Here is a 57,671-nt window from a genome sequence, read left to right on the forward strand (position 1 = left end):
CCGATTCCCGAAAATGTCTACACGCTCACCGATGACTTTCCGGTAACGACAATGGGCTTTTCAAATCAGACGATTTGGTGGGATAACGAAAAAGGGCAGATTGACCATTACACCGAAGATTTCAGAATCGTCATGGAAACTTATCTTGGAAATCAGTTCGATTTTACAGGAAAGGCTCACGCTGAAGTCACTGATTTTGAGCGCACTGCAACAGAAGAGAATCTTGCGGTGGTTTTGGAAAAAGTAAAAGACTTGGATTTGGAAGATGTCAGCGTCACCAAGAGCGAAAAAGGACTCACAATCTCTGTCGAAAACATTCAGTTTAAGCCAAATTCCGCGGAGCTTTTGGACTCAGAAAAAGTCAAACTTAACAAAATCGCGAAAATCATCGAGGACTTCCCCAACGACCTGCTGATTTCCGGTCACACAGCCCTTTCAGGAAGTGCGGAAAGCTGCCAGATTTTGAGCGAGGAGCGGGCTGATTCAGTTGCACAATACCTGATTAAGACCGGCGTCCGCGACAAATATCATGTTTACACACAGGGCTTCGGCGCCCGCGTTCCCATCGCGTCAAACGCAACTCCCGAAGGAATGGCAAAAAACCGCCGCGTAGAAATCACGATTCTCGATAAATAAAAAGAATTTTCTCGAATTGTTGCCGAAAATCAACTTTTTTCGCCTATATATAGCAGGAGAAAAAAATGGCAGATACCGAGAAATTTTCTTTTGACGGGATTGGGGTGGCGGAAGGCAGCGCGGACGAGCTCTTTGATGCGGACGGAGCTGTCCGGGCAGCCCGCGAAGGCTTTCATGTTCCTTTTTTGTTTCCATGGCAGCGAATCGTAATCGCCAATATTCTGGACGGAGAGGCTGCCTTGCGAGAAGACGAGGATTTTTCCAATCACACTGACGATGATGATTTGTACCGCGGTCGGCAGATTGTGCTTTTGCCCACTGGGGCGGGAAAATCCATGTGCTTTTTAGTGCCCGCCCTGCTTTTACAAGGAGCCACCCTCGTCATTTATCCCCTGCTTGCCCTCATGAGCGACCAAAAACGCCGCATGGAAGAGGCGGGCATCCGCTGCGTGGTCTTTAAGGGCGGTCAAAGCGCAGAAGAGCGGGAAGAGAATTTCGCTGCCCTTTCTGACAGCGAAAATCCCGCCAGAGTAATCATCGCAAATCCCGAAGTTTTGAGCGGGGAAAAACTCTTGGAGCGGCTCTCTCAGGTCAAAATCTCCCACATCGCCATTGACGAGGCTCACTGCGTCTCGGAATGGGGCGACTCTTTCCGTCCTTCTTATCTGGAGCTTGGCAGAATCCTCAAAAGGCTTGATGTCAAATTGATTACGGCCTTCACCGCCACTGCAAGCAAACCTGTTCTCGACCGCATTGCAGAAATCCTTTTTGACGGAAATTATCATCTCGTGCGGGGAGATAGCGACCGAGCCAACATTCACTATGAAGTGCGCTATGCCTACGCAAAAAAGAAAGCCGCTCTTGAAGCCGCCCTCACCATGAAAAAGCCCCTGATTATCTTTTGCGGAAGCCGCCGCCGTACCGAAGAAATGGCTCACCTATGCGCCTCATATTTCGGCTCAGAAAAAATCCGCTTTTATCACGCCGGGCTTACCCGCGAAGAAAAAAATGCCGTGGAAGAGTGGTTTTTCAGCTCAAAAGACGGAATTCTCACGGCGACTTGCGCTTACGGCATGGGCGTTGACAAATCAGATATTGCCAGCGTCGTGCATTTGGACGCGCCAGAGCATCTGGAAAATTTCATTCAAGAGGCCGGGCGAGCGGGGCGTAACGGAGACAATGTAAATTCCCTCTTGATTTGGAATCACGCTGACAGCGTTCGCTGGCGGCAGGCAAAAGAAGGAAGCAGGGAACGGGCTTTGGGTAACTTCGCCATGAGCAAAACTTGCAGGCGGCAGAATATTTTGGATTATCTTGGGGGCGAAGAAACTGTCTGCTCAGGCTGTGACATCTGCGACGCGGCAGCCAGCGGCAAAAAAATCTCTTACACGGCCTGGGACGCAAAATTGGCCTTCGACTTTATCAAAAAAAATCGCCGCCTCTACACACGGCAGGAAGCGACGGGCGAACTGACAGAGCAATTTAATAGAAAGAAGTTAAAAATCTTCGGAATCAATGTCTGGGACGCCAAAGACACCGCCGAAATCATCGCCCAGCTCTTCTCAGAGCGAAAAATCCGGGTTTGCGGCACTTTCTGGCGTGACCGGCTTGACATCGTAAAAAACAGGAAAAATCTTTTCGGTATTATTCCTCGTCGCCAGCGGCATCGTCTCCACCTTCTTCGGCGGCTTTTTCGGCTGGAGCTGGAGCGGGCGCGGCGATTGTTTTCTTAGCTTTTGGAGTCTTGGGCTTTTTTCGGTAACGCACCACATAGGCACACAAATCCATAAACAGGAAAACGATGACCGCCGTAATAATCACGCGCTTGTCAGAGAGAACGGCCTTAATCACCGGGAGAAAGTCATGTGTATTCATCATATAAATGATTATCGGCAAAAACGAGAGCAAACGCAACCTTAAAAAGGTTTCTTTTTCTCTCGCGCTCTTTTTATTTTCCAAATTTTGTGTTACATTTTTCGCATGGTAGGAATCGTTGATTACAACGCTGGCAACATCAAAAGCGTTGAGCGTGCGCTGGGATTTTTGAAGGCAGAATATGTCCTTTCAAAAAATCCCGCCGATTTAGAAAAGTGCGACCGCCTTATTTTTCCGGGCGTGGGCGAAGCAAAATATGCCATGGAGCAGCTAAAGCTCACAGGTTTTGACTCATTTTTGCGTGACTGGGCAAAGGCTTCTAAGCCGCTTATGGGTATCTGCCTGGGAAGCCAGATTATCTTTGAGCATTCAGAAGAAGGCGACGTGGATTGCTTAGGGCTTTTAAAAGGCAATATCCGTCATTTTGAAAGCGTCTGGAAAGAGATTCCCGTGTCAGAGCACGGGAATGACAAAAGTTTAGAGCACGGGAATGACAATACCCTGTCATTGTCGGGCTTGACCCGACAATCCCTCAAAGTGCCTCACATAGGCTGGAACAATCTGGAATATGCCAACGGCTCCTCTCCCCTTTTCAACGGCGTGGACGCAAAATCAGACTTTTACTTCGTGCATTCATATTTGATTCAACCAAGCGACCAGTCAATCGTAAAAGCCTGGGCAAATTACGGCTGTAAAGTTCCAGCCTGCGTAAGTCAGGGAAGCATCACCGCCTTCCAGTTCCACCCCGAAAAGAGCGGACGAGCTGGGCTTAAAATCTTGGAGAATTTTATAAAATGTTAAAAAAGCGAATTATTGTCTGTCTGGATGTTAAGGACGGACGGACTACAAAAGGCGTTAAGTTTCAGAATAATATCGATATCGGTGACCCGGTGGAGATGGCAAAAAAATATTACGAGCAGGGAGTTGACGAGCTTGTTTTTTATGACATCATGGCTTCGGCTCGCGGGCGGGGACCAATCCTCGACTTGATTTCACGCGTTGCAGAGCAGGTTTTCATTCCTTTCTGCGTGGGCGGCGGAATCGGCTCCATCGAAGACATCCGTTCAACGATTCTGGCCGGTGCCGAAAAAATCTCCCTCAACTCTCAGGCTGTCAAAAATCCTGACCTTATCCGCGAGGGTGCGCGAATCTTCGGAAACCAGTGCATCGTTCTTGGCATGGATGCCGCAAAAGATTCCGAAATGCCATCAGGCTACAGGGTTTATATCAACGGAGGCCGAGTCAAAACTGACTTAGACGCCCTTGACTGGGCAAAAAAAGCCGTTTCTTTGGGAGCGGGCGAAATCGTACTTAACTCAATCGACGCTGACGGCGTTCGTCAGGGCTATGAGCTGAATGTCACCCGCATGATTGCCGAAAATGTGAGCGTTCCCGTAATCGCCTCTGGTGGCGGCGGAAAGCCTGAGCACTTGGCAGATGTCTTAACAAGCGGAAAAGCTGACGCGGCCTTAATCGCCAGCATGGTTCACTCAATGGGCTACACCGTTGACGGAATCAAGGCCGATTTGAACAAATTAGGCGTTCCCGTTCGATTGTAAAAAAAGCCACCGTTTGAAGTGATTTTTATCACGATTCAGCCGGTGGCATTTTTTTTAGAATTCGTCCTTAAAGCTCTTCTTGTAAGAAGAAGCGCCGCTTCGCTCTGTCTGAGCATGGGTTCTGCGCCCGAAGCCACGGTCACGATCTCGTCCGCCGAATCCGCGATCTCGGTCACGGCCAAATCCACGGTCTCTGTCCCGTCCGAATCCGCCTCGTCCACGACCGCCAAAACCACGGTCTCTGCCGCCGAAGTCGTCAAAGTCTCGGTCTCTGCCACCGCGACCGCCGCCGCTCTTTGAATCTACATGAACATGAGGGATTTTTCCGCTCTGTGACAAATCAAGAACTTTGTTTGCGCTTTCGATTGGCAAGCTGACAAGAGAGAAGTTCGTTGAAACATCGATGCGGTCAACCAGTTTGCCGGGAATATTGAGCAAATCGCTGAAATAATCTGCGATTCCTCTTGCATTGTATCCGTCCCGTCGGCCAAGCTGGATGAAAAGCCGCTTCTGGTCGCTTCGCTCTTCGCCGCCTTCAAATCGCTCTCGGCGTCCTCCCATGCCGCGCTCGCCTCGTCTTCCGCCCCGATCACGGTCACCGAATCGGTCTCCGCGGGGGCGAATCGGCGTGATGTCGCCATAGTGTGATTCGTCCAAAGATTTTCCGTAATCAACGCTCAAGATTCCAGCCAAAACGGCCTGTGCATTCTGACCTTCGCAAAGCTCAGCCGCCATTTTTGTATAGATTTCGTCAACGGATTTGAGCTCAGGAACGAAATCGTCCTGCTTGTCCAAATCTTCGCCCTCAACCTGAGCCTTTCCGCCGCCGATGTAGACAACGCCGTCTTTGACATCAGCAGGATCGCGCATGAGGCCGAGCTGAACTTTGAGGGTTTCCAACATTCGCTCCCGTTTGACTTCGAGAACTTTCTTGACGCTTGGGATTTCTTCTTCGTTAAGCTCTCCCTTAGCTGCCTTGCGGACAGTGTTTTTGAGGAACTCAAGTTTCCGTCGCTCTTCCGGACGCACAAATGTGATAGCCGTTCCGCTTGTTCCCGCTCGGCCAGTTCGTCCGATTCGGTGAATATATGTGGCCCCGTCATAAGGAAGAGAATAGTTTACGACATGGCTAAGTCCGTTGATGTCGATACCACGAGCCGCAACATCTGTCGCCACGAGAACGCGGGTTTTTCGGCTTCGGAAGCGGGCAAGAATCTTCTCGCGCTGGCCCTGAGGAATGTCTCCGTGCAAGGCCGCAACATCATAGCCTTTTTCGTCCAACATTCGGGTAACATTGTCGGCATCGTTTTTAGTCTGAGTGAAAACAAGACCGTAGAAATTCGGGCTCATATCGATGATTCGTACCAGAGCTTCGATTTTGTCGCCTTCGCGGACGAACCAGTATTTCTGCTCAATAAGAAGCGGCTCTTCAACAAAGCCCTCTTCCTCACAAATTTCATAGTCACCCATGAACTGCTCGGCGATTCGCAAGATTGGCTTCGGCATGGTGGCGCTGAAAAGCAAAATCCGTGCGTCCGGCTTGGCCTGCTCAAAAATATGCTCGATGTCGTCGATGAAGCCCATATCAAGCATTTCATCGCCTTCATCAAGGATAAAGTAATCAATCTGGTCGAGTTTGAGAGTTCCCCGCTCCAAGTGATCCTGAATTCGTCCCGGTGTTCCAACGACGATTTCACAACCACGCTTCAAGTCACGGATTTGGTCGCGGTAGCTCGCTCCTCCGTACAAAACTGTGGTTCTAGGGAATTTTCCGCTGGTAAAAGTCTGGAGTTCGTTACAAGTCTGAATTGCAAGCTCGCGGGTCGGTTCCAAAATAAGGGCGCGAACATGGTCGCTCTCTTCGTGAACCCGCTGGACGATTGGCAAGCCGAATGCGGCTGTTTTACCGGTGCCTGTCCTGGCCTTAGCGATAATGTTGGCATCTCCGTTCAAAAGACGCGGAATTGCCAAAACCTGAATGGGCGACGGATGCTTAAAGCCCTTCTTTTCGATGGCGGCAAGAATCGTCTCATCAAGGCCTAAATCTGCGAAGGAAATCTCTCCGTCGTCTTCTGAGTCCTCATCGGAATTCTCTGAATCTGATTCGTCAAAATCGACTTCATCATCGGAATAATCTTTTTCCAAATCGTCGGCGAATTGCTCCAGCTGCGATTTAGATTCTTCATTTGAAACTGCCTGATTCTCTGCAGAGACAGTTTCCCCATTGGTGACGACTGAATCGTCAAATTCTAAATTTTCCATTTGTGTCCCCTATGGCGTGTCTTTGCCCTTGGGAATCGCAAAATCTGTAAAAGTGGATTTTTATTACCGGAGACAGCCGATAATCTATGCGAAATCAAAAGCGTAAACACGCAAGAAAATATGAAACTAAAAAGTTTCCAAGAAGCCCTCTGCTTCTTTAAGAATGTTGCTCTACTATATCGGAAATATTTAACAAATGCAAGCAAATTATTGAAAATATCGCATTTAAAACTTAGTGTTTTCTTTTCTTGTATTTTATGGTATAATCTTTATCTATGAGTGAAGAAAACATTGAATTCGCTGTTGATCAGCGTGTCGTGTACCCAAGTCAGGGTGTCGGCCAGGTAAAAGAAATTTTTGAAAAAAAGGTCGGCGAAAATACGGTCAAATACTACAAAATTTATCTCGAAGTATCTGACATGGTCGTTATGGTTCCTGTCGCAAATGCAAGCATGATTGGAATTCGACCGATTGTTTGTGCAGAAGATGCTCAAAAGGCACTTGAATTGCTGGGACAAGAAATTGAGCCAGTCACTTCAGACTGGAAGCTCCGCTATCAGATGAACCTCGACCTGCTCAAAAAAGGCAGCATTTTCGACATCGTTAGCATTGTTCGCACCCTTTATCATCGTTCGAAGGTAAAGGAATTGCCGATTTTGGAGCGCAAACTCTACGACAATGCAAAAAAACTCCTTGAAGACGAAATCGCATTCGCTCTCGGCAAGCCATCAAAAGAAATCGAAGCTATGCTCCACGCAAAACTTGAACCGTTGGGTGCAATGATTAGCAAAAAATCTCCAATTATTGATGATGACGATGATGATGATGATGAATTTGCAGACGATGTAAACGATTCGGACGAATCAGAAAACGAAGATTCAGATGACGAAGATTCTGACGAGGCTGATTCTGGCGACGAAATGGACGATGACGGAGACGACGACGAGTAATGGCACAAAACGATGAACTTGCTCTGATTCTGGTTGCGGCAGGCTCTTCTGCCCGAATCGGTTTTGACAAAACAGGCACAAAAATAAAAAAGGAATATCTCGCTATGAACGGCGGCACTGTGCTTTCATGCGCGGCCAAAGCCTTTCTTTCCACGCTGGATTTTTCAACCGTTGTTGTCACTTATCCAAATTCAGACAATGCCGAAGATTTAAAGGCAAATGAGCAAAAATCAAAAGACGCTCTTTTTGCCGATGATTTTGTCAAAAACTACAAGGCCAAGTTCATTTTTGTTCCTGGTGGCAAAACTCGTCAGGAATCAGTGCATGACGCCCTTGAGGCAATCAGCGAGAATTCTCCTGACTGCTCCCTTGTTTTCATTCATGACGGCGCGCGTCCTTTCCTTAAGGCAGAAACTGTCCAGCTCACTTACCGGGCGGCAACTGAATTCGGAGCGGCGGTTCCAGGCTTACAGCCCACTGAAACTCAAAAAAAGATAGACGAAAACGGCTTTATCGTAAAACATTTGCTTCGAGCCAGCCTCACCGCCGTGCAAACGCCCCAGGTTTTCAAATTTGAGCCCATTCTTGAAGCCCACAGGATTGCCGCTGAAAGCACAAAAACTTTCACCGATGACACCGAAATTTGGGACGAATACGCATCAAAGCGCAAGGACGAAAATGGTGAGCCTTATTCCCGCGTAAAAGTCGTGCTTGGCGATCCTGAAAACAAAAAAATCACTTATCCCGAAGACATTAAATTCCTATGATTCGCGTTGGATTAGGCTACGACAAACATGTTCTCACCGAGGGGCGAAAGCTCATGCTCGGTGGAGTCGAAATCCCCTTTGAAAAGGGAGAAGCCGGCCACTCTGACGGCGATGTGCTTCTTCACGCAATCACAGATGCTTTACTGGGAGCGTCAGGCTTGGGCGACATAGGCTCATACTTTCCGCCCAGCGAAGCCCAATGGAAAGACGCTGACTCAAAACTTCTTTTAAAAACCTGCTGGGAAGATGTAAAAAAAGCCGGCTGGCATTTAGGAAACATGGATTGCGTCATCGCTCTTGAAAGACCTAAGTTTCTTCCTTACCGCCAGCAAGTAATCGAATCAATTGCAGGCGTTCTGGGCGTTGAGCCATCTCAAATTTTCGTAAAAGCCAAAACCGGCGAAAAACTGGGCGACATCGGGCAAGGCAGGGCCGTGGAAGTTTGGGCTACTTGCCTCTTGGAAAAATAGGGGGAAGTAATTTTTGTTACAGTCCCATATCAATAACCATTTCAACTTCACCCACGGTTCTCTTGTAGCGGCGGGCAATTTCCTCAACTGTCCAACCCATTCGCTTGAGAGAAATAATTGTTTCTCGGTCTTTTGGAGACAAGCGAGAATTCGTATTATCTGTACTTGAATCAGCGGCAGAAGCCTCAACTTCATTTTTTGTAATTCGCTCAAGCATGTCGAATTTGTCATTTATTTCCTGAGACAAATTCGCGAGTCGCATTTCTGTATTGACAATTCCTTCTTTTGCACGCTGAACTTGTTCAGTACGCTTTTCAGTTTCTTCCAAAAGATTCTGCAAAGAAGTCATCTGCTCGACAGCTTCATTTATCTTTCCAGAATTGTGCATAATTTCATCGATTCGAGCCTGAATCTGTGTAATGGTATTTGGAAGAGCCATTGACTGATTGCTCACAGTGTCGAGACGACTTTCTATTGCTTTGAGATTGTCGAATGTTTTATCAACTTGACCGGAAAGCTGCTCAATGATTGTCTCTTTTCGTTCAAGACTGTCATAACGAGTCGAAATTTTATCCAAGGATTCTTGGAATGTACGGACTGTAAGTCTCATTGAGTTCAATTCGTCACTTGTGGATTGCAACTCATTAATTTTCTGGTCCATTGTATCGCTCAAAGTGACAAGTCTGTTAAAGTCGCGCTCGATAGAATCAATCTGAGATTTTTCTGAAGTAAATCGATTGAGTTTCTGCTCAATATCTTCATTAATTTTCTGAATAGCCATAAAGTGAGTTTCCAAATCTGAAACAACTGACTGATAAGTATCTACGCGGGCAAGCTCTTTCTTGATGTTCTCAATTTGCCCCTCAAGTTCAGCCTGAAGTTCATCGGCTTTCTTGAATGCCTGCATCTTTGTTTCAAAATTCTTGACCTGAGCATCAATTTCGCTGAAGCGACTCTGCAACGCATCGACATTGTTGTTCATCTGCATGATTGTTTCACCCTGCCGCTCGGCAAGCTGATCACGCATATCTTGTATCTGCCGCTGAATTTCATGGACAGCGCGGTCAGAATCGGAATTCTGTGCAACAACGCGGGCCTGAGTTTCGTTAAGCATTCGCTCGTATGACTCCTGTTGCTCGGCAATAATCTTTTCTGACTCAGTTTTATAATTCATGACAGATGACTGTACCATATCTTTGAGCGCATTGATGTTCTCGGAAAGCTCTTCCTGTTCAGCGATGGCCGAACGACGGAATTCCTCGAAATTACTATTGAACTTTGTTTTGAGTTCTTCGAGTGTTTGCTCCGCCGTTTTATTTATGTTTTCAAATTTTGAGCTATACAAGGCCTTAGACTGCTCAAACTGATTGTTTAACTGTGCGCTCCATGCGCGGAAGTCACCAACCATTGCATCGATATTAGCCTTATTGGTTTCGCTTCGTGCAAGCAAATCCTGCTCAAGTTCAGAAATTTTTGCGGCACTTGAATCAATTGACTTATTAAGAAGCTCGTTCAGACGCTCTCCGTAAGTTTTAAGAGTTCCCTTGATGTAAGAATCAGAATTTGTGGTTGCAGCATCCAAATCTGCGCGATTTTTCTCACGGAAGTCACGCATTTTTTGCTCAACATCAATAATCTGCGCCTGTAAATCATCGTTTGTTTTTTTGATGAGGTTCTCAAAACGCTCCGATGTTTCACGGTTTTTTTCCTGCAAAGAAACAAGGTGATTTCGCAAATCTTCGGCATATTTGATTTCAATTTGACGGCGATTTTCTTCTTCATCTGATTGAAGCAGAGACAATTTTGAATCAAAATTCTGCTTCCAAGAATTGATATTTGCGTCAATTTCTTCGCTTCGTCGCTGCAAATCATCACCATATTTTTGTTCGAATGCAGAAAGCGTTGCGCTGACATTTGTACTTGCCGTTTCTTCGAGAACTTTAAGAGAACTTTCAAGTTCAGCAAGACGACCTTCCACGATTTCAGAATCTTTTTTAATAGCATCTTGGAACTGACCGTGACGAACGGCCTGCTCTTCAGTGAATTTTGTAAATTCATCAAGGACACGCTGCTGTGTATGAGAAAGGGAATCTCGCAACTCATGTTCAAGGGCATCAACATCTGCTCCAGTTTTTTCAAGTTGCTGGAATCGATAATCCATATCTTTTTTATAGGCATCAAGCTGTTTATCCACCATTGCAAGAAGCTCAGACTGCTTGGTATCGTATGTCGCCGCAAGATTTTTGAGGACATCCCTGAGCGCCCCGTTAATCTGCGCAATTTGCTGGTCAGAATTTGCCTTAAATGACTGCAGCTGCTCATTAGCCGCCGTAACGGTTTTCGTAATGCTTTCAGCAGCTTCAGTCGCGCCTTCGGTCGATGCCTCAAGATTTCGTTTTACTTCATCCAAAGCCGCATCGACTTTTTCATTGGCAGAATTAACACGAGAATCAACACTAGATTCCAAACTTGAAATTCTGCCTTCAACCTCATTTTCAAGGGAACCGACTTTTTCGATAACCTCATGCTGCAAGTTTGAGACTTTATCAACGACTCCTTCCTGTAAAGAAGAAACCTTTTCTGCCACGGCATCTTGAAGAGCATTGACTTTTGAGTCAACCTGATTTTCCAAATCAGAAACAATCTGCTGAACAGAATTTTGCATATTTCCGACTTTTGAATCAACCTCGTTCTGCAAGCCAGTAACCTGTTCAACGACATTCTGCTGAATCTCAGAAACCTTTCCGTTTACGGCAGAAAGAAGTTGCTCCATTTTTTGATTTACGCCATCATCAAGTTTTGAAACATTTGAATTGACCGTTTCATCCAAATCTGAGACCTTTTTGGCAACGCCGTCAACGATAACAGTAACCTTTGACTCGACAATATCCTGTAAACCGCCGACTTTTTGCTCAACGAGAGACTGCAATTCTCCAACGCGGGAACGAACTTGATTTTCAAGGCCGGTGACTTTTGAATCAACACTTTCATCAAGGCCGCCGACTCGACTATCAACCATATTCTGCAAGCCAGAAACTTTTTCTTCAACTGTGTTCTGCAAGCCAGAGACTTTCTCGTCAACCATGCTCTGTAATCCGCTGACTTTACTTTCAACAAGATTCTGCAAATTGGCGACATTTCCCTCAACCATTCCCTGCAAGCCGGAAACTTTTTCCTCAACGATATTCTGTAAGCCAGAGACTTTGCCTTCAACAAGATTTTGCAAGTCGGCGACATTCCCCTCAACCATTCCCTGCAAGCCGGAAACTTTTTCTTCAACGGTATTCTGTAAGCCAGAGACTTTCTCGTCTACCATGTCCTGCAATCCGCCGACTTTTTGAGAAACGCCTTCATCAAGATTTCCGACCTTCATATCAACAATGTCATTCAAATCCGCTACTTTATCTTCGACAGCCTGCTCCAATTCAGAAATTTTTGAATTAACAGAACTTTCAAGAGAATAGACTTTTTCATTTACACCACTCTCCATTCCATTGACTTTTGAATCGACAATTCCTTGGAGAGAATCAATTTTTTCGTTGATGCCGCTGACAATTTCATTAACTTTTCCGTCAACATCATAATCAAGGCCAGAAACTTTTCCTTCAACAATCTGAACGATACCGTTGACTTTACCCTCAACCGTGTCATTCATTTCAGTGATTTTATTGTTAACGGTCTGTTCCATTGACTCAATCTTCTGACTGACTTCACCTTGCAAACCGCTGACCCTTCCATTAACATCATGCTGCATTTCATCGATGCTTGCCTCAACAGAAGCATGCAAATCGGAGACTTTTGAATCAACCTCATTCTGAAGGCTCGTAATTTTCGTGACAACATCTTTTTGCAAATCGTTGACTTTCGTTTCGACTCCCTGACTGAGACCGTTAAATTTAGAGACAACGCCATTTTGAAGTTCGCCGAATTTGCTCTCGATTCCACTAGTGAGATTTGCAAGCCGAGACTCAACACTTTCTGCCAGACCAGAAACCTTTGACTCCACATCATTCTGTTTTTCTGTAATTTCAGATGTGAATGAGCTGACACGGGTATTGACCTCTGCCTGCATTCCATTGATTTTGCCCTCAACCGCAGATTTGAAGGTATCAAGATGCTTGTCGGAAATTTCCTGATATTTTGCGTATGCCGCGTTTTCCCGTGCATCCGCACTCTGGATGGCTTTTTCGTAAAGTTTTCCGTACCGTTCCTGCAAGGCCTGAATCTGCTGGCCGAGTTTTTCCCGGAGAGTTTCGAGAGTTTTGCCGTTTCCGTGAGTTTCTGCAGAAAGTTCTTTTGCAGTTGCCTTTGATGCTGCAAGTGCCTCTGAAAGCATCTGCCGGATTTCGGCATTTCCCGCCGTAAACTGCTGATTGAGTTGTTTTGCACGCTCTTTAACGGAAACATCCAGGTTAGCTATGTCATTGTCAACATTTGTGGTAATCGCGCTGACTTTATCCTGAATTGCCTGTTCAAATTCGGCAATTTTCGCCTCATTTGATTTTTGCGCCTGCATGACAGAAGAATCAATATGACTTGCAAGCTGACGAGTTTGCTCATCCATGGCTTTGAGAACGCTTGCCTTTCGCTGCTCGGAGTTTTCGGAAAGCTGAGCAAAGGCTGCGTCTTCGAGGGATTGAGCGCGGGCTGCAGCATTTCTATAGGCGTCTTGAATTCCACTTTCGAGATTTGCGAGAAGTTCCCGGCTTTTTTCCTCAGAGGTTGAAGTTGAATCTTCAAGGGCTTGAGCCCGTTCCTTATATTGATTTAAGAGTTCTGTACCGATGAGTTTAAGGCTTTCGTTATTTCGCTTTGCAAATTCGTTGCTGATTTCGGGGATTCGCTCATCAAGCCGCTCGACGGCCTTTTCTTGTGAAGCAATGCGGTCGTTGAGTTTGTCGATAATAACTGATTCTTTTTTGATTCTGACAAGATTTTCCTCGACCTTCTCGGTCATTTCCATGAGCTCACCCAAGACTTTTCCGTAAGCGTCGATTTTTTGCCCGATGTTATCAACTGCATCGAACTGTTTGTCAAATTCTTTGCTTGCCTCACTGAACTGTTCTATTTGATTTTCAAGGCGTTTTACTGCTGCGACTGCCTGAGCTTGCTGAGTCTCAAGGTTAGCGGAAATAGAGTTTAATTTTTGAGCCTGCTGATTAAAAAAAGAATCAAATTCTTCGATTCGCTTTTCGGCATAGCGCCTGACTTTATCCATTGAGTTGTTGTCACGGTCGATATGGCGCGAAACGACAACAACGGCAGAAGCCGCCGCAACGGACAGCAATATTGCGATAGTAATTAACACTTTTTATCCCCACCCGAACTTTTAAAATAAGTACAGTTATAACATTATAGCACAACATCGAGAAATTGACGATAGTTTGAGAATGAAATATCGGCTTCTTTGATTTTTTTGCTGAAAATTCTTTTGAGCGGTGAAGCGATAATCGCCGCCTTCATGCCCGCATTTTTTGCACCACGGACATCAAATTTAATGCTGTTACCGACATAAAGAATTTGACTCGGCTCCAATTCAAGACCAATCGCAAGGATTCCGAAAGGATATTTCGACGGTTTGAGCGCGCCTATTTCTTCGGTTCCAAGAATCAAATCACAATATGGGATGATTCCCCAGATATCCCCTTTTTGACTGGGAGGAAAATCCGAAAGCAAAGCAAGTTTAAAGCCTTTTTCGTGAAGCTTTTTAAAAACCTCAAGGGCATTTTTGAAAGGCTTGATTTTTTCAAAATATGGCCGCAATCCGTCATAGGCAATTTTTTTGATTTGCTCACGAGCTTCTGCCGCTGAACACCCCATATCCTCTGCCATGAGACGAGCCTGATATTCATAGAAGTCTGGAAGCGGTGCCGTACGATGCATGATTCGACGGACTTTATTGTAATGCAGATAAAATTTTAAATGCCGGATAATATACGGAACAAGCCGAATGTAGAGAGAAAAAGAAGGATACAGAGTGCCATCAATATCGAATGCGACGGCTTTTATTTCCCCGAACATAACACCTTATTATATCATGGAATAGATAATAAAGAAAGTGTCTTACAAGCAACAGTGAATTTAGTTTTTCTGGATTGTGTAGTCGAAGCGGGCCGTTCCGTCATAAGAAGCGGCTTGGAATCGCCAGCGGGAAATTTGCTCACGGATTTCCATTGAGACCAGTGAAGGAAGAATATCAGGAGAGATTTTTATGCTGGTAACTTGAACATTTCCGCTTGCCATAACGGTGAAAGTAACCGTAAGGCGCTTCGTGCTGTCAATAAGAGCCGACGCCTCTGGGGAAAGCAGGATTTTTGGCTCAGTCGGTTCAAGAAGTGCACGGGAAGTGCCGTCTGACATTTGCAAGGAAACTTTTCCGTCAGAAGAAGAGCCTGTATTTGCAGAGACAGTCGAAGAAACGCCGCCTGAATTTGAAGAATAGCGTTTTGCAGAAACAGCCCCGGCCAAAGCAGAAGATGTGGCGGAACTTGCGCTCTGATTTGCCGACGAGCGGGCATTAGAAGATGTCGCGCTGGCTGCGGTAGACTGGGAATTTGAAGAAGATGCGGCGCTTCCCGAAAAAGCGTTTTGGCTGCTTGCATTTGAAGCCGTGTTTTTTGCAAGGGCGGCAGAGCTGGAATTTGAAGAAGAATTTCCTTCAATGTCGTCAAACTGAGACCAGTCGAATTCTTTTTTTGTCGTTTTTTTAGCCTGCTGCTCGGCCATAAGCTCTTCCATGCTTTTTTGCAAAGTCTGCTCTGCCATTTTAGGCTGCTCGACAGTTTTTGTTGGAGCGGGCTTAGCTGTAGCGGCTTTTGAAGGAGAAGGCTTGCTCGCGGCCGGCTTATTTTGCTGTGCCGAAGCTTTTGGGGGCGTTGCGGGGGCAGGTTTTGCAACAGATTCCCCCGCAGAGGTTGAAGGAGCATCCAGGCGGATTTTTATGGTTTTATAGGGCTTGGGCGCAAAAAAAAGGGCCGAAAAATAAAAGAAGAGAAAAATCAGAATCCAAATTAGAATCGTTCCCACCAATCCTGCGAGGGCGGGCTTCTGCTGAACTTCTGTCATTTATCGCTTGTCCTTAAATTGATGCTGACAAAACCTTGCTCACGGAGAATATCGAAAATCTTGACGATTGAGCCGTTGGTGACATTCTCGTCGGCTTCCAATGTGACTGGGTACTCGTCCTTTTTTTTGCCTTCGGTGTCAAATGAAGCGAGTTTTTGCCCCAAAGTTTTTAACGAAACCTGCTCGTCGTTGAACCACATTTTTCCGTTTGATTGCACTGTAATCGTGATTCCGGCGATTTCCGCTCCCTGTGCCGTTGAGCTTTCGGGCAGATTCACATTGATTGCCGGCAGAAGCGCAAAGGTGGTGGAAACCAGAAAGAAGAGAATCAGCTGAAAAACAACATCAATCATAGGGGTGAGGTCAACTGCCACGCCCCGCTTTTTTCGGTTTGAGACTTTCATGGCTCTTCCTTACATTACCCGCCCGGTGAGACGCAAAATCAACTTGGTGACAGTGCCTTCCATTTCGGTGACGCATTTATCTGCCCGGCGAGAGAGATAATTGCTGAAAATGAGGGAAGGAATGGCAACGAAAAGACCGGCCGCCGTGGTCATGAGAGCCTCGGAGATTGAGCTTGCCAAAAGGGCAGGATTTCCCATGGTGCCGCCAGAACCTAAGACGCCGAATGCCTTAATGTTACCGGTAACGGTTCCGAAAAGCCCCAGCAAGGTTGAGATATTGGCGATTGTGCTTAAAAGGGTGAGCCAGTGGTCGAATTGGGGAGCCACGGCATCGATTTCGCACTGGACGATTTCCCGCATGTCGTCTTCGGTAAGCTTACGACAATCAAGGGCTTTTTTTGCCGCATGAGCGAGAGGGGTGCCAGTCTGAGTGCAGAATGCCTCTGCTGCGGCAAATTCATTGGAAGAAAGGGCTTCCTCAAGATTCTTTCGCAACTCAGTGTCTCTTTTTTTGACCGAAGCGAAATAGACAAGTCGCTCGATGATAATATAAGTCGCAAAAAGACCGCAAATCAAAATCGGAATCATCAAGACTCCGCCACTTTTTAACAAGTTAAGCATATTTCCCACCTTAGAATTGGAATTTAGCCAAAAGAACGGCATTTCCCGAAGTCGTTATGTACTCTGAATGTGCATAATCCCGGCTTGTTCCGTGAAACAATTTTATTACATCATTGACTTCAAGCGCAAGGCTTAAATTGCTCGCAAGCCGAAGGCCCGCCCAAGCAGAAATATCCGGGCACAAATCGGCATCTTCTCCCAATGAGACAGCCGTCGAAGTCCCGGCATTCCATTTTGCGTCCGCACTCTGATATTCGAGAGAAAATTTAATTTTCTGCTCGTCCTCAAGGCTGGGGATGTCTTTCCAATAAGATTTCCATTCCACGCTCGCTTTTACTGGAGCAAAATCAGCATAAAATCCTAGTGCGGAGTTGATTTCGGTTCGTTCCTTTGGACTAATTATGTACAAGCCCTTGTATCGTTCGCTTTTTTTGAATTCTGATTGCCACACTCCATTTTCAAAGACACTTTTCCTGAATTCAAATCCGCCTTTCAACTCAAATGCAGATAAAATCGGGAGACTTGCATCCACTTTTGAAAACCAATCCGTTGTTTCAACAGGGATGGCAGGAACGACTGAGAATCGGTATTTATTTTCAAGATTTCGGATTTTCTCCTGATATGAGTCGATGCCACCTCGCACTGAAAGAGTAAAATATCTGCCCTCAGAAAATGCCTTCGTCTTTAAGTCAAAAATTCCTGTAAAGGCCGGAATCACTTCTTTTTTTCCGATTGCCGTTCCCACAATCAAAGAGCCGTCCGCGCCCACAGTAACACTTTCGTTTTCCCATGAAAAAGCAAGCTTGAACTGACCTCTGTGCGATGCCTCCGCACTTGAAGAGCCTTCGATTTTTTGAAGATTGCTCGTATCCTCAAGATTTGCCTGAAAACCATAAAGTCCCTTGAGTATTGTTTTAAAACCATGCCCCTGCCAGCCAAAGCCAAAATAGGGATTCACATCAAGAATTTTCGTAGTATCATAAAAATCCCCGCTGCTAACGCTGTCTTTCATAATCTGGCCATAACGGTTAAACCAGGCGCCATCTGCCCCGTAAGAAATCAAAAAACCGTTCGGGATTCTCCAGTCTGAACTTGCATTTCCCGAAATTGTATGGCGAACCATGTCAGAATAAGTGTCAGATTCAAGCTGAAGCCCATCATCACTCATCTTATATTCTGCTCCAAAAGCATGATTTCCATAATCTCCGAAAAAAGATTTTTTTCCGGTTACGGCCGTGTTCCTAACAAAATAGCCTTCATTTGATTTTTTTCGGGCAAATCCTTCTGCACTTTCATGAGTAAAATCAATCTCAAAGGGTGAGTCGCCAGATGCACGATAAACCGAAAAATCACCTTTAAAATAAAAAGGATAGCCGGCTCCAAGTTCGCCCTGAGCATAAATATCTTTTTCTTTCTGACTTATTCGTTCACGACTTTCAGTGCGTTTAGGAGAAGTTTTTACCCCGTCCATCTTAGGCAAACTAACTTCCGGCGACGAATTTTCAGGAAGAATCTTAGTGTAATCTGGAACTGAATCTTTTCCCGCCGTAAAAGTCTTTCCGTTTACGACAGTCGTTACATCTGGAAGTTCAATTTCTTCTTCTACACTTTGGGCAAATAAAAAATTCGCTGCGCAAAGAATAATCATATTCAGTAAAATTTTCTTCGTAGAAAAAAAACAGGTTCTCATATTTTCTGACTCCTAATGCCTAATTCTTAAACAGTTTTTCGCCATTTTTTGTGTAGGCGCTTTCCGGATAAAGTTTTTTCATTTCGGTGAAAGTGGCTCTAGCGTCTCCGTATAAGCCAGCCGCATCAAAGGCTTCAATTGCTCCGTAAAAAGCCCTCGCCGCATTCTCATCATCGCCCGATTGCCGCGCATATTTCGCCGCATCAAGGTAGAGTTCCGCAGATTTTTTATTGTCACTTTTATTTCTATATGCCGCAGCCAAGAAGAGGGCGTTTTTCATGGCAAGAGGACTCTGAGCCGCATCATTTTTCAGTTTAGCAAGTTCTCTTTCTGCCGTTTTGATTCTGTCTTCTTCAGAATTTGCATTCCAGACCATTTTTTCTTTTAAGGAACGGATTTTTTTATCAATTCCGTCATTTTTTGCCTGCGATCCGTATTCCTCAATCATTCTGTTTGCCATCGCAATCGCTGACTCATATTCTTCGTTTTTTTCGTATAAATCAATCAGATTTTTTTCGGCACTGTAACGATATGAAGTTTCAGCCTTAGAATCAGTAATTTGCTCATAACGAAGAATGGCTTTTGTTTCCTTGCCAGTCTTTGCAAGACAGTCTGCAGAAAAATAAATCGCTGCAAAAGAAAATCGCCCATTTGGCCATTTTTTGCTGTATGATTCGAACAATTCGGTAGCTTTTTTATAGTCTCCAGAAGAATAGGCGATTTCTGCACGGCGATAGGCCGCTTCTTCAGAAATGAGGATTGCCTTTTTGTCTGTTGTCGCCGCCAAATCCGCAAAGTATTTATCAGCATCAGAGAGATTTCCTTTCTGAACAAGGATTTCCGCACTCCGATATTTGCATTCGTAAGCAAATTCCGTGCGTTTTGAAACATAGGGCGCAAGAAGAGCCAGCGCGTCATCATATCTTTTTGAATCAGATAAAATGCCTGCCGACAAAATCAGCGCTTCGTTTCGCTCTCCTTCGTTGCGTGCCGTTTTTACCGCATTTTCTGAGGAAGAAAGGGCAATTTCTGTTTTTTGGACAAGGGCCGCTCCACGAGCCTGAGTCATATATGCAGACCAAGTGAACTGGTGCACAGGATTTTCAGAAACAAAAGAGGAAATGCTTGCTACAGATTCTGCGTATTTTCCAGCCTGATACTGAGCGTACCCTAAGTAGAATTGGGCAAAAGCAAGATATTCTGCGGGAAGAGATTTTGATGCAAGAACTTTTGAAAAGCCTTTTTCGGCATCTTTCCAATCATGCTGATTAAAGGAAGCTAGAGCCGAAAGATAAGCTGCCTCGTCTCCGCTTGCTTTCGCCGCTTCTTCTTTTGTTGATTTATAATAGCCGGAAATTAAAAGCGTCCGCGAATAATCAAGCCGTCCATCATTATCCAGCTGATTTTTTTCTCCAAGAGAATAGAAAATTTCGTCCGCATCATGATAGCGCCCGCTTTTGGCGAGAGCTTTTGCGTATAGAATCAAAATTGACTTGTCAGTGATTTTTTCGTCACGGGAATATTTTTCGATTACGGAAACCGACGACTTTGCATCTCCTCGCTCATATTGAGAAAGAGCCGTCCAGTAAACGGCACTTTTTTTGATTTCAGGATTTTCTGACTGCATACATTTTGCGGCGGCAGATTCACATTCTTTCCAGTTTTTTAAAAATCCCTTATATCGTGCGATTGAAATTGAAATGAATTCATCAAGAGCCTCGTTTTTTATTTTGAGGCTTTTTTCATTTTTTTCTGCTTCAGTCAAAATCTCAAGGGCTGTTCTGCAACCTTCGCTTATATCAATATTTTTTTTGAAAGCTTCATCTGCCCTATACACAGAAAGCCAAACGGAAAGCACAGCAGCTTTTTCGCTCTCTCCGGCAGATGCGTAAACTTTACAGGCTGATTCGTAATCACCGAGGATTTCCAAAGCCTCTCCTTTAAAAACAAGCAAATTTTCTTTCGTTTTTTCATCAAAGGCGGCATCCTCAAGTTGCGAAATCAATTTCACGCATTTTTCGGCATTTTTCTTGTCGGCAAGGGTAAGATAACTTTGGGCAAGCTCAAGTACAGAATCTTCATAATCCTCTAAAGTAAAATTCTGGCCATTTGAAATCACATATTCGTAAAGGGGAAGAGATTTTTCGTAATTACCAGAGGCAAAAAAAGATCGGGCAGCATATAAAAGAGAAAGAGAATAATAATCACCTTTAAGTGACGCTGAAGAATAAAAACATTCCTGTGCGGATATATAATTCTTCTGAGAAAAATAAGCCCTGCCAAGCCAAAAAAAACGCGCGGAATTCAGCTGAACCGTCTCTTGGTTTTGCGAGTCAATCGGAAATTGGTATTTTTGGAGCATGGAGAGCGCATCAGACACTCTTCCCATGCGGAACAAACTTTCTCCTGCGTAAACAGCTGCCCTGAAAGCCTCAAGCGAATTTTTATCGCCACGGAGAATTTTCTCAGCAGAGCGGAGAACACCTGGATAAAAGCCAGACTGGTAATCTGACTTTAGCTGGGCGGAAACATTTTGATTTTCTCCGAACAAGGGAGTAAAAATCAAAAACAAAAAAAAGAATGTTAAAAAAAGATTTTTCATATTTTATCAAAGCGGAGCGAAGCGGTCTGTTGAGAGAACTCGCGTTAAATGAATAAAACTGTCGGGGTATTTTTTCGTGAACTGAGCAAGTGACAATTCTTTACCGTTTTCAAAAATCGTGCAACTGAACTGACCGTTCTTGTCGAAATAGGGAAAAATCACCGCAGAAGAATCGAAAACTTTGAATTCTGGAGAACCATCGCTTGGATGAACCGTACGGCGAATTGCCGCAAGGTAAAAATATGTCGGTTCTGTCACGCCGAGCACATAAAGCAAAGGTTTCAAGTATTTGATTTCATATCCTGAGTTTTTTATGTATCCAGCCACCGAAGTGATCCCTTTTTCAGAAATTTCAGAGCTGAACGGTTCGATTTTTACATCAACGCCAGTTTCTTCGTAAAGATATTTTCTTTTAGCCTGAACCGACATTCTCGCCGCAGCAAGGTTTCGCGTCCAGTCCAAATCAAGAAAAAGGTTTTCATTTTGAGTTTTAATTCCTGCCAGTCCCAAAGCATTTACCTGAGTCGTTGGCCGTAAAAGCGGAAGTAAGTAAGTTGAGCTTCCTGTAATTGGCGTTATCACACCATCAATAACCCATTTTGTAAAGCCAGAGCCATTCATTGTGAGGATATTATTCTCTTTATCATCCGCACTGACTTCGCGGCTCTGTCCTGCTTTTTTCCCGTACAAAAAAATCGGCTTTCCGTTTTCATCATAGCATCCGTCCGGAACCTGTTTGATTCGTTCAAGATTTTTCTTAATTTCAGCGACCATAACAAGATTTGCGTGATACTGCTCAGGATGGATGTCGGCATACTGCCATGGAAGAGACTTTTCTGTCAGTGAAAGAACAGAAGCAAATGAAGCCCTGTAAAAATAATCGAATGGAACTCCCACAGGAACTCCACGGGCTGCATAACATCCGTCAATCACATAATCTGCGAGAGTTTTATTTCCGCTGGGAGAAAATTGAACGAAAATCTCACTATCACCGGCAAAATAATACTTAATATGGACAGGCTTTCCCGTAACAGAATCACGAATCAAAATCCAGGAACCGCAGGCATCAGCAGGGTACTCATCAACCGTTTTGTGCTGAACTCCGTCCTGAGTGTAAACATCAACGGCAACCTGAGTTTCAGGTGCTATGATTATTGAGAACAAATCTCTCGTTTCTTCAAGCCTAATCTGAAAAATCTGTCCAATAGAATTTGTACGAAGTTCCGTGCGATTGTGACGCAATGTTTCAAGTGGCTGCTCAAACCAATTTTCCGCCACAGCCTTTCTGATTACAGAAGAATCAGGTACACGGAAGCGGTTATTCTGTGCCGAAAGTGGCATAATCATACATATAAAAAATAAAATCAAAGCAGAGCGCAAAACTTTCATTAAAAAATCTCCCTGAAAACTTCTTAAATTTTACCTCTTAGATTTTCGGAATAATTTTTCCTCTTCTTTATGTAGAAAACCACTGATTTCAAGTCAGGTTATTACCAGAAATCAAAAAAATTGTACCATTGATATGGATGGAGCTTACACAAATTCTCAAGATTTTTAGCATAATTTTCGGCCGTCTGTCTGATTCGCTCTTCCCGCTCTTTTCGGCTGCAATCAAAAGAAATAGGATTTTTTGAAACGAACATGTCATATTGTGGACTGAGACTGAAATCTTTCTGACGCAAACCAGTAACAAAATAAGTCGGACTGTTCAAAAGTGCAATCAAAAGAAAAACGCCATAGGGAAAATTCGCCTTTTCTCCTAAAAATTCAATTTCGATGTTTCGGCTGGTATGGGCGCTCACCCGGTCACCTGCAATCACCACTACCCCGCCCTGCTCAAGCCTTTCCTGCAAAAGAAGAATTGTCTCTGGCCCTATGTCATCGGAACTCACAAGATTAAAAGATGAATCTGGATTTATCTCGTTTAAGAGAGCATTGAAACCTTTTGAGATTTTCGCATCCGAAACTGTAGTGATGTTCATTTTTCGCTCGGTGCCGCTTTCCCCCATGCAGGCAAGTCCCTTCATCATCTGGGCATTTCCCAAATGGGAGATGACAATAATCGTCCCTTTGCCAGCATTGATGTTGTCCACTAAATCATGGACATCATCATTTTGCCAATGCACATCGCTGAAAGAGAATTTTCCTGCCCAGCTCTGCACATTCTCCACCAAATTAAGGGCAAAAGAAGAAATGTGTTTAAGAGAAGAGCTTTTTCCGACTTTTGAAAGATATTTTTTTGAGACTCTGCGGGCTTTCGCTCCAAAAAGCCAATAAAAAAATCCGACAAAAAAGGCAAGAAAGCGCATAAATGAAGCCGGAAAAAATTTCAGCACAAAAAACATCATTTTGTAACCGAAATTATGGCTCTGCTTCACCTCGTACCATTGAGTGCTCATTTAAAAATCTTTCTCCAGAGAAGAAGGGGAGATAATAAAATCATCTTGCAACAAAGGCGGGTAAAAACCCAGGAAATGCGGACATTGTCCCGAAAAGCATGGAAATTTGAAAGTCCGTCGCTGGGATAGGTGACTTTTACAGGATAAAATTCAGCATCAAGGCCAGCCCACAAAAGCTGAATCAGGATTTCAACATCAAACCCCATCCGCTTGTCAAAGAATTTTTTTGTAAGGAAGCGGTGAGTCGCTTCGATCGGGTAAATTCTGAATCCGCAAAGAGCATCGACAATTTTATTGCTCCAAGTACAAATTGCGCACCAAGTATTTGCAAATTTATGGCCGCCTTTTCTGTGTCCGGGGGCAGATTCGTCATATTGAGGATAGCCGCAAATCAGTTTTTTAGGATTTTTCTGGGATTTTTCGACAAAGAATGGAATTTTCGTGCTGTCGTGCTGACCGTCTGCGTCAACTTGCAGGACATGAGAGTAGCCCAAATCTTTTGCACGGATTACCCCGGCTTTAAAAGCCCCACCCTTCCCCTGATTTTTGGCGAGAGTAACAAGCTCTATTTGAGGATGATTTTCCTTAATCTGGCGGAGATAGGCCTTTGTTTCCTCGGCGTTTCCGTCATCAACGAGAATAATTGGAATATTGTATTGGAGAATATTTTCAACGACTTCCACGCAGGCTTTTCCGTGCCTGTAAACTGGAATCAAAATGCAGGGATTAAATTCTGTCATAAATTGTACGCTCCGCTTGAATAAAATTTTCCGTCAGCCGCGTCAGTCACTTCAAAAGTCACATGATTTTTTTCGGAATCGAAGGTGATTTTAAAAATCACGGTGGTGTCGGGCAAAATCTTGTCGCTGAATTTGAATCGCTTGATTTTCGGCGTTGAAAGGGGCAGACCAAAATATTTTGCCGCATAATGAGCCATCAAATCGATTTGAGCAACGGCCGGCAAAAGCTTGAACTGGGGAAAATGCCCGTCAAAATAGTCGCTTTGGGCGGAAATTTTCACTTTGAGAGAAATTTGGTTTTCGCTTTGCTCCAAAACTTCTTCGGGGAGAATTCCGTGAATCAATTTTCGTCTCCGTCTTTGTCAGAAGTAAGGAAGAGAGCCTGAATCTCCGGCTTATGCTTTTTGCCCTGCACATCACAAGGAAGTTTTTCGAGATAGCGCCATTTTTTTGGCAGAACCACATTCTCAAAGAACTGCAAAAGATAGTCGTGGAAGTGGCGGTTGATTAAATATTTTTCAGTTCCGGCGAATTTCTTTTTGCCCTCTTCGTTGAGGACAAGGGCAGCAGCAAGATACTGGCGGCGGTCACTCATGGGAACAACAGAGCAATCAAGGACAAGCCCGCTCTGGAGCAGGCGGTTTTCCACCTCGGTGACAGAAATGCGTTTTTCTTCGATTTTGACTATAGAATCAGCTCGGCCTTTAAGCAAGAAAGTTCCGTCCTCGTACATTTCGGCAAGGTCGCCGGTTTTAAAGCCGGCCGGGTCTTTGATGTAGGGGGAAATAATCGTAAGGCAGCCGTCGTCTTTGTCCAGCCAGATTTTTGCATTGTCAAAGGGTGTCCAGACCAGGCCATTTTTTGTCTGCTGACGGTAGGCGATTCCTGAGGTTTCGGTTGAGCCGTAGACTTCAAGGGGGCAGAATCCGAAGACCCGCTCCGTGTCCACGGCAAGCTCCGGAGAAACAGCCCCGCCCGATGTGAAAATCCAGGGATTTTTGAGGGGAAGCTTTTTCTCGCCCATTTCGGCACAAGTTCTTTTTAAGAAGGCAGGAACCGCAATTATGATGTAAGATTCATCGTCCAGGACCTCAAATTCTTCGGGAAATTCGATTCGCTTTCTTCGGAATGGAACTCCTGCGGCAAAAGGCAGGGAAATCGTGAACAAAAAACCGTAAATGTGATGCTGGGAATTTACAGCACAAAGCTTTCGGCTGGCAAATTCTTCATACCATTTTGAAAGGATGAAAGCGTTATCCAGCTCAAATTCTGTCATTCGCTGCAAAACTGCTTTTGGATGCCCGGTGGAGCCTGATGTATATAGAATGATTTTTGTCTGGTCTGAGTCGATTTGCGGAGTCTCAAGTTTTTCGCTTTCAGACGGCTGGGCGGCCTCTTCCACAATCTTCGGGATAAAAAAGGCATTTTCGATTTTTTTGCCCTCAACTTCGGTCTGGTCGGTCAGGAAGAGGATTTTTTCGCCTCCTTGCATGTCGCTTTCTGCCCTTGCATTTCCGTTTACTATTTCATCAATGAATTTGGGGCTGATGTTGGCAGTAAGCAGGACTTCTTTTTTGCACTGCAAGAGAGCGATAAAAGTACAGAGGAAGTGCCAGTAATCTTCGCAATGAAGAATCCATTTTTCGCATCTGCCAGAATTTTTGTCGTAATCAGTAATAAAAGCGCGGATTTTCGCCGTCTCAATCAGAAAGTCATTCCAGGTAAGGTATTTTTTGTCGCTCCACTTTCGCTCATAGCAGAGGATTTTTTCCAGAGGCCAGCTCTGGGCATTGAATTTTGTAATGTAGGCAATTTTCGGCATTTTTAAGTTCACCACCATTCTCACAAGAAATTCCACGGCAAAAAGAATTCCCATAAGAAGATAGGAAATTCCGCCGTTGTAAATAGACCATATTTTATCACTTTTTGAAAAAACTGTGTACAGTGCCGCACTTCCGTTCAGAATAAAAAAAAGGCACCAAATCACCGTGACCTTAAAGCAATACTTTTCCACCCGGCGGGCAATGTGAGAGCGGGAAAGATTTTTCTGGGCAAGGCAGGCAAAGCGGAAACAGATATTCGGCGGCAAAAAAAGAGTGGAGGCAAAAGTGAAGAGAAAAACCACGTTCATCAAAACAGGATAGACTTTGATGAAAAGCGTTTGCCCGGTGGCAAGGCAGACAAGAGCCGCAAAAAGCAAAAGCCCCGCGCTGACCAAAAGGCGGATATTTTTTTTAAGCCGGGCAAAAAGACCGCCGTCCTCCCCTCCCCTTCCGCTGGTCGCCAGAAGCAGATAAAGAAGTGCGATAAAGACCACGAAAAGTGAGAAAACCTTAACCGGCACATGGAAAATCACCAGGCAGGAAAAAACTACCAGCGGATAGAGAACAGAGAGAATTACAAAAAGAATCTTGGAAAAAAGCTTCACCTATTTTGTGAGCGGCTCAAGGATATCCACAACATCCTGAACTGTTTTGACAGACTTAAAGGCAGCAGGCTCGATTTTTGAGTTTAAAAATGGCTTTATTTTTACAATCATTTCGACAGAATCGATTGAATCCAGCTCTAAGTCTTCTTCAATGGAAGCTTCGGGAGTAATAAGAGCCTCATCAATATCAAAATCATTGACGAGCACTTCTTTTATTTTTGAGTAAAGTTCGTTTTTGTCCATTTAAGAGCCTTCCTTAGTTTGCTTTTGCCTGCTCAGCCGAAATATAAGCCGCAAGCGCATCAACAGAGGCAAAATGCTCCCGTGTGTCAGAATTTTCTGCATTGAATTTGACACCAAATTTCTTTTTGAGAGCGACACCAAGTTCAAGAGCATCGATAGAATCAAGACCGAGACCTGTTCCGAAAAGCGGCTCTGAATCTACGATATTTTCTGGAGAGATGTCTTCAAGTTCAAGGGCAGAGATAATGCATTCTTTAATCTGTTGTTTCAATTCATCCATAAAGAAGCATTATATAGAAGAAGGTTCTTAAATTCAATATCGGTATTGTGCGTTGGCCTCATCCGAAAGGACTTCGCGTATTTTTTGGGTCATGCGTTTTGCCGCGATTGCGTTTGGCAAATCCTTAAATTCATCGGGATAAATAGGCTCTTTTATGTGCAAATCAAATGAATAAATATCAGTCGGATTGTATTGGAAAACTTTATCTCCCTTTCCAAGCCCTTTTTTGCTGTTTCCGCCGATATAGACAGGAATTACAGGAACACCCGTTGCAAGAGAAATTCGAGCCGCTCCTTTTTTGTAGCGGTTCTGACCATAAGGCGTGCTTCGTGTTCCCTCCGGGAAAAGCATAATCGTGTTTCCGTCTTCAAAATCCTCTTTCGAGCGGACCAGCATCTCGTCAAAAGGAATTGAATTAGGCATATAAAGCTCATTAATCACGAAGCGCATGACATTTTTCTTTGACAGAGCCGCTTTGGGAATCACTGAAGTATGTTTGAGCTGGGCAAGCATAACCAAAGAATCCAGATAAGCCGAATGATTTGCCACGACGACGGCTGATTTTAAATTGTCCAGATAGTTTTTTTTGTCCACTTTTATTTTCATCAGGCCTGTAATTGAAAGCAGTTTTGTAAATCCCTTAAAAAGCACATAAATTACATGGCGGGTATGGTAGCGGAACTTCCTTTTGCTATGGAAAATCAACTTAAAAATCGGGAAAAACACAATCGAAAGCAAAATCGTTCCGATTCCAAAAATCACGAGAGAAAATACTTTTCCGAAAACCCGGTAAAAATAAAGAGGATAATTCTTGATTTTTTCTTCTGGAAAAAGAAGTTTTTTAGTCTCTTCCATAAATGTGATTCTATCTGAAAAACGAAAGAAAATCCTCCGGCTTTATCCGCAAAATTCTTTCGTCACTCAAATTTATCTCAATCGCACCCTTTGATTTTTCGCCCGAAATCAGGCAGGCAAAGGCAAGGGGGCTTTTTTCTATATAATTCTTGCAATCCTTGTATTCTTCCGGGATTTTTTCGTCAGCGTAGGCAAAAATCACCTGCTTTTCTGAGCCTGAAATTACGGAAGAAGCAGCGGCAAGCAAGGCAGAATAAAAATTGTCCTCACTGGGGTAAATTGCCGTGTAGCCCGCCTTCATTCCCAGGGCAATCGTTGCGGCGGCCGGCGGCGTATTAAAGACCGAAAGAGAAAAGGGAGCCGGCATAACATCAGCGTCTTCAACCAAGCCCTTGTTGATTTTCAGCTGGCGGGCAATCTCCCCCCGGAAGGAAGCAAAGACAAGTTTTGAAGAAAGAATAGAATTTTTTTCTTCGTCACTGGCTTCAGTAATCAAGCCGTGGACAGCCTCGATTGTCATGCGGGTAAGCTGACTCAAGCGACGGCGGAACAAAGCGTCCACATATTCCAACTTCGGCTGCTCTGCAGGATTTTCAGGAGAAGGTATGTATTTGGAAAATTTTGTTACATAAATCGTCATAATTATAGTTCAACTGTCACAGTAATCATATAAACGGAAAACTGAAAACGGAAAACTGAAAGTTGGAAATTTTGATTTCCAAAATGCCCTAGAACCGGCAAAACTTTCAACTTTCAACTTTCAACTTTCAACTTTCTAAAGTTAAGTATTGAATAGAAATTGCTTCCCAAGTTGTGGTGTGCAGTAACCAGCTTGAAACCGGCTTTTTCGATTGCTTCAACAAGCTCTCCGTATCGGTACATTTTGCTGTTTCCGTTGGCGATACAGGTGAAATAAAGGCTGGTCGCCTGCAAGGCGTAGCTTTCGCCCTCGAATTTCTGCATGTCCCAGAGAGGCTCCATAACGAAGACATCGCAATTTTCGTCCACAGAATTGTAAATCTTGGTGAGGATTTTTGTAATCTGGTGCAGGCTGAAGCAATCCAAGAACTGGCTCATCCAGACGGCGTCTGCTCCGGCAGGAAGTTTAGTTTCACTGTCAAGGACATTGCCGCTTACAAAGCTGATTCGGTCGGCAAAACCCGCATCACGGGCGTTCTTTTCGGCAACGGCAGTCTGGCCCGGCAAATCCACGATTGAGACATGGACATCTTTGTCGTATTTGCAGGAAGCAATGGCCCACTTTCCGGTGTTGCCGCCAATATCGAACAAGTGCTTGGGCTTTTTCGCGTAAACAATGGGCAGAGCCTCCGGGAAAGCCACATCAGAATAGAAATGATCGAACTCAAACCAGGATTTTTTTTCACGCTCAGGAAGAGTTGAGAGAGCCTCGTAAACGGTAGTCCATTTGTCGCCAAAGACTCTAAGACCTTCAGGCTTGCCGTTTTTGATTGAGTCGATGAGGTTGAATGCGCCTTTATAACAAATGTCATTTGTGAAATTAAAATTGACTCTGGTACAATCGTCTTCCAATAAAAACCAGCCCACTTTTCCAAGAACAAGTTTGCCCAAGCCTGACTTGCTTTCATCGTCAGTGGCTTCGGGATTGATTTTAAGCACACCCATGCCCAGTGCCATTTCTGCCAGAACGCCAACGCCGTATTCAGAAATACCAGAATCGGCAGAAAGTTCTTTGATTGTGATTCCATCGTCGCCGCTGTCAGAAATTTTCTGTAAAAGGCCAAGCTCAATGAGGGCACGGATTGCCTGAAAAGTCATGGGGGAAAAGGCTATTTTCTGAGCCTCAATTTTTGCATCAAAAGCACGAATTTTATCTTCGTAATAGCTTTTATTTTCCATTTTCATAAATCGAATTATATGCTAAAATTAAATTATGTTAAAGGGAAGAAATTTAATCAAACCAACTGACTTAACCGTTTCAGAAATCGATGAAATCTGTTCATTGGCAGAGCAAATCATTGTTGACCCAAATTCTTTTAATGATGTGTGTCGCGGGAAAATTCTTGCGACACTTTTTTTTGAGCCTAGCACAAGAACCCGCCTTTCTTTTGAGGCGGCCATGCTTCATCTTGGCGGCGCGGTGGAAGGTTTTTCTGATGCGGCAAATTCAAGCACGGCAAAAGGCGAATCCCTTTCAGACACAATCCGCACGGTCTCTTCCTATGTTGATGTAATCGCAATGCGAAATCCCAAGGAAGGAGCGGCCTTGCTGGCAAGCCAATATTCTGCCTGTCCGATTATCAACGCTGGCGACGGCGGCCACTATCACCCAACCCAAACCCTCACCGACATGCTCACAATCCGAGCCCTGCAGGGCGGCTTTGAAGGCCACACAATCGGCTTCTGCGGCGACCTTAAATTCGGCCGCACCGTTCACTCCCTGTCTGAGGCAATGGCCCGCTACAAGAACAACAAATTCATCTTCATCAGTCCCAACGAGCTTAAAGTCCCGGAATATGTCACTCAGGAACTGGACGAAGCCGGAATCCAGTACACCACGGCTGAGCGGCTTGAATCTGTCATCGGCGACCTGGACATTCTCTACATGACCCGCGTTCAAAAAGAAAGATTCTTCAACGAGCAGGACTATATCCGCCTCAAGGACAGCTACATCCTCGACAACGCAAAAATGTCCCTTGCCCGCAAAAACATGATTGTCCTTCACCCTCTTCCGCGAGTAAACGAAATCGCCCCGGAAGTAGACGACGACCCGCGAGCTTCCTACTTCAAACAGGTCAAGTACGGAATGTATGTGCGAATGGCCTTAATCGCGAAACTGACAGGAGTGCTGTAATATGAAAATCAAGCTTTTTACTTTTGCTGCTGCTTTGGGGATTCTTTTCTCAGGATGTCGTGAAAAAATTCCTGAATTGCATCCCACGGCAGACAATCCCGTCACAATTTCCCTCTGGTATGACGCCACCGTTACCGAAGCAGGCGCGCCCCCGGCAGACTGGATTGCTTATAAAATCATCCGCGAAAAATTCGGAATCAACCTTGAGCTTACAATGCTTCCCTTTAATCAGGCTGACAAAAATATAAAAGTGAACGCAGCCGCAGACGGTGGCACACTCCCGGACATGGTGGTCGTAAACCGTGAGCCGCTTTTAAATCTGATTCAAAAAGATTTGATTATGCCGGTTGATGAATTGTATCCCCTTATGCCGAACCGGACTCAGAAAATGTACGATGAGTCTTCCCGCAATTTTGCAACAGTCAAAGGAAAATGCTACGGATTCTCAACACCGGGCGGAAAGATTCAGAAAAACGAAGGGGTATTAATCCGAAAAGACTGGCTTGAAAATCTCGGACTTTCCATTCCAAAGACAATCGATGAATATCTTGATGTAATGCGGGCCTTTACCCACAATGACCCCGACAAAAACGGCAAAAATGACACTTACGGCTACGGCGCATTTATCGAAATCAACTCTTACGAAGAGGGCTTGGGCCGCCGCTTAGACCCGATTTTCGGTGCATTCGGAGTTGCAGGCACTTGGAACATGACCGAAAAGGATGCGGGCTTGAATGTGCGGAAGCCCACCTACTTTGACGCCCTCAGCACGATTGTGACTATGCAGAATGAAGGCCTTATCGACCCAAACTGGCTGGGCTACAAAAAAGACGATTTCCGCGCCGCCTGGAAGCAAGGCAGATTCGGCATCATGCGGGAGCAGCACTCGGCCTATGCTTCTGAATCAAATTATGCTCCCTTTGACCGAAAATTCCCCAACGGCTCATGGATTGTCATAGATCCGCCGGTTGGTCCGAATGGAGAAAGCGCGGTGGGCGTAAACACGATTCCTTACACAACACTGGTCATTTCAAAAAAAGCTCAAAAAGAAGGAAAAGCTCCTCTTATCGCGGCCTTGCTTGAATGGATGGTCAGCGATGAAGGCTATTATCTTTTGGGCTGGGGTCAGGAAGGCGTAAATTTTGTCTTCAACGAAAATCATGTTCCAGTTACAGAGGGAATTCCCGACCCCTCAAAAGGATACACAAAAGCCGCCCAGCAACCCCTCACTCAGCTCAGAAACATGGTTTTCTGGCACAGTGACGCTGAATTAATCAGCCGCTATCCAACCTACACCACAGAAGTCAGCCACAAGACCATGAGCGCGCTCACCGTTCTCAGGGAAATGCAGCAAAAGGCTTGGGCAAATGCCACTGGCTCAGACAGCATGCCCCTGCCAAGCACTGAATTAAAGCATTTCTACGAGCAGGGAGTTCTGGATTTTGTAACAGGCAAGCGTGTCCTTACCAAAGAAAACTGGGCTTTATGGCTTGAAGAATTCGACCGCCTCGGCGGAAAACGCTGGGAAGAAGACGGAGTTGAAAAGGCTCGGCAAGCTAATTATCTTTACTAGGAAAGGATTATGAAATTAAAATCAGTAAGAACAAAACTAACGCTTCTGCTTTTTTGCATCGCACTTATTCCTCTTCTTCTTGTAATCGGATTTTATCTTGTAAATAACATTTCCAGCTCCATCGACAATGCGAAATCAGACGGACTTTTGCGCAATTCTATCGTCAATGAGCATATCACCGAACATTTTGAGCGGAACCTTGCCGTTCTCCGTACTATCGCGCGAAATCCTATGACACTCCAGTACACGCTGGCAAAAGCAGAAAACCGGGATCCTCTCATGGAGCAAACTCTCAGCCGCACCAACGATGTATTCAACGACAGCGACAACATGATTATCACTGACAAAAACGGCGACCAGCTCGCCCGCACTGACGAATATCCCCTCATCAATGTAGAACACCGCCGCTATTTTCACGAAGCAATGCAAGGCTCAGAGTATATTTCTGATGTTCTTATCAGCCTTGCCAATAACCGCCTGATTACGGTTTTGGAAGTGCCGGTCTTTGACGAAAACAACAAGGCGGTGGGCATGGTGCAGCGAGATTATGATCTTTCAGCCCTGCAGCAATTTGTAAAAGAACTTTCTTCCGCAAACACCCGCGTTATGATTACAGACAGCGTGGGAAATCTTGTCGCCCATTCAGAAGAGACCCTTGAAAGCAATCAGCTCATAGGATTAAGCACAAATCCTGCCGTGGCGGCGGCTCTTGCGGGCAAAAAAGGCTCTATCGATGCAGTGTTGTCAGTTCACGGTGGCAGCAAAAAAGAACGCATGCTGGTAAGCTACTCAAAAAATGAAATTTCTGGCTGGGTCATCATAACGGAGCGCTCATACCGCTACATCTGGCAGAAAGTTGTCACCGATGCCCTCACCGCAGTCATCATCGGCGGAATCATGCTTTTCCTTCTTGCACTTGTGTCGGCCTTCATCGCCGAAAAAGCAACACGGAAAATTCGGGCAATTTCAAGCCTTGTCGGTCGAGCCGCAGATGAGTCAGGGGATTCAGTTTCCCTTTCCGAGCTGGGCGACGATGAATTGGGTCAGATGGCTCAGGCAATCAGCAAAATCCGCTCTTCACGAGATTCTTACCGCAAAGACGCAGAAATCGACAAACTTACAGGTCTTTTAAATAAGGCGACTTTTGAACGGCTCTGCCGCAGAACCCTTTCCGAAAATCAGCCGGGAACATTCGCTTCCCTTATAGTCATCGACCTCGACCATTTTAAGGAAGTAAACGACACTCTAGGTCATCAGACAGGAGACGCCCTGCTCCACGATTTTGGCGAAGTCCTAAGACGGCTTTTCCGCCCCACGGACTTGGTAGGCCGCTTTGGTGGCGATGAATTTGTCGTCCTGCTAAACGACCTTCCGGGCAAGGAAATCGCCCTGCTAAAAGCAAAAAGGATAGTTGAGGCGGCAAAAACGATTCTCACAGGCGTTGATGTTGTAAAAGTCAGTGCCAGCGTAGGAATAAGCTCAACTCCCCAACATGGCATTGATTACGATTCATTGTTCGCCATTGCCGACAAATCAGTCTATGCCGTAAAAGAAAGCGGAAGAAACGGAATCTGCTACGGAAACGAAGAAGTGCTCCGCTCAGAATAGTTATCAATTTGTCATATAATGTGATAAAATACATATAATAAGGAATTAAGAATGCTGAATGTAGATACAATTAAAAACGGACTGGTCATCGATCACATTAAGGCGGGCTTCGGACCTCAGATTTTTCATTTTTTAGGTTTGGACAAGGCAGATTTTTCATGCGCCCTTATCATGAATGTCTCTTCAAAAAAATCAGGTAAAAAAGACATTATCAAAATCGACAATATCATCAACATTGACTATTCAGTGCTGGGCTTTATCGACCCAAACATCTGCATCAATGTAATAAAAGATGAAAAAATCGTCCGAAAAATCAACATGGAACTGCCGGAACGGGTTGAAAATGTCATTCATTGCAAAAACCCCCGCTGTATCACCGTCACCGAAAATTATGTACGCCCAGTCTTCAAGTTGATTAACCGCGACAAAGCTCAGTATGCCTGCGAATATTGCGATGCCCTCTATACTGCCGGCTCAATCGACTAAAAACAAGGTGTCAGGAGGAACTTATGTCTGATTCTTCAATTCTGATTATTTATAACGCCCGGCTGGTAGATTCAAAAATAGACAGTCCAGGCACAGTCACCGTGGCAAACGGCAAAATCCGCGGAATCAATCTGGGCGAATGTAAAAGCGCAAAAAAAGCATTTCTTCTGGCACAGGCTTTTCTCTCAGAAAGCGACGCGGATACAACTCCAGAATTTTATGACGCAAAAGGCTTAACTCTCATGCCTTCATTCATCGACATGCATGTGCATTTCCGCTATCCGGGTCAAACTCAAAAAGAAGACTTGGATTCCGGCCTTAAAGCGGCAGTTGCAGGCGGCTACGGAACCGTAGTTCTCATGCCAAACACAAATCCTGTCATTTCAGACCCGCTCCTTGCAAAAAAGGTCATGGACGAGGCGAATTCCAAAAATCTTGCCAGAGTCTTTCAGACAGTCAGCATTACCAAGAATTTTGAAGGAAACGACACGAGCGCAATCGAAAAGCTGAACAACGACGAATTTCCTGTCATTTCAGAAGACGGCCACGATGTAGACTCAGCCGCCACCATGCTTGAGGGAATGAAAAAAGCCGGCAAAAAGAACATTATCGTCAGCTGTCATTGTGAAGATCCTTCTCTCGCTCAGGCAGCCCGCCCCTACCGCCAGCGTGCCCTGGGCTTTATGGAGCAATACGGAATTCCGGCCGGAAAAGTGAATGTGGAAACGCCCAATGTTCCAAAAGCAATCAATTTTGAAATTGACGGCAATCTTACCAAGGCAAATTCCCTGCTGGCTCTTGCGGAAGACATTGCTACAATCCGCAATATCGAAATCGCAAAAACCGCGGGCTGTCATGTTCATATCTGCCACTGCTCCACAAAAATCAGCATGGATGCCGTTCGCCGGGCAAAAGAAGAAATCGCCCTGGGGAACACAAGCAACGGCTTTGACTGCACGGTGGAAGTCACTCCCCATCACCTCGGCTTGGTGGGAACAGACGCGCCAAATATCCGCGCCCTGGTAAATCCCCCTCTCAGAAGCGAAGATGACCGGCGCGCTCTTATCGAAGCCCTCCGGGACGGCACGGTTGACGCAATCGCCACAGACCATGCCCCCCACACTCAGGAAGACAAGGCAAAAGGTAGCCCAGGATTCACTGGCCTCGAAACCGCATTTGCCGTCTGCAATACGATTCTCGTCAAAAAAGAAGATTTTTCTCTCTCAAAACTTTCCCGCCTCATGAGCGACAATCCGGCAAAACTCCTCAGAATCAAGGCAGGCCGCCTCGCCGTGGGCTACAATGCGGATTTAGTTCTCGTCAATCCCGATGAAAAATGGATTGTAAACAGCGAGAATTTCGCCAGCAAGGGAAAGTCAACGCCGCTGGAAGGAAAACAGCTCACAGGCAAAGTGCACGCAACCTTCTTTGGCGGAAAAAAAGTATTTTAGATTATTGGACTTGCCTGATAATAACATCGGGAAAGGCCTGTCTCACTCGGAGTTTTTATGTATAACGAAAAATTTTTGCGCGTTCTTGCCCGGCAATATCCCACGGAGCGCGCCGTAATCTCGGAAATCGTCAATTTGCAGGCAATTCTCTCCCTGCCCAAAGGCACGGAGCACTTTTTGACCGACATTCACGGCGAATTCCAGCAATTTTCTCATGTTCTGCGTAACGGCTCCGGCTCAATCAAAACCAAAATCGAAGAAGTCTTCGGAAACACAGAAACGACCTCTACAAAACGCGCCCTTGCCACTTTAATCTACTACCCCAAAGAAAAACTTGAAATCGTACGGCAAAGCGAAAAGGGCGAGGATTTGAATGACTGGTATACCGTTACCCTGCACCGCCTCGTTGCCATGCTCCGCCGAGTCTCGTCAAAATATACCCGCGCAAAAGTGCGCAAAATCATGCCTGAAGATTTTGCCTATGTCATCGAAGAGCTGATTACCGAAAAGGAAGAACTTAGCGACAAACAGGCCTACTACAATCAGATTTTGCAGACCGTTATCAGAATCGGGGCGGCGGAAGCCCTCATCGAAGCACTCTGCAACATGATTCAAACTCTGGTCATCGACCATTTGCACATAATCGGTGACATTTTTGACCGGGGACCGGGACCGCATCAGATTCTCGACAAACTCCTCCATTATCATTCCCTGGACATTCAGTGGGGAAACCACGATGTAGTCTGGATGGGAGCCGCCGCAGGAAGCAAAATCTGCATCGCCAATGTCGTCCGTCTCTGCGCCCGCTACAACAATCTCGATGTCCTTGAAGAAGGCTACGGAATCAACCTCACTCCACTGGTCACTTTCTGCATGAAGGCCTACGGCCACATGGACAGGCACGCCGTTCACAAGGCAATCTCAATCATTCAGTTCAAGCTGGAAGACGCAATGATTCGGGAAAATCCTGAATTTGAAATGCAAAACCGCCTCATTCTCGACAAAATCAACTGGGAAAAGGGCACAATCACAATCGAAGGCAAGGAATGGAAACTGAATTCCACAAATCTTAAAGACGCCTTCCCTACCCTCGACCGCAAAAATCCTGCTATGCTCAGCGAAGACGAGGTTATGGTCATGAACCGGCTGGCCTATTCTTTCATGCACTGCGAAAAATTACAAAATCATGTCAAATTCCTCTATAAAAAAGGCAATTTGTACAAGGTTTTCAACGGAAATTTGCTATACCACGGCTGTATGCCCCTGGATTCAGAAGGCAAATTCCTCAAAGTCAGGCTTTTCGGCAAGGAATTTTCAGGCAAAGCCCTGTATGACGAACTTGAAATCTGGGCGCGCAAAGGCTATTTCTCAAAGCCGGGCACCAAAGAAAAGCAAAAAGGCGAAAGCATTCTCTGGTATTTGTGGACAGGCCCAAAATCCCCGCTTTTCGGAAAAGACAAAATGGCCTGCTTTGAAAATATGTTCATCGATGACAAGGCAGCAAGTAAAGAGCACAAAAATCATTACTACGATGAAGTTGAAGATTTGGCCACAGTCGAAGGAATCCTCACGGAATTCGGCCTCGACCCGAAAACTGCACACATCATAAACGGCCATGTTCCTCAGGAAGTCAAAAAAGGCGATTCCCCCATTAAATGCGGCGGAAAATTGCTGATTATCGACGGCGGTTTTGCGGCAGCTTATCACGAAAAGACAGGTATCGCAGGCTACACTTTAGTCTGTAATTCTTATGGTCTTCGCCTTGTTGTTCACGAAAAATTCACCAGCTGTGACCAGATGATTGCCACGGACAGCGACATCGTAAGCGACACAATCACCGTGGAAAAATTCCCCAACCGCCATTATGTGGCCGACACAGACCGGGGTCTGGAAATCAAAGAGCAAATTGCCGAACTGGAAGACTTACTGGAAATGTACCGTCGGGGGCACTAGCTAGAAGCCCATTCGCACGCCAACGAATGCGCCGTAACCGTCTCCCTTGAAGCTTGCAGGTAAATTCGTTCCGCAGAGGCTTGCTTGTGCCAAAATTTCAACAGCACGGAAATTCAAGCTGAATCCTGCCCTATGCTGAAAAACTTGATTTTGGTAAGCTGTTCCCACATTAAAATTAAAGATTCTCCATAAAAGCGAAAGCCTAAGATCAAGGGCATATTCCATATAAAAAATCGAATCGCTTGAATACGGATTACGGACTGCAAAACCAACTTGAGGCTGAATCTTGAGCCAATTACCAAAAGGCATGTAAGTTGCGTTTAAACCTAATCGAAGTGGTCGGTAAGCCTTGTGTGTCTCTTCTGAGTAGGTAAAATCATCATGTCCATGATCACTTGTATGAGACTCTGTATTATCAAGATAGCCAAGGACATTAGCCTCGTAAAAGTTAGCCCATACACGAGTGCTCATTTTGTAATTAAGCTTTCCTGGTAAAACCGGAATCCTGGTGTACAAACCAGCATTAAAATTATGAAACCAATTTCTTTCAAGTTCGAGTGAAAGATCAAAACCACCGTTAGAAAGAATACGGCTTGCATTCAAATCAAGGTTATCAATAGTTTTTTTATCTTCCATGAAGTCATGCATATTTATAGCCGTATAAATATCAACATTTGCCTCAGCCTCACCTTTTATCAGTCCGTTTTCTGTGGTTGTAATGGAAGCACTTGCCTTTGTTTTTGGTACATAGACAAGCGGCACGAAATATGTCGGGGTAATTTTTACGCCGTAATTATTTATAATTGTTTGAAAAGAAGCCCCCATATTAAAGAAAACATCGGCATATCCAGTCGCATCCACTGTTTTGGATTCACCAACTCTCAGACCGTCCGCAAGCAAATCAAACAAATCCTTTGAGATATTAAAATGTGAATTTGCCTCGACCTCAGTAAAAATTCCGAAACGGAAACGACTGCTGACATTCAGATTCGCAAACACAGTTTCCTTATTATGAAATCCAAGGGAAAATCCATCTTTCGGCATGTCTTTAGCAATTTTCTGTAAATCAATTACAAGATTTTTTTTAAGGAAGTCCTGAAGCCCAAAGGAACTGTTTGCAAAAACGGTATCTGAATCAACTCCAAATTCAAAAATTCGTTTTGGCTTTGAAAGCAAATCACCGTCACCAACTTCTGCATGAGCAGAAGAAAAAGCAAAAACAGAAAGGAGAGAAAATATAATCGAAGTTTTTAGGATTTTTTTCATATTGTCTTTCTCTCCCTATTTATCCTTGTCATTTTTATTCCACAACTCAACCGTGCCGTCTGTCTTGATTGAAATCGAACCTAGAAGAGAGAAAGCTGAATTACGAGCAAAAGAACGGGGTGTCGATCCATCAGCACCTTCTATTTCCATTTTTACTTTTGGAATAAAAGGCCGCGTGTGAAGGATTTCCTTTACCTCATCGCCAGTGAACAACAGAGAATAGGAACCATTCTCAGTTTTTAAGGATTTTCCCGGAGTCGATGTTCCATCTTCAGCTGTTGTTTTTATTATTCCCCCATCATCATAGAATGTAAGGGTTATATTTTCCATTGGAGTAGTGTTTTTTAGCGTGTAATTGAAAGAAATTGACTTAATGGCATCGAGATATTTGTCATTGTCACTGTCCCAGTCCTCGTCTCTATGTAAGGCGTCTTCGGTAAATTCGTTACCAATAAGAGCAAGCACATCCGGAATAGTGATTATGCCATCGCTTACACCGTCAGACACATCAGCTAAAACTATTTCAAAAGGAATGACAAGGGCAAGGTGAATGCTTATTGAGCTTCCTTTTTTTAAAGCCTCAATATCGTCACCAGTAAGCGTTATGTTTGAATTAGAATCGCTAGCTAAATCAAGATTGTAAGAAAAAGAAAGATTGCTTGGCTGTGAATTTATGATTGTATCCAAAACATTGTCATTTACTTTTTTTGAGAAAATCTGTTTGTCAGGATCACTTTCGCCCGTCCAGTTCTCAGTGATAAGTGCATTTTTATCTGCGAGGGAAGCAAGAGTTGCCTTTCCGGATTTTACGCTGATTGTAGAATTTGACGGAATCAAAACTTCGCTTCCGGTGTTGTATGAAGCCGATATTCCAGCCGTTGCGGACAAACTCTTAAGTACACTGTTAGTCGTCGGCTGATTGACAAAGACATATCCCTCCAGCCCCTTGAATTTTACATTCTTGATTAAATTCTCGTCGTTTTGAAGGATGTCAGAAAGAATCGTTGAAAAATCAATTCCTGTTTCGATAGTGCCAGAATGATTTCTCAAAATCGAAGATAAATTTATAGTGATTTCAGAAAGCTCGTCGATTTTACATGCTCCAGAAATTGTAATTTTTTCATTATCACCGGTAAAAACAAGATTTGCATTTTTTAATGAAAATTTAACACTGCCCGTAATATCTACATTACTGGAGTTTAGGGATTTTCCGCTTAAATCAACTTCTTTGTTGATTATATATTGCGCGCCACCGACAGTTTTAAATTCAGAATTTTCAATTTCAAGCCCGTCTGCCGAAGACTGAGCAACATCAATGGAAGAATTCGCCTCTTCATATTTGACTCCGCTCCATCCTTCAGGAAGTTTTGCTCCAAAAGAAAGTTTTCCTTTGCCGATTTTTGCACTTACCAAATAATTGTTCAGTCCTGTAATTGCCTTGGAATCATCAATCACCACATCACCGATATCGTCTGCGGACATATTCAGACCAGTTATTTTTGCGACTTTAATTCCAGAAGTAGAAGCTGAATAGGCGTAACTATATGGAGACGCATCCGAAGGAGAAGAATCAGTATCTTTGTATTTAGCACTGATAACAAGACGGACTCCTGAAGAATCAAGAGTCTTTCCCGCCAAATTAAATGAAAGGCTTCCGCCTTCAGTGCAATCTTTTGACTTCTCGTCAACGAGACGAGAACCGCTGTAAAGTTGGGCTTTAACTGTCAGTTCAATGCCCGCCGGAGAAGGAAGGGAAGAAGGCTTTGTAATAACGAGAGAAATCGTTCCAGCCGATAATTCTACTGTTTTAAAATCCAATTCTGTCGAAAGATTCAAGGGAATTCCGCTTATGGAATATTCCTTTCCATCCCCCAAATCAGGAACAGGTAAACCGCCGGAAGCAGATTCAAAATCAAAAGTGTCTTTTACCTTGTCATTGATGTTTAGATTGAAATCCGTTGAAAAAGTGATTTCGTCAATATCAGAGCTTGTATCCACTGCAGAAAGAGAAAATTCCTCAACTGGGTAATCAATTATGTATTTAAGAGTATCTTCGTCATTAAGAGTTGGATTGTAATCATAAATAACAGGCTTTTTTGAAGAAGAATTTCCGATATTGTCGTTGATAATGCCCTGCAATTTGCTTACGCTAAGTTTTTCATGAAGAGAAATTATTGACTGACCGACTGGAAGCTCAAAAACAGCAGAAGACTTAACGCTTACAGATTCTGGAATTTGTAAATTTGAGAAATCGCTACACGCAAAAAGGAGAAAAGCAAAGCAAGCACTTGTAAAAAAAAACTTCTTCATATTACTGACTCCTCGCCTAACAGTTCATTATAACTCATATAAGGTCTTTTGTCAGAAAAAAAATGATGCGCGCAAAAAAAAAGCCCTGCACTTTAGGCAAGGCTTACAAAATACGACGCAGATTTATCGTTTCAAAAGGGCTGCGAAGGGGTTGTAGCTCATTCCGTCGTCGCTGCCAAAATTACGGTTTCCGCCGTTGCGCGGGCGGTCGTTGTTTCGGGCGAAGTCGGGCTTTTTGTCGCCGCTTCCCTTCTTTACGACTACCACTCGCTTTTTGCCAGTGCCGTCAGAAGAAGGCTTTTTGCCCTCGTTGGTCTGGCCTAAGCGGGTGTGGGCGTCGCTCTTGAGGGAAAGGCTGATTCTCATCCGGTCTTTGTCGAGCGCAATGATTGTGAATTCTTTTACATCGCCAACTTTGATAACGTCCATCGGATCTGAAACGAATGAATCGCTTAGCTCAGAAACATGAATCAAAGCCGTCTCGTGCAGACCGATGTCAACGAAAGCGCCGAAGTCAACTACATTCTTGATTTTGCCTGTTACTTTCATGCCCACGGTCAAATCCTCGAACTTGACGACGCCTTTCTGCATGATTGGAGCTGGGTAGCCGTCGCGTGGGTCGCGGTTTGGCTTTCCAAGCTCTTCGATGATGTCGTTCAGCGTTGTTTCGCCAACATTGTATTTTTCGCAGAGACTTTTCTTCAAATCAGCAGGAACCTGTTTTCCTTCTTTTACATAAGAAAGAACCTCGCGGGCGACATCGTAATTTTCCGGGTGAACCCAGGTGTTGTCCAAGGGGTCAGAGCTTTCGGCGATTTTCAAGAATCCCGCGCACTGCTCAAAGGCTTTAGGCCCAAGCCCCGGAACTTTTTTAAGCTCTTCACGGCTGGTGATTTTGCCGTTCTGGTCTCGGTAAGCGACGATTTTCTTTGCTGTGCTCATGTTGATGCCCGAAACATATTTCAGGAGCATGTAGCTTGCCGTGTTCAGGTTTACGCCTACCTGGTTAACGACAGAGCCGACTACTTCATCAAGCTGCTCGGCAAGTTTTTTCTGATTTACATCGTGCTGATAAAGGCCGACACCGATTGCCTTGGGGTCGATTTTAACCAGTTCTGCCAGAGGATCCTGCAGGCGGCGGCCCATTGAGATTGCTCCACGGATTGTAAGGTCAAGCTCAGGGAATTCTTCGGTTGCCACAGGGCTTGCTGAATATACGGAAGCACCAGATTCATCTACGACTGTGTATTTTACATCGCTGTCAGCATAGTTTTCGCTGATGACTTTTGAAACCAAAGCCTGAACTTCCGGGCTTCCTGTTCCGTTACCAACGGCCACGACCTGAATGTCATATTTGTCGATTGCCTCATTCAAGAGATTGTAAGCCTCGTCTGCCTGCTGAACCTGATAAATCTTAAAGTAGCCCAGGTATTTTCCTGTTTCGTCCAAAGCGGCACATTTTGTACCAGTGCGGATACCAGGGTCGATTCCCAAAACTCGGCTTCCCTTGATTGGCTGGGTCATCAAAAGGTTCTTGAGGTTTTCTGAGAAGATTCCGATTCCGTGGTCGTCAGCCTCGTCAGTCTCGTCACTGCGGATTTCGCGGACGACAGCAGGGCTGAGAAGACGAACAAGGCCGTCCTCGATTGCCTCAGAGTGATATTTATTTGAGATTTTTACCCGCTTCTGCAAGAGGGCAACCGCGTCGTCCACAGGAACATCAATCGTAACGCTCAAAGCACCCTCGCGCTCGGCACGGTTGATTGCCAAAATGCGGTGGGGCTTAACCTGATTCAGCGGCTCTGAGTAATCCCAGTACATTTTGTAGGTAGAAGTGTTCTCGGCCACAGTCGCGTCCTGGCCTTCGGGAACGATTCCCTTTGTCTGGATTGTGCCCGATCTCATGTAAAGGTCGTGAACGGCAGAGCGGTTGTCTGTATCTTGGCTTGTTCGCTCAGCGATGATGTCTTTTGCTCCGTCGATTGCGTCTTTTGCACTCTCAACATTGAGGGCTGCATCCTCGTTGTCGGTTTTGATGTATTTTTCGGCCTCAGCCTCAACCGCAGCGTCATCGTTCTCGCCAATGATGAAATCTGCCAGCCCTTCCAGCCCCTTTTCGGCTGCCACCATACCTCTTGTCTTCTTCTTCTTTTTGAATGGTGCCCACAAGTCCTCAAGCTCGGTGAGGGTTTTTGCGTTCATTGCGGCATTGTAAAGGGATTCTGTGAGTTTTCCCTGACCAAAAATGCCACGCACGATTTCGAGGCGGCGCTCTTCAAGATTTTTATATGATTTGAACAGGTGGTCGCAATCAGTGACCTGGACTTCGTTCAAGTTGTCATGCTTTTCTTTGCGGTAACGAGAAATGAAAGGGATTGTACATCCTTCATTCACCAAACTGATAACTGCGCTGACCTGGCTAACGCGAATGTTGAGCTCTTCAGCGATTCTTTTCATGATTTCGACTTCGTTCACTACGAGGGCGTCGATTGATTCCTGTGTAAATTCCATAGTGAAAGTATTCTACTGAAAAAAGATTGTCGGGTCAAAGCCCGACAATAACAATTTTGGGGCAAAAAAAAGCTGCCCTTTTCGGGCAGCCGGTTTAATCAAGCTGTTTTAGTTTGATTAGTTTGCAGCAGGTGCTTCTGCAGGAGCTTCCTCAGCTGGAGCTTCAACTGTCTCTTCAACAGCAGGAGCCTCTGCCTCAGCAGCTTTAGCTGTAGAACCACAGCTCATAGCAACAGCAGCAAATAAAGCGATAGATGCAACAGCAGCAATTTTTGTTGTCTTTTTCATACAAATCTCCTTTTCTTGAAAAATTAAGTTATATTACATCTTCTGATAAGATAAATCAATCCCCATCAAAGTTATAATATCCGGCATCATACAAATCGTCATCGCTCATATATTGGCGGAGATTTTTACGAGCCTCGCCGAACTTAAAGCGCATAAGTGATTTTGCCTTGTCGCTTGTCATCTGGTAAATCCGCTCAAGAAGTCGTGGCTGAATATCGCTCTCAACCCCCTGCTGCCCCATAGAATTTGAAAATACGAATACATTAAGCATAACGCCGTTCTTCATTCGCTGCATGACAAGAATAGCATCACTGATAAAATGCAATCCGTTGACATTTATGAGCACTTTCGGAATTTTTTCGTAGAGCTGAACATCAAGCGTCTTTTCGAAAATAGCAGAAAAATGGCTGAGACTGATATCGAGGATGCTACCCTTAATCTGACCGTGTTTGGTGACAAAACTCACGCGGCTTTTGGTGTCACAGATTGCACGGATATTTTTTCGGCGACCGCAAGCCTGATTCGCATACATAACCTTGTCGATAAGAGCGAAATTCTTTGCCTTTTGGTACTCAAGGGAAATACAGCCACACTGGATTCCCACATCAAAAAGGTAATATTTTTCCAGCTTTTTTTTATCTTCTTCACTTTGGCGCTTTGCATAAAGCACGCCTATCAAAATCCTTCCAGTGTATTTTTCCTGCAATTCTTTGATATATTTCTCCCATGAAATACCAGGAACAGGCATGTCGATATAGAAGAAAAGAATTGAATCAGTGAAAGTCTCGATGATGACCTCGACCTTCGCCTTTAGCGGACAGTAGCGGTCATCACCAATAATATAAGTCTCGTAACCGCGGGCCATATACTCTTCCAGATAATTCTCTGGCAAGAGCGTCGCGTCGGGACAAATAAAAAAAGTCTTTCGTCCCTCAATAATATGTTCCTGCTGTTCATCTTTGTCGATTACTGCCATATATATCTCTCCTTATTACAAGTCTTCAATCCGTCTGCCAGTATAATGCAAAATCAAGGCTATGGTTCGCGCCGCAGTGAGAAGTAAGTCAGCATCAGAGTATTGCAACAACCTGCCGTCGGTTTCTGTGCCAGTCATATCAAGACGAAGCATACCATATATTTCATCCCGATATTCTATTTCTGCTATACAGCTTGAAGTTATTTCCTGTTCCTCAAGCAATTCGTACAATTCGTTCTTTTTTGCCTTTAACAAATTGCCGATTCCATCCATATATAAGACACCAGTGACAGGATTCGTACTGTTCTTAATCAATTCCGTAGGAATAAGGCGGAAATCTTTTGTCCGTGATCTTTGATGTATTTTCTGAAAGAGTATTTGAGAATCAGTCTGAATACAAACATGGTCAATTTCAAAATAAGAGCTGATAAAATTAATGAAATTTTGGATTCCGCTCTTTAAATCATCGCTGGCCGTGAGAAATTTAAGGATATTGGAATGAAGGTTGAGGGAACCGACCGCCTTTTGCTTTTCGCTTTTGGGAACAATGCTCGCGTGTTTTTCGGGAAGATAAATGATAAAACAGTTGCGCCCCTTTGTCTTTCCCCGGTACAATGCCTTTTCTGCACATGAAAGCAAATCATCATAAGATGTGGCATTTTCCGGAAAGCGGTCAAGACCAATCGTTACGGTAATAGTCTGTGTTCCGATATCGGGCAATTCAATTTCGTTAACTTTTACGAGAATTGTGTGGCAGATATTCCAAATTTCGTCGTAGACAGTGATGTCTTTGAGAATAATCGAAAATTCATCCCCCTTATTGCGGGCAAGAACCCCCTTGTCTCCAAGAATGGATTTTATTGTATTCGCAATATCGTAGAGAACTTTATTCCCACCTTCATGACCGAAAGCATCGTTTATATAAGTGAAATTATCGACATCAATAAGTGCAAAACTGAATGGTGTTTTTTCACGAATCAGGTGATTCGCGTAGGAAGATATTGTACTCTGAGCGTAAACACCTGTCACAGGGTCTGTTTTTATTTCGTTTTCCCTAAAGAAATTATCCATAGTATCTTATTATACAACAAAAATGCATAAGTTTAAAACAAATTTATAAATTTTAAACAAAAAACAGGCTTCCGAAGAAGCCTGCATGAAAATCAAGTGGATTAAGTTTTACTTGCGTTTTCCAGAAATTGTGATTGTAGCGACAGTCGGAGCCTTTCCGGCAGCGATTGCGCACTCACCGTTTCCGTCCAAGCCGTAAAGAACGACACGAATGTTTGCAGTCTCGCCCTTCTTGATTGAGTAGGGTTTTTCCAAATCATAAGTCTTTTTGACAGAACGAGCCGCACGAGAAGTGTCAGTCGCAAGTTCTGTTTTCTTAGAACCTATGATTCCCTGGAAGATTACAGCAACATTGCTAGTTCCATGGTTTCCGAAAGCAGCGTCGATGCTTGTGATTTCGAGATTATCGAGAGCGGTGATCGGGAAGTCAACATAAAGAGTATCCTTTCCGGTAATAGTTCCAGAATAGCCTGTATATGTGATTCCGCCCTTTGCGAATTCTGCATTGACTTTTGAGCCATTATATTTCCATGTTCCTGGTGAAGGAATTGCCGTGTTAGCTTTTGCAAGCTCTTCGTTGTCACTTGTACCAGCGAGAGTATTGCTTGCGTCAAGACTGTTGAGCCATGAAAGACCAACGGCATTAGGATCTGGTTTAGAAACCTTGAGTTTGAATTCAGCAGAGACAGCCTTTTCATCTTTTGCCGTAACCTTGACGATGATGTCTTTGTCTTCTTTTACATCTGCGGCAACGAGATAGCCTGTTGAATCGATTGTAGCTACGCTTGGGTCAGAGACAGACCATTCATAATCAGCATTTGTCGGACGAGGAGGAGTGATTTTTGCAGAGAACTGCAAGCCCTTTCGGCCGTAAACCATCTCAGCGTTATCTTCAGAAGCAACAGCGATTGAAGTCATCGGAATGAATTCTACAACTTTGTCAGACTCAACCGCAATCTTAGCGATTGTAGTTTTAGAAGATGCCGTGATAGTGATTGTAGAAGCACCCTCGTAAACGACATAAGCTTTTTCTGCATATTTAGTTGCAGAACCAGTGTTGAAGTCGAAGAAAGCCTCACCCTGATTGCTAGACTTGATTGTACCGTTTCCAGCCAAACAACCTGTTACGAAGACAACAGATTTTCCTTTAACCGGGAAAGTAATTTTACTTCCTTCAAATCCTACGAGCTTATCACCCTCAACATTGAAACCTTCGAGGGTAATGTCTTTGTTCTGCTTTGTATCGCTGAAAGTGTATGTGGTGCGGCTTGCCTTTTCTTCGCCAGGAAGAAGTGATTTTGAAGAATCTTTTGAAACCTTCCAGCCGTGTGAAGAAGCGAGTTTTTTGACATCCCAGTAAGACTCAATGTCTTTTTTGTATTTGAGAGTTGCCAAATCATAGTAACGGTTGAGAATTGCGTCTCGTCCGCTGAATTCTTTTGAAACGGCTTCTTCTGTAAGAATGTCTTTGCGACCGTCAAGCTTTACGCCGATAGCGTCTGCAGTGGCACGGTCAATTTTCCATCCGATGATTGTCTGAGGAATTCCGCTTGCTGTGAGCGGTGAGCCTTTCCAAAGGCCAGCCTCAACCTTTCCGCTGGCAATTGTGTCATTGATATATGCAACCTGATTGTAGTAACCAGAATTCCACGGAGTTCGTGCGAGGAAAGTTTTTTCGCCTTCCTGAGAGCTGATGCTTGAATTGTAGATTACGAGACCTTTTGCAGCCGCATTGCCCTTGTCCATACGAGGAGCACCGATATAAGAAGTCGGGTCTGTGTGTTTTGCGTCGAAAATAGAAACGATTTCACATTCCTCAAACAAGGCAACCTTTCCACTGTATTCCATCCAAATGAAGTCTGTGTCACCCTCAACATAACAGTTGTAGAACCAAGATTTACCTGTCATGCGGAGTGTATCCTGTGTTGATTTGAACGAACAGTTGTAAGCGGCGAGCGTACCTGTTGAGTCGAAACCGATTGTCTCTGCCTGAGTGTTAGAGCCTTTTACCGAACCACGGACGAATGTATTGTGAACGGCAAGGTTTTCAAGCGTGAGGTTTCCTGTTCCCTCGAATTCAAATACACAACGAGCCTTCTGACCAGTTGTATATTTTGAAAGAAGAAGAATATCGCCAGTGTTGGCAACAGCAATTTTAACATCCTCACCGTATTTTGCACTTGTACATCCAGAAAGCGTGATGTCGGCAGGACCTTTGTAATAGAGAGCTTCTTCGTAAGTTCCCTGTGGCAAGCGAATAGTGAATTTTCCTTCTTTTTCACCAATCGCATCAAGAGCCTCTTGGATAGATCCAAAAGTCTGTGTTTTTACTCCAGTTCCCGAAAGAGTGATTTCAGAAACATTTGACTGATGACAGCCCGCAAACAAAGCGCAAGCCGCCACAACAGCAGCAAACAGTTTTTTCATTAAAAAAATCCTCCAATTTTAATGATTTTTTATTATATACCCTTATTATAGAAGAAAGATATGGAGAATTAAAACAAGAATTTGATTTTCACTGACAAAAAATAACATACAGGCACAGAAAAAAACCAAAATATAACAAAAAATTATAATCATCCGTTGCCGAAAAACAAGATTTTTTTTCTATATAAAGATTATAGATTTAGAAAAGCCAAGGAGTAAAAAATGCAAAATCGTGTCCTCAGACCTTCCCCAACAGCCCTTCTGAACCCAAGATGTGACGCATCGTTCAAGGCTATGTTCACGCAGAATACACAAGAATCCAATCTTGCATTAAAAGACTTCATATCCACTTTATTAAACAGGAAAATCAGCAACCTCGCCCTTATCCCGAATGAACCGCCGATTGATATGCTTGGAGAAATGCAGATGAGTTTTGATGTGGGCATAACTTTCGATGACGGGGAAAGAGCTGACCTTGAGATGCAAAGCCGTTTACAAAAATATGATTATGCGACACGAGCTGAAATTCAAGCTGCCCGCCTGCTTAATGTAAATTCCCGCAGAGGCGACAATTGGACTTCCCCGTCAGCCTATCAGATTTCCGTGCTGAATTTCGAGTTTGACAATAATGACAAGTCACCACTTGCGTGGTATACTATGAGAAAAGAAAGCGGAGAGCAGCTCGCGGGGAAACTCAACATTATTTTTTTTGACTTGATTAAAATTCGCAAAATGTTTGGAACTTCCGTCGAGAAGCTTACAAAACTTCAAAAATGGGGATTATTTCTTTCCTATGCGGACAGCGAAAAACACAGGGATTATATCAAAAAACTGATAGATTCCGAGGATGGGCTTATGAACGCAAATGCAGCACTAAACATGGTCAGTCAAGATGACATCAATTGGGCAATAGAAAATTCCATTTTTAAAGCACAGCGAGACTACAACTCAAACATGCAATATGCCGAAAAAACAGGCATGGAACGCGGTCTCGCAAAAGGAATGAAGCAGGGTATGAAGCAGGGTATGAAGCAGGGTATGAAGCAGGGGCTAAAACAAGGAATTGAACAAGGCTTAATAAAAGGTGCCCGCCAAAAAGCCATTGAAGCAGCGCAAAACTTTCTGAGGATGGGTTTGTCGCCAGAACAAGTGGCGCAAGGCACAGGAATGACTACAAAAGAAGTCCTTGCCCTAAAAAGCAAACTTGACGCATAATTTAGAGCAAGGACACGCGGAAATAATTTTAGTGATACAGAGCCAAAGTTTCAGTTTCTAATGCTTTGAAGTTCCCATCTTTCAGAAGAAGAACCATTTTCACCCACTTTCCAGAGTTCAATTGTTCTTCAAACCTCAAGGGCATTTTCCAAAAAACACTGACAACAAACTCGCCCAAATATTTTTCGTCCCGACGGACACAGTGTTTTTTCTCTGCACCTCCTTCAATATTTCGTGTGAATTATGCAGGATAAAAAAACTTGTATATTGACAAGGAAAATATTACTACTATAAAATATACTTATCGGGAAACCAAAGTATAGGGTGGCTTACCTCTCATTCCAAGAAAATGGGAGGACTGCGTAGCATGAATAAGTATGAAATTGCGATGCTCGTCATTGCGGCTTTGACTTTGATTGTTACGGCACTGAACCTCTTCAAATAATTGAAAAAGGACAGAAAAAGAGCCTACCCAGTCCGGTAAACTTTGAGTAGGCTTATATGAACCGAAAGAGGCGAGCCACAATACCGCGGTTTCCCTCTGTGTTTTATGATACTATATTTCTGCAAAAAGTCAATATTTAGGAATTGACGAAAATTCCCCGAACAGGAATTCGGGGAGACAAAAAATCCCCGCATACACTGTTTACTTGTACACGGGGATTTCAAAAAAAGGAGGTTTCCCCCGCATGGCGAACCACTGGGGGGGAAATTAAACCAAAAATGAAATTAGTAAACTCTCTTTATTGAGCCCCAATAACCATTAGAACCCATCGTCAGTTTTACAAATTTTCCAGAATAACCGTCAAGGGATACTGCATCAGTATTATAAGAAACTGAATATGTATAAGACTTATCACCGTTATCAGTCATTTTAACATCAGTTCCATTAACTGCAATGCTGTATCCTGTTGTATATCCTGCAACGGTAATTGTACAATCCGCTGTAACAGGAACATATACAGCTGTACCTGTATTTACTTGAATCCAACCGCTACCATTGTGCTTAAATTTTCCAGATGTTGCATCCACATACAGACCATCATAAGAAGCTGCACTTCCTTCAACTCCGAAAGAATCCGCAGAGACAGCTTCCTGACTCCAAATGTAATCCAAGCCTGCGGCAGACGGAAGAGCCGTCAAATCAAGACCTGTGACTACAATCGTACACGGATAAGCAGTACCTGTTGATACAATTTCAATCCATTTAGCACTTGTTGCGGTATAAGTTGAAGTTTTCTCAGTTGTACTTGCGGCAGTGCCGTCAATCGTATACAAGGCAGATTGAGCGCCGTCATTTGCAGTCACAGAAAGTACAGCACCACTTGTGACAGGAATGCTGATTTTAGTTCCAAAATTCATCTGAGCATGAGAACCATTTCCTTGCAATTTTCCCTTATCGCATGTCGCATCAACCGCAGCCCGAATCAGATAGTCGCTTGAACCTGTTACAGTCGCTTTGACAGTACCAAGAACTTTCTGAATATTTACCGTATTTGGAGTTAAATCCCATGTGACAGTCGCAGAAGAAGCATCAAAATTATCAACATACGGCGTAATCGTGCCTAAAGTAATCGCCCCATAGTCGCCGACCGTCACTTCAATCGTGGCTTCGTTCGTGCCGTCGCTTGCGGTAATTGTCGCAGTTCCTGCACCGACAGATGTGATTTCAATACCTGAGGCCGTAACACTTGCTGTTGCTACAGAAGTATTGTTTGAACTGACCGAAGTTGCAATCAATCCGAGAGTGTCCTCATCATTAGAAACAGTTTTTGTTTCAGAGACAAAATCCACTATGTCGCTTGAGAAATCATCGTTTGCATCAAGTTTTGTGACTGTAATAGTCTTAATATACGAACTGTTCTTGAGGGCTTTAAGAGCAATGTATCCCGCTTTTGTAGCCGTGTATGAAGCTACAGCTGATTTTGCATCACCAGAAATATCCGTCAATGCCTTTCCACCAAGCGTGAAATAGCTTGCCGCGTATGTATAATTCCAAACTTCAACGCTAACAATACTGCCTTCCGATACAGGAATCTGCATCATCGCCCCTGCATTCCATTGTCCATAACCAGAATTAATTTTGAACTGTCCACCTGACACAGAAGCCACAATTTCATTCGCAGCAGTAGAATTATCAATAGAATTCTTCGTGACACCTTTGAGATAACCAGCCGTAATTTGATTAGATGAATAAGAATTACCATCAGCAGACTGTGTAACATTGTTGTTTACCCAATCCCAAGTTACATAAACAGTTTCATCAACGACTTCCTCAAAGGTCGTAGTGAATTCTCCAGTCTTTGTGACGGTAATTGCGCTGATATATCGGTCTTTGGTTCCGCCGAGAACTACTTTGAGGTATTTTGTATTTGCCGCGACATTTCCACCAGTGCCTTTTGTTCCCATTGCAAGAGACAAATCATTTCCAACTACAAGGCCGTTGCTTCCACCTGCATAATCATAGGTATATGTAAGACCATCGCTACTTGCCGTGAAGCTGTTTGATGTTGAATCACCGATTCCGAAATAGAAGTCTCCAGAAACAGTTCCCGCCAAATCAATCTTAACCGTAGATGCGCCAGTTACAGGAATATAAAGGATTGTCTGACGAGCCTGAATTCGGTCATTTGCAGTTACCTGGAATTTTGATTTTTTATCAGATGTCGAGAGCGTCGTTCCGTCCACGGCGATATCTTCCCACATTCCGTTTGCGCCCTGAAAGTTGATTGTACCGTTTCCGTTACCGCCCCTGGCCCACGCTTCAGCAGCCGTATATGAAGTCACATTTTCTGTCGTTGAAACGCTTACAGTTCCGCTAGTTGCGCCTGTATACTCAGTAGATTTCGCTGTAATAGTGACATCAGAAAGCTCCGCCGCAGCCCAAATCTGAACGCTTGTTGTTTCCATGTCAACGGTAAGTTCTGAAGAGAATGTTTTTGAGTCAGAATCAAAGAATTTAAGGTTCTCGTCAGAAGAAGTGAGTTTGACAGTCTGCATTGTCGGTTCAGCAGGTGTAAATGAAACATTCAAATCCTGCATCGTGTATTTTGCCATTGTTGCACTCGGAACGCTCACATTAACGGCTTCCGCTTTAATGATTTCTGGAATCACAGAGACCACAAAAATATCCGAGCTTCCGTTGCTTCCCGTGACGGTGATTGTCGCAGTTCCTTTTTTCCCAACCTCAGCCGTAACAAGTCCGCCAGCAGTTACGCTAGCAATGTTAGAATCAGAAGACTCATAGCTATATGTTAGTCCACTTTCGTCAGAAGAAGCCGTAAGCTGAACAGTATTTCCGCCTACGAGATTTTTCTTATAAACAGGCTCAACATACACATTTGATTTTGAGGTATCTTCTGTTGCATTGAATTCTTCTTCATACGCAGAAATATCCCAAATCTTTGAAACGGTCTTGTATGCGTTTGAGTCAACATCAAATCCACGGTTGAGAATTGCATAGCGACCGTTGTATTCACGATTCACAACCCGTTCACTCATTGTATATGTATCATCTTTTCTGCCGCTAGTAGAAATTGAAGAGCCTGAAAAAAGCGTATTTCCGAAATCTTTGTATGCGATTGCGGCATCTCCTGCTTCATCAAATGTGTTATACTTTCCAGCAGAACCCCATAAAGCCGAGTTCGGAGAAAGCTCAAACTGACAATTTATTACCGCAGCCTGAGAGTCATCCCCTGAATTTCGTCCATAATACGGTTTAATACCGCTGTCGATATAAACTTTGCTGTTCAAAAGAACATATCCTTTGTTTACTTTGTTATTATAAACTGTTCGTGAAGCAAAAATATATCCATTACTTGCCTTGTCATCATAAGTAATATGAAGTGTACATTCCTCAAACAAAGCGACATCAATATAGCCCCAAATGAAGTCAACATCACCTTCAATGAAATCTTTATAAAACCAAGCTCTTCCGCCCTTGTTTCCCATAATGAGAGTATCTTGATGACCGAGGAAAGAAGAATCATAAGCTACAAGATTTGAAGTTGAGTCGAAATAAAGAACCTCTGTTGAGTCGTTGCTTGAAGAGCCGTCAACAGTTCGGAGATATGTTGATTTAAGCGTGAGATTTTTGATAGTAAGATTTCCACCTTCCCAAAGGAAGTTCGTGCGGAGTCTCGCGCCGCCGTTCCATGAGTCATTGTTTTTCCAATAAATAATCGCCTTATCGCCAAAGGCATTATCCCCACTGTCCTCAGGACCAGCCAAAGTGACATTTGCGTTTCCTTTGTAATAAAGACGCTCATGATAAGAACCTTCCGCAACATTTATCGTCCAATCACCAGACTTTGAATTCTTCATCAAATAATTTAATGCGCCCTGAACAGTCGCGAAATCATCCTCCTCAGACGCTCCAACCGTAATCGAATTGCCAGAGATTGAAGGTTCGCTTTCACGCGTTTTAAAAGAAATCTCCTCATCAGCAGAATCATCAAAGTAAACTTTATAAGTAGTGTTGTATTCAAGTTGACCATAACCGTTTGAATCAAAGTGCGGTTTTACAACCACAACTCCGTCAACGAGCTGAATGAGCTGGTCTTTTACATTGATTTTACCGACTCCGCTTCCGTTTCCAGAATATAATTTTTCATCGCTCGCCTTGATTGTATCAACGAGACTTTCTTTATCATTTTCAACTTTATAAACCGTTACAGTCGATGGCTTCGAAGATGTTGCAACAATAATATCTGTATCAGGGTTTACACCATCGGCAGTTGCCTCACCCACAGTGATAGATGCGCTTGAAATCGTAAGCGAGGATGCAGCACTTCCGCCGTCACTGCCACCACCCGCATCTGCGGCACATGACGCAAATCCGAAAAGCAATGAAAGAGCGCCGAATGCGAGAGTAAGTTTCTCCAAGACTGTTTTTTTCATATTTTTCCCCTTTTTTGTAATATGACGAACTTTTCAGTTCCCTACTTTTTGCTAGTGTGAGAATAATAGAGATTTTCACTTGTGTATCTCGAAATTTTCATAAATTTTATACAAGTTTTGTGCAAAATTTTGCTAATTTTGAACAAAAGCGTATTTATAGCAGTAGAATTATAAAATATTTTCAAGTTTTTTATAAAATATAATCATTTTTTTCGCAAAATCTAAGAAATCTCCAATTTTTTATTTCTAAGTAAAATCTAATGATTATATTTTGTAATAATATTTAATATTTAAGCATATTTTATATATCTGTCAGACGGAATTATTGGCAGGTTTAATGTATAAAATATTTGCATTTTTAGCTTATATTTTAACTTTTTTCGATTTTTCGTCTTTTTTTCAAAATTTTTATATAAAAAATAATCATTTCGTGTTATAATATGAATGTATGAATCACGACATTTCCAAAAGACGCTCATTTCTGACTTCTCAAAAGGCCCGCGGGCACAGAATCACAATAGGTTTTGCAGGAATTGCAGATTTCCGTTCTTTTATCGGCCAGGAATACATAGCCGGAATGCAAAAAGCCGCCTCTGACTACGACTTAAATTTCATCAACTTTGCAGGCGCAATCAAATATTCCTTTTTTGACGACATAGATTTTATCTCTCACTACCTCAAGACCTTCAAATTCATGAAAGCACCGCTCATCGACGGCCTTGTAATCTGGGGGTCTTCACTCTGCGAATTTCTCGATAACGATTCTGTTGTTTCCACTTTCTCTGCCCTCAATCCGCTCCCCATGGTAGATATCGGCTACCTCGACATTCCGGGAGTTCCGTCAATCCGCATCGACAATTCCTATTCAATTTCAGTCATAATGACCCACCTGATTCAGGAACACTCTTACTCAAAATTCGCATTCATCGGTTGTGAAACTTCGACTCCACAGCTCACGCGTCTCAAATGTTACCACGAGCAGCTTAATATATTTGGCATCGACGAAATAAAAAACTCCGTGATTCTTACGCCAAGCATGTCTGATGTCGATATTGCCATCGCCGTTGAAAAACTTATCTCCTACCACGACTTGCACGACAAACAGGAAATCGAGTGCATCGTCACTCCAAGTGACATGATTGCCGCCGCAGTCATCGAAGAGCTGGACAAACACGGAATTTCAGTACCCATAGATGTCGCCGTCACAGGTTTTAATAATCAGTACAATGGTCTTTTCGCCCGCTCGCCTGTCACCACAATCGATCTTGCATATTTTAAGCGCGGTTATGCTTCTGTAGAGCTTTTAATCGACAGAATCATGTCCCCTCAAGATGTTTTTGAAACAAGAATGGTTCACACTTCGCTTTTGGTTCGCCAATCATGCGGCTGTTTTGAGAAAAGCGTCGTTCAGGCGGCAGAGGACAGTTCCCGCCAGGAGGATTTTTCGGTCGAGCGGTCATCAGAGGGAGATGTACGCACTTCACTTTTCCAAAAGGTAAGGTTTATTTTCCCCCATCAGGACGAAACTTCCATTGAGCGGCTTGTAAACTCTGTCTTCGATGATATTTATGAACAAAAGACTCCCAGCAAAATGCTCCGCTGGTTTCAGAATTTGCTCCAAAACACACGGAAAGATTCCTCTATCGTTAACAGTGAATTCCAGCAAAGCATCACTTCTTTGCGAAAACTGATTCTTCCCCTTGTCCGTGACGACATAAAGCAATATGTCCACATGGAGGATGTTTTTCACCAGCTCCGGGCATTGGTTTCTATTTTCATTGAATATGACTCCATGGCTTCCCGCGAAGACACTTACTTAATGAACAATCTCTCTCAAATCGCAATTAACTTTGCCTCTGCCACCAGCGGAAAGCAAATTCAAGATGTTTTGCGTTATCAGCTTAGTGAAATGGGTATTCCTGGAATCGTACTTGCCTTGAGCGAAAACATGACGAGCGATATCGCCACCGCAAACCTTGAGCTGATTCTTCCTGAGCCTCCTGCCGACATTCAGGAAAAGCTGCCTTACAGGATTACCGAGCCGACACGAATTCCCAAGATATTCTTCCCCCGGACGCGCAGATTTTCCGTTATCGTGGAGATTTTACATTACAGTGACAAATATTTCGGATACGCATTCCTTGAGGTAGGAAATCCAAATATCTCTATTTACGATACAGTCCGCACTCTTTTGAGCAATGCCTTGAATTCGGTTTATATCCGGGAGGGAAGAACAAAAGAACGGACGGCACTCTTGAGCAACGAGCAAGTCGAAGGAATTTTGAGCACTTCGTCACGGGAACAGGAAGAATTCCGCGGTTCTATCAAAGCAAGTCAGATTACCAATTATCTGATGGAGCACCTGAACGAAATGACGGATTTGGACAGGATGGCCAGCGACCTTTCCGTCAGCAAAAGCCATCTTGTAAGGCGGGCAAAGGAACTCACGGGATTTACGATTCAAACCCTTCACGAAAAGCTTAAAATCGAGCAGGCAAAAAATTTACTGCAAGTCGAGTCGCTAAAACTCGGAGAAATCGCAAATCGTCTGGGCTTTCAGAATCAGAATTATTTTTCCAGCGTTTTCAAGAAGAATACGGGCATGTCTCCGCGGGCTTGGGCAAAACGAAACCTGCGCTAATTCCTGCCAATTCTTGCTGATTGAATAAACGCTTACAATATTCTAAAATATCCTCTGTATGAACGATTTAATAAAAGATTTTATAGAAAAAAATGTAATAGATTCGTTAAAGACCCTGCTTGCATCGTCTGATTCCGGGGAAATTCAAAAAGCGGCTTCTGTCGTGGCTTCTCAGTTCGGCTCTGGCTTCGATATTTCTTCTGGCGAAAGCGTCAAAAAACTCATTACTTCTTTCAAAAAGAACCTCACCCTGCTCATTCAGAAAACCTGGGTTGACAGCGCGGATGTTTCCCTCAAAGAAGAAATTCTGGTCAAAC

Annotated in this window: 43 protein-coding genes (1 of these 43 running past the window's edge); 16 read left to right on the top strand and 27 right to left on the bottom strand. The window is 44.0% G+C overall.

The genetic code is table 11. The features are described from left to right. Window positions 1-636 (top strand): OmpA family protein (locus tag B2089_RS03950; protein ID WP_296686054.1); only part of this gene is annotated, 636 nt, incomplete at its 5' end. A 65-nt stretch (window positions 637-701) separates the two neighbouring features. Further along, the gene (locus B2089_RS03955; protein ID WP_296326148.1) at window positions 702-2,369 is read left to right on the top strand and encodes a RecQ family ATP-dependent DNA helicase; all 1,668 of its coding nucleotides are present in this window, start codon (window positions 702-704) and stop codon (window positions 2,367-2,369) included. On the opposite strand, the gene B2089_RS03960 is transcribed toward B2089_RS03955, so the two are convergent. After that, window positions 2,281-2,514, bottom strand: a complete 234-nt coding sequence (locus B2089_RS03960) for a hypothetical protein (protein ID WP_296326146.1) — start codon at window positions 2,512-2,514, stop codon at window positions 2,281-2,283. The two genes, B2089_RS03955 and B2089_RS03960, sit on opposite strands and share 89 nt — an antisense overlap. 102 nt (window positions 2,515-2,616) lie before the next feature. On the opposite strand from B2089_RS03960, the gene hisH reads away from it, so the two are divergent. Further along, on the top strand, window positions 2,617-3,312 hold the full coding sequence (gene hisH, locus B2089_RS03965; protein WP_296326143.1) for an imidazole glycerol phosphate synthase subunit HisH: 696 nt from the start codon (window positions 2,617-2,619) through the stop codon (window positions 3,310-3,312). Further along, window positions 3,306-4,070, top strand: a complete 765-nt coding sequence (gene hisF / locus B2089_RS03970) for an imidazole glycerol phosphate synthase subunit HisF (RefSeq protein WP_296326141.1) — start codon at window positions 3,306-3,308, stop codon at window positions 4,068-4,070. Before hisH ends, hisF begins: the two co-directional genes overlap by 7 nt. Before the next feature lie 54 nt (window positions 4,071-4,124). Here the strand turns inward: hisF and B2089_RS03975 are convergent, their stop codons facing one another. Continuing rightward, a complete protein-coding gene (locus B2089_RS03975; RefSeq protein WP_296326139.1) occupies window positions 4,125-6,332 on the bottom strand; it encodes a DEAD/DEAH box helicase in 2,208 nt (735 codons plus the stop codon). Between the two features lie 275 nt (window positions 6,333-6,607). Here B2089_RS03975 and B2089_RS03980 point away from each other — a divergent pair, with 275 nt between their 5' ends. From B2089_RS03980 to ispF, 3 genes are read left to right on the top strand one after another with little or no spacing between them, the layout of a single operon-like run. Further along, on the top strand, window positions 6,608-7,282 hold the full coding sequence (locus tag B2089_RS03980) for a CarD family transcriptional regulator (RefSeq protein ID WP_296326136.1): 675 nt from the start codon (window positions 6,608-6,610) through the stop codon (window positions 7,280-7,282). Then, the gene (locus B2089_RS03985) at window positions 7,282-8,049 is read left to right on the top strand and encodes an IspD/TarI family cytidylyltransferase (RefSeq protein WP_296326134.1); all 768 of its coding nucleotides are present in this window, start codon (window positions 7,282-7,284) and stop codon (window positions 8,047-8,049) included. Before B2089_RS03980 ends, B2089_RS03985 begins: the two co-directional genes overlap by 1 nt. Beyond that, window positions 8,046-8,519, top strand: a complete 474-nt coding sequence (gene ispF, locus B2089_RS03990) for a 2-C-methyl-D-erythritol 2,4-cyclodiphosphate synthase (RefSeq protein ID WP_296326132.1) — start codon at window positions 8,046-8,048, stop codon at window positions 8,517-8,519. The genes B2089_RS03985 and ispF overlap by 4 nt, the downstream gene beginning before the upstream one ends. Window positions 8,520-8,535: 16 nt before the next feature. On the opposite strand, the gene B2089_RS03995 is transcribed toward ispF, so the two are convergent. From B2089_RS03995 to B2089_RS04075, 17 genes are all read right to left on the bottom strand, one after another. Then, window positions 8,536-13,827 carry a SpiroCoCo family coiled-coil protein gene (locus B2089_RS03995; protein WP_296326130.1) on the bottom strand — a complete coding sequence of 1,764 codons (5,292 nt, stop codon included), beginning with the start codon at window positions 13,825-13,827 and terminating at the stop codon, window positions 8,536-8,538. Between the two features lie 44 nt (window positions 13,828-13,871). Beyond that, the gene (locus B2089_RS04000) at window positions 13,872-14,540 is read right to left on the bottom strand and encodes an HAD family hydrolase (protein ID WP_296326128.1); all 669 of its coding nucleotides are present in this window, start codon (window positions 14,538-14,540) and stop codon (window positions 13,872-13,874) included. Between the two features lie 60 nt (window positions 14,541-14,600). Continuing rightward, window positions 14,601-15,584: a hypothetical protein gene (locus tag B2089_RS04005; protein ID WP_296326126.1), complete on the bottom strand. Its 984-nt coding sequence runs from the start codon at window positions 15,582-15,584 to the stop codon at window positions 14,601-14,603. Next, window positions 15,581-15,988: an ExbD/TolR family protein gene (locus B2089_RS04010; protein WP_296326124.1), complete on the bottom strand. Its 408-nt coding sequence runs from the start codon at window positions 15,986-15,988 to the stop codon at window positions 15,581-15,583. The genes B2089_RS04005 and B2089_RS04010 overlap by 4 nt, the downstream gene beginning before the upstream one ends. A 9-nt stretch (window positions 15,989-15,997) precedes the next feature. Continuing rightward, window positions 15,998-16,609 (bottom strand): MotA/TolQ/ExbB proton channel family protein, encoded by a 612-nt coding sequence (locus B2089_RS04015; protein WP_296326121.1) that lies wholly within the window; start codon window positions 16,607-16,609, stop codon window positions 15,998-16,000. 10 nt (window positions 16,610-16,619) lie between these two features. Then, a complete protein-coding gene (locus B2089_RS04020; protein WP_296686064.1) occupies window positions 16,620-18,257 on the bottom strand; it encodes a hypothetical protein in 1,638 nt (545 codons plus the stop codon). Between the two features lie 61 nt (window positions 18,258-18,318). Further along, window positions 18,319-20,901: a tetratricopeptide repeat protein gene (locus B2089_RS04025; protein WP_296326118.1), complete on the bottom strand. Its 2,583-nt coding sequence runs from the start codon at window positions 20,899-20,901 to the stop codon at window positions 18,319-18,321. Window positions 20,902-20,907: 6 nt separating this feature from the next. Then, entirely contained in the window at window positions 20,908-22,248 is a 1,341-nt protein-coding gene (locus B2089_RS04030) for a hypothetical protein (RefSeq protein WP_296326116.1), read from the bottom strand. Window positions 22,249-22,391: 143 nt separating this feature from the next. After that, window positions 22,392-23,300, bottom strand: coding sequence for a hypothetical protein (locus tag B2089_RS04035; RefSeq protein WP_296326114.1), 909 nt, complete (start codon window positions 23,298-23,300; stop codon window positions 22,392-22,394). Next, the gene (locus B2089_RS04040) at window positions 23,297-24,040 is read right to left on the bottom strand and encodes a glycosyltransferase family 2 protein (protein ID WP_296326112.1); all 744 of its coding nucleotides are present in this window, start codon (window positions 24,038-24,040) and stop codon (window positions 23,297-23,299) included. Before B2089_RS04040 ends, B2089_RS04035 begins: the two co-directional genes overlap by 4 nt. Continuing rightward, window positions 24,037-24,384 (bottom strand): hydroxymyristoyl-ACP dehydratase, encoded by a 348-nt coding sequence (locus B2089_RS04045; RefSeq protein ID WP_296326110.1) that lies wholly within the window; start codon window positions 24,382-24,384, stop codon window positions 24,037-24,039. The genes B2089_RS04040 and B2089_RS04045 overlap by 4 nt, the downstream gene beginning before the upstream one ends. Continuing rightward, on the bottom strand, window positions 24,381-26,468 hold the full coding sequence (locus B2089_RS04050; RefSeq protein ID WP_296326108.1) for an AMP-binding protein: 2,088 nt from the start codon (window positions 26,466-26,468) through the stop codon (window positions 24,381-24,383). The genes B2089_RS04045 and B2089_RS04050 overlap by 4 nt, the downstream gene beginning before the upstream one ends. Further along, window positions 26,469-26,711 carry an acyl carrier protein gene (locus tag B2089_RS04055; protein ID WP_296326106.1) on the bottom strand — a complete coding sequence of 81 codons (243 nt, stop codon included), beginning with the start codon at window positions 26,709-26,711 and terminating at the stop codon, window positions 26,469-26,471. A 13-nt stretch (window positions 26,712-26,724) separates the two neighbouring features. Beyond that, a complete protein-coding gene (locus B2089_RS04060) occupies window positions 26,725-26,991 on the bottom strand; it encodes a phosphopantetheine-binding protein (RefSeq protein WP_296326104.1) in 267 nt (88 codons plus the stop codon). 33 nt (window positions 26,992-27,024) lie between these two features. Next, window positions 27,025-27,846: a lysophospholipid acyltransferase family protein gene (locus B2089_RS04065; RefSeq protein WP_296326102.1), complete on the bottom strand. Its 822-nt coding sequence runs from the start codon at window positions 27,844-27,846 to the stop codon at window positions 27,025-27,027. A gap of 10 nt (window positions 27,847-27,856) precedes the next feature. After that, a complete protein-coding gene (locus tag B2089_RS04070; protein WP_296326101.1) occupies window positions 27,857-28,486 on the bottom strand; it encodes a beta-ketoacyl synthase chain length factor in 630 nt (209 codons plus the stop codon). A 113-nt stretch (window positions 28,487-28,599) separates the two neighbouring features. Further along, on the bottom strand, window positions 28,600-29,730 hold the full coding sequence (locus B2089_RS04075) for a methyltransferase (protein ID WP_296326099.1): 1,131 nt from the start codon (window positions 29,728-29,730) through the stop codon (window positions 28,600-28,602). 28 nt (window positions 29,731-29,758) lie between these two features. Between B2089_RS04075 and pyrB the strand changes: the two genes are divergently transcribed. The 6 genes from pyrB to B2089_RS04105 are packed head-to-tail and all read left to right on the top strand — an operon-like array spanning window position 29,759 to window position 37,750. Further along, window positions 29,759-30,679: an aspartate carbamoyltransferase gene (pyrB, locus tag B2089_RS04080; protein ID WP_296326097.1), complete on the top strand. Its 921-nt coding sequence runs from the start codon at window positions 29,759-29,761 to the stop codon at window positions 30,677-30,679. A gap of 1 nt (window position 30,680) precedes the next feature. After that, window positions 30,681-32,252: an extracellular solute-binding protein gene (locus B2089_RS04085; RefSeq protein ID WP_296326095.1), complete on the top strand. Its 1,572-nt coding sequence runs from the start codon at window positions 30,681-30,683 to the stop codon at window positions 32,250-32,252. A gap of 9 nt (window positions 32,253-32,261) precedes the next feature. Further along, the gene (locus tag B2089_RS04090) at window positions 32,262-33,860 is read left to right on the top strand and encodes a sensor domain-containing diguanylate cyclase (RefSeq protein WP_296326093.1); all 1,599 of its coding nucleotides are present in this window, start codon (window positions 32,262-32,264) and stop codon (window positions 33,858-33,860) included. 51 nt (window positions 33,861-33,911) lie between these two features. Beyond that, window positions 33,912-34,346, top strand: coding sequence for an aspartate carbamoyltransferase regulatory subunit (locus tag B2089_RS04095; RefSeq protein ID WP_296326091.1), 435 nt, complete (start codon window positions 33,912-33,914; stop codon window positions 34,344-34,346). Window positions 34,347-34,369: 23 nt separating this feature from the next. Then, window positions 34,370-35,797, top strand: coding sequence for a dihydroorotase (locus B2089_RS04100; RefSeq protein ID WP_296326089.1), 1,428 nt, complete (start codon window positions 34,370-34,372; stop codon window positions 35,795-35,797). A gap of 57 nt (window positions 35,798-35,854) precedes the next feature. Next, the gene (locus B2089_RS04105; RefSeq protein WP_296326087.1) at window positions 35,855-37,750 is read left to right on the top strand and encodes a fructose-1,6-bisphosphatase; all 1,896 of its coding nucleotides are present in this window, start codon (window positions 35,855-35,857) and stop codon (window positions 37,748-37,750) included. Here the strand turns inward: B2089_RS04105 and B2089_RS04110 are convergent, their stop codons facing one another. From B2089_RS04110 to B2089_RS04140, 7 genes are all read right to left on the bottom strand, one after another. Then, complete coding sequence (locus B2089_RS04110; protein ID WP_296326085.1) at window positions 37,751-39,016, bottom strand: hypothetical protein; 1,266 nt, start codon at window positions 39,014-39,016, stop codon at window positions 37,751-37,753. Between the two features lie 15 nt (window positions 39,017-39,031). Then, entirely contained in the window at window positions 39,032-41,326 is a 2,295-nt protein-coding gene (locus B2089_RS04115; protein WP_296326083.1) for a hypothetical protein, read from the bottom strand. A gap of 123 nt (window positions 41,327-41,449) precedes the next feature. Continuing rightward, window positions 41,450-43,837 carry a helix-hairpin-helix domain-containing protein gene (locus tag B2089_RS04120; protein ID WP_296326080.1) on the bottom strand — a complete coding sequence of 796 codons (2,388 nt, stop codon included), beginning with the start codon at window positions 43,835-43,837 and terminating at the stop codon, window positions 41,450-41,452. A gap of 117 nt (window positions 43,838-43,954) precedes the next feature. Beyond that, complete coding sequence (locus tag B2089_RS04125; protein ID WP_296326078.1) at window positions 43,955-44,125, bottom strand: hypothetical protein; 171 nt, start codon at window positions 44,123-44,125, stop codon at window positions 43,955-43,957. Between the two features lie 55 nt (window positions 44,126-44,180). Next, window positions 44,181-45,101 carry a hypothetical protein gene (locus B2089_RS04130; protein WP_296326076.1) on the bottom strand — a complete coding sequence of 307 codons (921 nt, stop codon included), beginning with the start codon at window positions 45,099-45,101 and terminating at the stop codon, window positions 44,181-44,183. A gap of 15 nt (window positions 45,102-45,116) precedes the next feature. After that, complete coding sequence (locus B2089_RS04135) at window positions 45,117-46,172, bottom strand: GGDEF domain-containing protein (protein WP_296326074.1); 1,056 nt, start codon at window positions 46,170-46,172, stop codon at window positions 45,117-45,119. A gap of 108 nt (window positions 46,173-46,280) precedes the next feature. Continuing rightward, on the bottom strand, window positions 46,281-48,599 hold the full coding sequence (locus B2089_RS04140; RefSeq protein ID WP_296326072.1) for a pectinesterase family protein: 2,319 nt from the start codon (window positions 48,597-48,599) through the stop codon (window positions 46,281-46,283). 222 nt (window positions 48,600-48,821) lie between these two features. Here B2089_RS04140 and B2089_RS04145 point away from each other — a divergent pair, with 222 nt between their 5' ends. After that, the gene (locus tag B2089_RS04145; protein WP_296326070.1) at window positions 48,822-49,814 is read left to right on the top strand and encodes a PD-(D/E)XK nuclease family transposase; all 993 of its coding nucleotides are present in this window, start codon (window positions 48,822-48,824) and stop codon (window positions 49,812-49,814) included. A 729-nt stretch (window positions 49,815-50,543) separates the two neighbouring features. Here the strand turns inward: B2089_RS04145 and B2089_RS04150 are convergent. Continuing rightward, entirely contained in the window at window positions 50,544-54,713 is a 4,170-nt protein-coding gene (locus tag B2089_RS04150) for a hypothetical protein (RefSeq protein ID WP_296326068.1), read from the bottom strand. 448 nt (window positions 54,714-55,161) lie between these two features. Between B2089_RS04150 and B2089_RS04155 the strand changes: the two genes are divergently transcribed. Together B2089_RS04155 and B2089_RS04160 are read left to right on the top strand one after the other, a co-directional pair. Further along, window positions 55,162-57,354, top strand: coding sequence for a helix-turn-helix domain-containing protein (locus B2089_RS04155; protein WP_296326066.1), 2,193 nt, complete (start codon window positions 55,162-55,164; stop codon window positions 57,352-57,354). A 58-nt stretch (window positions 57,355-57,412) separates the two neighbouring features. After that, on the top strand, window positions 57,413-57,671 hold the 5' end (the start) of the coding sequence (locus tag B2089_RS04160) for a hypothetical protein (protein WP_296326065.1). The gene runs 263 nt beyond the window's last position; 259 of the gene's 522 nt are visible here — the first part of the coding sequence; the start codon lies at window positions 57,413-57,415; the stop codon falls past the right edge of the window.

The sequence above is a fragment of the Treponema sp. UBA3813 genome (assembly GCA_002368605.1).
In the GTDB taxonomy this organism is placed as follows: domain Bacteria; phylum Spirochaetota; class Spirochaetia; order Treponematales; family Treponemataceae; genus Treponema_D.

What these genes read in the sequence shown, in the direction of transcription:
- B2089_RS03955 (WP_296326148.1), top strand. Translation starts at nt 702, where the DNA reads ATGGCAGATACCGAGAAATTTTCTTTTGACGGGATTGGGGTGGCGGAA.
- B2089_RS03960 (WP_296326146.1), bottom strand. Translation starts at nt 2,514, where the DNA reads ATGATGAATACACATGACTTTCTCCCGGTGATTAAGGCCGTTCTCTCT.
- hisH (WP_296326143.1), top strand. Translation starts at nt 2,617, where the DNA reads ATGGTAGGAATCGTTGATTACAACGCTGGCAACATCAAAAGCGTTGAG.
- hisF (WP_296326141.1), top strand. Translation starts at nt 3,306, where the DNA reads ATGTTAAAAAAGCGAATTATTGTCTGTCTGGATGTTAAGGACGGACGG.
- B2089_RS03975 (WP_296326139.1), bottom strand. Translation starts at nt 6,332, where the DNA reads ATGGAAAATTTAGAATTTGACGATTCAGTCGTCACCAATGGGGAAACT.
- B2089_RS03980 (WP_296326136.1), top strand. Translation starts at nt 6,608, where the DNA reads ATGAGTGAAGAAAACATTGAATTCGCTGTTGATCAGCGTGTCGTGTAC.
- B2089_RS03985 (WP_296326134.1), top strand. Translation starts at nt 7,282, where the DNA reads ATGGCACAAAACGATGAACTTGCTCTGATTCTGGTTGCGGCAGGCTCT.
- ispF (WP_296326132.1), top strand. Translation starts at nt 8,046, where the DNA reads ATGATTCGCGTTGGATTAGGCTACGACAAACATGTTCTCACCGAGGGG.
- B2089_RS04000 (WP_296326128.1), bottom strand. Translation starts at nt 14,540, where the DNA reads ATGTTCGGGGAAATAAAAGCCGTCGCATTCGATATTGATGGCACTCTG.
- B2089_RS04005 (WP_296326126.1), bottom strand. Translation starts at nt 15,584, where the DNA reads ATGACAGAAGTTCAGCAGAAGCCCGCCCTCGCAGGATTGGTGGGAACG.
- B2089_RS04010 (WP_296326124.1), bottom strand. Translation starts at nt 15,988, where the DNA reads ATGAAAGTCTCAAACCGAAAAAAGCGGGGCGTGGCAGTTGACCTCACC.
- B2089_RS04015 (WP_296326121.1), bottom strand. Translation starts at nt 16,609, where the DNA reads ATGCTTAACTTGTTAAAAAGTGGCGGAGTCTTGATGATTCCGATTTTG.
- B2089_RS04020 (WP_296686064.1), bottom strand. Translation starts at nt 18,257, where the DNA reads ATGATTATTCTTTGCGCAGCGAATTTTTTATTTGCCCAAAGTGTAGAA.
- B2089_RS04025 (WP_296326118.1), bottom strand. Translation starts at nt 20,901, where the DNA reads ATGAAAAATCTTTTTTTAACATTCTTTTTTTTGTTTTTGATTTTTACT.
- B2089_RS04030 (WP_296326116.1), bottom strand. Translation starts at nt 22,248, where the DNA reads ATGATTATGCCACTTTCGGCACAGAATAACCGCTTCCGTGTACCTGAT.
- B2089_RS04035 (WP_296326114.1), bottom strand. Translation starts at nt 23,300, where the DNA reads ATGAGCACTCAATGGTACGAGGTGAAGCAGAGCCATAATTTCGGTTAC.
- B2089_RS04040 (WP_296326112.1), bottom strand. Translation starts at nt 24,040, where the DNA reads ATGACAGAATTTAATCCCTGCATTTTGATTCCAGTTTACAGGCACGGA.
- B2089_RS04055 (WP_296326106.1), bottom strand. Translation starts at nt 26,711, where the DNA reads ATGGACAAAAACGAACTTTACTCAAAAATAAAAGAAGTGCTCGTCAAT.
- B2089_RS04060 (WP_296326104.1), bottom strand. Translation starts at nt 26,991, where the DNA reads ATGGATGAATTGAAACAACAGATTAAAGAATGCATTATCTCTGCCCTT.
- B2089_RS04065 (WP_296326102.1), bottom strand. Translation starts at nt 27,846, where the DNA reads ATGGAAGAGACTAAAAAACTTCTTTTTCCAGAAGAAAAAATCAAGAAT.
- B2089_RS04070 (WP_296326101.1), bottom strand. Translation starts at nt 28,486, where the DNA reads ATGACGATTTATGTAACAAAATTTTCCAAATACATACCTTCTCCTGAA.
- B2089_RS04075 (WP_296326099.1), bottom strand. Translation starts at nt 29,730, where the DNA reads ATGAAAATGGAAAATAAAAGCTATTACGAAGATAAAATTCGTGCTTTT.
- pyrB (WP_296326097.1), top strand. Translation starts at nt 29,759, where the DNA reads ATGTTAAAGGGAAGAAATTTAATCAAACCAACTGACTTAACCGTTTCA.
- B2089_RS04085 (WP_296326095.1), top strand. Translation starts at nt 30,681, where the DNA reads ATGAAAATCAAGCTTTTTACTTTTGCTGCTGCTTTGGGGATTCTTTTC.
- B2089_RS04090 (WP_296326093.1), top strand. Translation starts at nt 32,262, where the DNA reads ATGAAATTAAAATCAGTAAGAACAAAACTAACGCTTCTGCTTTTTTGC.
- B2089_RS04095 (WP_296326091.1), top strand. Translation starts at nt 33,912, where the DNA reads ATGCTGAATGTAGATACAATTAAAAACGGACTGGTCATCGATCACATT.
- B2089_RS04100 (WP_296326089.1), top strand. Translation starts at nt 34,370, where the DNA reads ATGTCTGATTCTTCAATTCTGATTATTTATAACGCCCGGCTGGTAGAT.
- B2089_RS04105 (WP_296326087.1), top strand. Translation starts at nt 35,855, where the DNA reads ATGTATAACGAAAAATTTTTGCGCGTTCTTGCCCGGCAATATCCCACG.
- B2089_RS04110 (WP_296326085.1), bottom strand. Translation starts at nt 39,016, where the DNA reads ATGAAAAAAATCCTAAAAACTTCGATTATATTTTCTCTCCTTTCTGTT.
- B2089_RS04115 (WP_296326083.1), bottom strand. Translation starts at nt 41,326, where the DNA reads ATGAAGAAGTTTTTTTTTACAAGTGCTTGCTTTGCTTTTCTCCTTTTT.
- B2089_RS04120 (WP_296326080.1), bottom strand. Translation starts at nt 43,837, where the DNA reads ATGGAATTTACACAGGAATCAATCGACGCCCTCGTAGTGAACGAAGTC.
- B2089_RS04125 (WP_296326078.1), bottom strand. Translation starts at nt 44,125, where the DNA reads ATGAAAAAGACAACAAAAATTGCTGCTGTTGCATCTATCGCTTTATTT.
- B2089_RS04130 (WP_296326076.1), bottom strand. Translation starts at nt 45,101, where the DNA reads ATGGCAGTAATCGACAAAGATGAACAGCAGGAACATATTATTGAGGGA.
- B2089_RS04135 (WP_296326074.1), bottom strand. Translation starts at nt 46,172, where the DNA reads ATGGATAATTTCTTTAGGGAAAACGAAATAAAAACAGACCCTGTGACA.
- B2089_RS04140 (WP_296326072.1), bottom strand. Translation starts at nt 48,599, where the DNA reads ATGAAAAAACTGTTTGCTGCTGTTGTGGCGGCTTGCGCTTTGTTTGCG.
- B2089_RS04145 (WP_296326070.1), top strand. Translation starts at nt 48,822, where the DNA reads ATGCAAAATCGTGTCCTCAGACCTTCCCCAACAGCCCTTCTGAACCCA.
- B2089_RS04150 (WP_296326068.1), bottom strand. Translation starts at nt 54,713, where the DNA reads ATGAAAAAAACAGTCTTGGAGAAACTTACTCTCGCATTCGGCGCTCTT.
- B2089_RS04155 (WP_296326066.1), top strand. Translation starts at nt 55,162, where the DNA reads ATGAATCACGACATTTCCAAAAGACGCTCATTTCTGACTTCTCAAAAG.